Annotated in this window: 53 protein-coding genes and 1 pseudogene (1 of these 54 cut by a window edge); 27 read left to right on the top strand and 27 right to left on the bottom strand. The window is 70.4% G+C overall.

Annotation, left to right across the window (positions count from 1 at the left end; all coding sequences use genetic code 11):
* A protein-coding gene (locus VD659_RS16775) for a helix-turn-helix domain-containing protein (RefSeq protein WP_423262188.1) crosses the window boundary here: on the top strand, positions 1-684 show its 3' portion. Its footprint begins 156 nt before the window's first position; the window shows 684 of its 840 coding nt (coding positions 157-840); its start codon lies beyond the left edge, outside the window; its stop codon occupies positions 682-684.
* A 66-nt stretch (positions 685-750) separates the two neighbouring features.
* Here VD659_RS16775 and VD659_RS16770 read toward each other — a convergent pair whose 3' ends face one another.
* The gene (locus tag VD659_RS16770) at positions 751-1,503 is read right to left on the bottom strand and encodes an SDR family NAD(P)-dependent oxidoreductase (RefSeq protein WP_423262187.1); all 753 of its coding nucleotides are present in this window, start codon (positions 1,501-1,503) and stop codon (positions 751-753) included.
* 111 nt (positions 1,504-1,614) lie between these two features.
* Here VD659_RS16770 and VD659_RS16765 point away from each other — a divergent pair, with 111 nt between their 5' ends.
* The 3 genes from VD659_RS16765 to VD659_RS16755 all read left to right on the top strand — a co-directional run bounded on the left by VD659_RS16765 (position 1,615) and on the right by VD659_RS16755 (position 4,063).
* Positions 1,615-2,058, top strand: coding sequence for a MarR family winged helix-turn-helix transcriptional regulator (locus tag VD659_RS16765; RefSeq protein WP_423262186.1), 444 nt, complete (start codon positions 1,615-1,617; stop codon positions 2,056-2,058).
* Positions 2,059-2,157: 99 nt separating this feature from the next.
* Positions 2,158-3,651 (top strand): MATE family efflux transporter, encoded by a 1,494-nt coding sequence (locus VD659_RS16760; protein WP_423262185.1) that lies wholly within the window; start codon positions 2,158-2,160, stop codon positions 3,649-3,651.
* Between the two features lie 61 nt (positions 3,652-3,712).
* Positions 3,713-4,063, top strand: a complete 351-nt coding sequence (locus VD659_RS16755; protein ID WP_423262184.1) for a DUF2200 domain-containing protein — start codon at positions 3,713-3,715, stop codon at positions 4,061-4,063.
* A gap of 33 nt (positions 4,064-4,096) precedes the next feature.
* On the opposite strand, the gene VD659_RS16750 is transcribed toward VD659_RS16755, so the two are convergent.
* Both VD659_RS16750 and VD659_RS16745 read right to left on the bottom strand, forming a co-directional pair.
* The gene (locus tag VD659_RS16750; protein WP_423262183.1) at positions 4,097-4,534 is read right to left on the bottom strand and encodes a VOC family protein; all 438 of its coding nucleotides are present in this window, start codon (positions 4,532-4,534) and stop codon (positions 4,097-4,099) included.
* 22 nt (positions 4,535-4,556) lie between these two features.
* On the bottom strand, positions 4,557-4,910 hold the full coding sequence (locus VD659_RS16745; RefSeq protein WP_423262182.1) for a VOC family protein: 354 nt from the start codon (positions 4,908-4,910) through the stop codon (positions 4,557-4,559).
* Between the two features lie 123 nt (positions 4,911-5,033).
* Between VD659_RS16745 and VD659_RS16740 the strand changes: the two genes are divergently transcribed.
* Both VD659_RS16740 and VD659_RS16735 read left to right on the top strand, forming a co-directional pair.
* Complete coding sequence (locus VD659_RS16740; RefSeq protein ID WP_423262181.1) at positions 5,034-5,408, top strand: VOC family protein; 375 nt, start codon at positions 5,034-5,036, stop codon at positions 5,406-5,408.
* A gap of 186 nt (positions 5,409-5,594) precedes the next feature.
* Entirely contained in the window at positions 5,595-6,218 is a 624-nt protein-coding gene (locus VD659_RS16735) for a dihydrofolate reductase family protein (protein ID WP_423262180.1), read from the top strand.
* 5 nt (positions 6,219-6,223) lie between these two features.
* On the opposite strand, the gene VD659_RS16730 is transcribed toward VD659_RS16735, so the two are convergent.
* Complete coding sequence (locus VD659_RS16730) at positions 6,224-6,433, bottom strand: hypothetical protein (RefSeq protein ID WP_423262179.1); 210 nt, start codon at positions 6,431-6,433, stop codon at positions 6,224-6,226.
* Between the two features lie 110 nt (positions 6,434-6,543).
* Positions 6,544-6,813 (bottom strand): helix-turn-helix domain-containing protein, encoded by a 270-nt coding sequence (locus VD659_RS16725; protein WP_423262178.1) that lies wholly within the window; start codon positions 6,811-6,813, stop codon positions 6,544-6,546.
* Positions 6,814-6,889: 76 nt separating this feature from the next.
* On the opposite strand from VD659_RS16725, the gene map reads away from it, so the two are divergent.
* Positions 6,890-7,651 (top strand): type I methionyl aminopeptidase, encoded by a 762-nt coding sequence (gene map, locus VD659_RS16720; RefSeq protein ID WP_423262177.1) that lies wholly within the window; start codon positions 6,890-6,892, stop codon positions 7,649-7,651.
* Between the two features lie 124 nt (positions 7,652-7,775).
* Here the strand turns inward: map and VD659_RS16715 are convergent, their stop codons facing one another.
* The 6 genes from VD659_RS16715 to pgi form a co-directional block, all read right to left on the bottom strand.
* Positions 7,776-9,152: a carboxylesterase family protein gene (locus VD659_RS16715; protein WP_423262176.1), complete on the bottom strand. Its 1,377-nt coding sequence runs from the start codon at positions 9,150-9,152 to the stop codon at positions 7,776-7,778.
* A gap of 195 nt (positions 9,153-9,347) precedes the next feature.
* The gene (locus VD659_RS16710; protein WP_423262175.1) at positions 9,348-9,749 is read right to left on the bottom strand and encodes a helix-turn-helix domain-containing protein; all 402 of its coding nucleotides are present in this window, start codon (positions 9,747-9,749) and stop codon (positions 9,348-9,350) included.
* A 100-nt stretch (positions 9,750-9,849) separates the two neighbouring features.
* Positions 9,850-10,560, bottom strand: a complete 711-nt coding sequence (locus VD659_RS16705) for an alpha/beta fold hydrolase (protein ID WP_423262174.1) — start codon at positions 10,558-10,560, stop codon at positions 9,850-9,852.
* 121 nt (positions 10,561-10,681) lie between these two features.
* Positions 10,682-10,894, bottom strand: coding sequence for a hypothetical protein (locus VD659_RS16700; protein WP_423262173.1), 213 nt, complete (start codon positions 10,892-10,894; stop codon positions 10,682-10,684).
* A gap of 7 nt (positions 10,895-10,901) precedes the next feature.
* Positions 10,902-11,831 carry an SPFH domain-containing protein gene (locus VD659_RS16695; protein WP_423262172.1) on the bottom strand — a complete coding sequence of 310 codons (930 nt, stop codon included), beginning with the start codon at positions 11,829-11,831 and terminating at the stop codon, positions 10,902-10,904.
* Between the two features lie 91 nt (positions 11,832-11,922).
* Positions 11,923-13,683 (bottom strand): glucose-6-phosphate isomerase, encoded by a 1,761-nt coding sequence (gene pgi, locus VD659_RS16690; RefSeq protein WP_423262171.1) that lies wholly within the window; start codon positions 13,681-13,683, stop codon positions 11,923-11,925.
* 117 nt (positions 13,684-13,800) lie between these two features.
* Here pgi and VD659_RS16685 point away from each other — a divergent pair, with 117 nt between their 5' ends.
* The gene (locus VD659_RS16685; protein ID WP_423262170.1) at positions 13,801-16,164 is read left to right on the top strand and encodes a sensor histidine kinase; all 2,364 of its coding nucleotides are present in this window, start codon (positions 13,801-13,803) and stop codon (positions 16,162-16,164) included.
* Here VD659_RS16685 and VD659_RS16680 read toward each other — a convergent pair.
* From VD659_RS16680 to VD659_RS16670, 3 genes are all read right to left on the bottom strand, one after another.
* Positions 16,151-17,686, bottom strand: a complete 1,536-nt coding sequence (locus VD659_RS16680) for a chitinase (RefSeq protein WP_423262169.1) — start codon at positions 17,684-17,686, stop codon at positions 16,151-16,153. The genes VD659_RS16685 and VD659_RS16680 overlap by 14 nt on opposite strands.
* Positions 17,683-20,061 carry a glycosyltransferase family 2 protein gene (locus VD659_RS16675; protein ID WP_423262168.1) on the bottom strand — a complete coding sequence of 793 codons (2,379 nt, stop codon included), beginning with the start codon at positions 20,059-20,061 and terminating at the stop codon, positions 17,683-17,685. Before VD659_RS16675 ends, VD659_RS16680 begins: the two co-directional genes overlap by 4 nt.
* Positions 20,062-20,440: 379 nt before the next feature.
* Positions 20,441-21,904 (bottom strand): DUF222 domain-containing protein, encoded by a 1,464-nt coding sequence (locus tag VD659_RS16670; RefSeq protein WP_423262167.1) that lies wholly within the window; start codon positions 21,902-21,904, stop codon positions 20,441-20,443.
* Positions 21,905-22,029: 125 nt separating this feature from the next.
* On the opposite strand from VD659_RS16670, the gene aroQ reads away from it, so the two are divergent.
* Positions 22,030-22,770 (top strand): gamma subclass chorismate mutase AroQ, encoded by a 741-nt coding sequence (gene aroQ / locus VD659_RS16665; protein WP_423262166.1) that lies wholly within the window; start codon positions 22,030-22,032, stop codon positions 22,768-22,770.
* An 11-nt stretch (positions 22,771-22,781) separates the two neighbouring features.
* Here the strand turns inward: aroQ and VD659_RS16660 are convergent, their stop codons facing one another.
* Positions 22,782-23,219 carry a DNA polymerase beta superfamily protein gene (locus VD659_RS16660; protein ID WP_423262165.1) on the bottom strand — a complete coding sequence of 146 codons (438 nt, stop codon included), beginning with the start codon at positions 23,217-23,219 and terminating at the stop codon, positions 22,782-22,784.
* 203 nt (positions 23,220-23,422) lie between these two features.
* On the opposite strand from VD659_RS16660, the gene VD659_RS16655 reads away from it, so the two are divergent.
* Positions 23,423-24,460, top strand: a complete 1,038-nt coding sequence (locus tag VD659_RS16655; RefSeq protein WP_423262164.1) for an LLM class flavin-dependent oxidoreductase — start codon at positions 23,423-23,425, stop codon at positions 24,458-24,460.
* A 26-nt stretch (positions 24,461-24,486) separates the two neighbouring features.
* Here the strand turns inward: VD659_RS16655 and VD659_RS16650 are convergent, their stop codons facing one another.
* On the bottom strand, positions 24,487-26,019 hold the full coding sequence (locus VD659_RS16650) for a GAF domain-containing protein (protein ID WP_423262163.1): 1,533 nt from the start codon (positions 26,017-26,019) through the stop codon (positions 24,487-24,489).
* Between the two features lie 164 nt (positions 26,020-26,183).
* On the opposite strand from VD659_RS16650, the gene VD659_RS16645 reads away from it, so the two are divergent.
* From VD659_RS16645 to VD659_RS16625, 5 genes are all read left to right on the top strand, one after another.
* A complete protein-coding gene (locus VD659_RS16645) occupies positions 26,184-27,227 on the top strand; it encodes an amidohydrolase family protein (RefSeq protein ID WP_423262162.1) in 1,044 nt (347 codons plus the stop codon).
* Entirely contained in the window at positions 27,227-28,045 is an 819-nt protein-coding gene (locus VD659_RS16640; RefSeq protein ID WP_423262161.1) for an iron-sulfur cluster assembly protein, read from the top strand. Before VD659_RS16645 ends, VD659_RS16640 begins: the two co-directional genes overlap by 1 nt.
* Complete coding sequence (locus VD659_RS16635; protein WP_423262160.1) at positions 28,042-29,082, top strand: NAD(P)-dependent alcohol dehydrogenase; 1,041 nt, start codon at positions 28,042-28,044, stop codon at positions 29,080-29,082. The genes VD659_RS16640 and VD659_RS16635 overlap by 4 nt, the downstream gene beginning before the upstream one ends.
* Positions 29,083-29,143: 61 nt before the next feature.
* Positions 29,144-30,295, top strand: a complete 1,152-nt coding sequence (locus VD659_RS16630; protein ID WP_137835526.1) for a glycerol dehydrogenase — start codon at positions 29,144-29,146, stop codon at positions 30,293-30,295.
* Positions 30,296-30,428: 133 nt separating this feature from the next.
* Positions 30,429-30,737: an EthD family reductase gene (locus tag VD659_RS16625; protein ID WP_423262159.1), complete on the top strand. Its 309-nt coding sequence runs from the start codon at positions 30,429-30,431 to the stop codon at positions 30,735-30,737.
* A 25-nt stretch (positions 30,738-30,762) separates the two neighbouring features.
* Here VD659_RS16625 and VD659_RS16620 read toward each other — a convergent pair whose 3' ends face one another.
* The 4 genes from VD659_RS16620 to VD659_RS16605 all read right to left on the bottom strand — a co-directional run bounded on the left by VD659_RS16620 (position 30,763) and on the right by VD659_RS16605 (position 33,938).
* Positions 30,763-31,419, bottom strand: coding sequence for a winged helix-turn-helix transcriptional regulator (locus tag VD659_RS16620; protein WP_423262158.1), 657 nt, complete (start codon positions 31,417-31,419; stop codon positions 30,763-30,765).
* Positions 31,420-31,435: 16 nt separating this feature from the next.
* A complete protein-coding gene (locus VD659_RS16615) occupies positions 31,436-31,876 on the bottom strand; it encodes a VOC family protein (RefSeq protein ID WP_423262157.1) in 441 nt (146 codons plus the stop codon).
* A 118-nt stretch (positions 31,877-31,994) separates the two neighbouring features.
* Positions 31,995-32,825 (bottom strand): hypothetical protein, encoded by an 831-nt coding sequence (locus tag VD659_RS16610; RefSeq protein WP_423262156.1) that lies wholly within the window; start codon positions 32,823-32,825, stop codon positions 31,995-31,997.
* Between the two features lie 129 nt (positions 32,826-32,954).
* A complete protein-coding gene (locus tag VD659_RS16605; protein WP_423262155.1) occupies positions 32,955-33,938 on the bottom strand; it encodes a patatin-like phospholipase family protein in 984 nt (327 codons plus the stop codon).
* Between the two features lie 196 nt (positions 33,939-34,134).
* Between VD659_RS16605 and VD659_RS16600 the strand changes: the two genes are divergently transcribed.
* Entirely contained in the window at positions 34,135-35,184 is a 1,050-nt protein-coding gene (locus tag VD659_RS16600) for an NAD(P)/FAD-dependent oxidoreductase (protein ID WP_423262154.1), read from the top strand.
* Between the two features lie 16 nt (positions 35,185-35,200).
* On the opposite strand, the gene VD659_RS16595 is transcribed toward VD659_RS16600, so the two are convergent.
* Positions 35,201-36,040 (bottom strand): helix-turn-helix transcriptional regulator, encoded by an 840-nt coding sequence (locus tag VD659_RS16595; protein ID WP_423262153.1) that lies wholly within the window; start codon positions 36,038-36,040, stop codon positions 35,201-35,203.
* 86 nt (positions 36,041-36,126) lie between these two features.
* Between VD659_RS16595 and VD659_RS16590 the strand changes: the two genes are divergently transcribed.
* The 5 genes from VD659_RS16590 (at position 36,127) to VD659_RS16570 (ending at position 43,857) form a co-directional block, all read left to right on the top strand.
* Positions 36,127-37,071 (top strand): SDR family oxidoreductase, encoded by a 945-nt coding sequence (locus VD659_RS16590; RefSeq protein ID WP_423262152.1) that lies wholly within the window; start codon positions 36,127-36,129, stop codon positions 37,069-37,071.
* A gap of 135 nt (positions 37,072-37,206) precedes the next feature.
* Positions 37,207-40,668 carry a DNA polymerase III subunit alpha gene (dnaE, locus tag VD659_RS16585; RefSeq protein ID WP_423262329.1) on the top strand — a complete coding sequence of 1,154 codons (3,462 nt, stop codon included), beginning with the start codon at positions 37,207-37,209 and terminating at the stop codon, positions 40,666-40,668.
* 131 nt (positions 40,669-40,799) lie between these two features.
* Positions 40,800-42,119, top strand: a complete 1,320-nt coding sequence (gene hisD, locus VD659_RS16580; RefSeq protein WP_423262151.1) for a histidinol dehydrogenase — start codon at positions 40,800-40,802, stop codon at positions 42,117-42,119.
* Between the two features lie 159 nt (positions 42,120-42,278).
* Positions 42,279-42,803 carry a transcriptional regulator NrdR gene (gene nrdR, locus VD659_RS16575; RefSeq protein ID WP_137835516.1) on the top strand — a complete coding sequence of 175 codons (525 nt, stop codon included), beginning with the start codon at positions 42,279-42,281 and terminating at the stop codon, positions 42,801-42,803.
* A gap of 4 nt (positions 42,804-42,807) precedes the next feature.
* Positions 42,808-43,857: a quinone-dependent dihydroorotate dehydrogenase gene (locus VD659_RS16570; protein ID WP_423262150.1), complete on the top strand. Its 1,050-nt coding sequence runs from the start codon at positions 42,808-42,810 to the stop codon at positions 43,855-43,857.
* 3 nt (positions 43,858-43,860) lie between these two features.
* Here VD659_RS16570 and VD659_RS16565 read toward each other — a convergent pair whose 3' ends face one another.
* A complete protein-coding gene (locus VD659_RS16565; RefSeq protein ID WP_423262149.1) occupies positions 43,861-44,433 on the bottom strand; it encodes a DUF3043 domain-containing protein in 573 nt (190 codons plus the stop codon).
* Between the two features lie 37 nt (positions 44,434-44,470).
* Between VD659_RS16565 and VD659_RS16560 the strand changes: the two genes are divergently transcribed.
* The 5 genes from VD659_RS16560 (at position 44,471) to VD659_RS16540 (ending at position 49,576) form a co-directional block, all read left to right on the top strand.
* The gene (locus VD659_RS16560; RefSeq protein WP_423262148.1) at positions 44,471-45,901 is read left to right on the top strand and encodes a dipeptidase; all 1,431 of its coding nucleotides are present in this window, start codon (positions 44,471-44,473) and stop codon (positions 45,899-45,901) included.
* 68 nt (positions 45,902-45,969) lie between these two features.
* On the top strand, positions 45,970-46,341 hold the full coding sequence (locus VD659_RS16555; protein WP_137835512.1) for a HesB/IscA family protein: 372 nt from the start codon (positions 45,970-45,972) through the stop codon (positions 46,339-46,341).
* Positions 46,342-46,518: 177 nt separating this feature from the next.
* Positions 46,519-47,388 carry a cytochrome c oxidase subunit II gene (gene coxB / locus VD659_RS16550; protein WP_137835511.1) on the top strand — a complete coding sequence of 290 codons (870 nt, stop codon included), beginning with the start codon at positions 46,519-46,521 and terminating at the stop codon, positions 47,386-47,388.
* 9 nt (positions 47,389-47,397) lie between these two features.
* Entirely contained in the window at positions 47,398-49,155 is a 1,758-nt protein-coding gene (gene ctaD / locus VD659_RS16545) for a cytochrome c oxidase subunit I (protein WP_423262147.1), read from the top strand.
* 4 nt (positions 49,156-49,159) lie between these two features.
* The gene (locus VD659_RS16540) at positions 49,160-49,576 is read left to right on the top strand and encodes a cytochrome c oxidase subunit 4 (protein ID WP_423262146.1); all 417 of its coding nucleotides are present in this window, start codon (positions 49,160-49,162) and stop codon (positions 49,574-49,576) included.
* Positions 49,577-50,092: 516 nt separating this feature from the next.
* Here VD659_RS16540 and VD659_RS16535 read toward each other — a convergent pair.
* From VD659_RS16535 to VD659_RS16520, 4 genes are read right to left on the bottom strand one after another with little or no spacing between them, the layout of a single operon-like run.
* Positions 50,093-51,760: a cytochrome b gene (locus tag VD659_RS16535; protein WP_423262145.1), complete on the bottom strand. Its 1,668-nt coding sequence runs from the start codon at positions 51,758-51,760 to the stop codon at positions 50,093-50,095.
* Positions 51,757-52,827 (bottom strand): Rieske 2Fe-2S domain-containing protein, encoded by a 1,071-nt coding sequence (locus VD659_RS16530; RefSeq protein ID WP_423262144.1) that lies wholly within the window; start codon positions 52,825-52,827, stop codon positions 51,757-51,759. Before VD659_RS16530 ends, VD659_RS16535 begins: the two co-directional genes overlap by 4 nt.
* Before the next feature lie 51 nt (positions 52,828-52,878).
* The gene (locus VD659_RS16525) at positions 52,879-53,673 is read right to left on the bottom strand and encodes a c-type cytochrome (protein WP_137835507.1); all 795 of its coding nucleotides are present in this window, start codon (positions 53,671-53,673) and stop codon (positions 52,879-52,881) included.
* Between the two features lie 48 nt (positions 53,674-53,721).
* On the bottom strand, positions 53,722-54,312 hold the full coding sequence (locus VD659_RS16520) for a cytochrome c oxidase subunit 3 (RefSeq protein WP_423262143.1): 591 nt from the start codon (positions 54,310-54,312) through the stop codon (positions 53,722-53,724).
* 142 nt (positions 54,313-54,454) lie between these two features.
* Between VD659_RS16520 and trpD the strand changes: the two genes are divergently transcribed.
* Complete coding sequence (gene trpD / locus VD659_RS16515; RefSeq protein WP_423262142.1) at positions 54,455-55,510, top strand: anthranilate phosphoribosyltransferase; 1,056 nt, start codon at positions 54,455-54,457, stop codon at positions 55,508-55,510.
* Positions 55,511-55,644: 134 nt separating this feature from the next.
* On the opposite strand, the pseudogene VD659_RS16510 reads toward trpD, so the two are convergent.
* Positions 55,645-55,825, bottom strand: a pseudogene (locus tag VD659_RS16510) (glycerol kinase); the annotation flags it as partial.

Genomic DNA, 55,825 nt, shown 5'->3' with positions numbered 1-55,825 from the left:
GAGCAGGGCCGGGCCGAGAACCCGTCGCCGCAGATGCTGCGCGCGCTGGCCCTCGCTCTGCGCCTCACCGAAGACGAGCGCGACCACCTCTACCGCGTGGCCGGCGTCGCCGCGCCCAGCCCGGGCGTCGTGCCGCAGCACATCACGCCGGGGGTGCAGCGTCTCGTCGACCGCCTCGGCGACGTGCCGCTCGCAGTCTTCTCGGCCACGCACGACATCCTGCTCTGGAACCCGCTCTGGGCAGCGCTGACCGGAGACCCCTCCTCGCGCGTCGGCCTCGAGCGCAACCTGGTCTGGCGCCACTTCACCTCGGGTCACGACGGCGTCGAGTACAGCGCGGAGCACGAGGAGGAGTTCGCGAGCGACCTCGTGGCCGACCTCCGCGCGGCCGTGGGCCGCTACCCCCGTGATGCCTCGCTCGCCCAGCTCGTGGCGCGTCTGCGCGCCGGCTCGCCCGACTTCGAGCGACGCTGGGCCCAGGCGCGGGTGGCCGAGCATCGTTCGAGTCGCAAGACGATGACGCGCACCGCCGTCGGGCCGATCACGGTCGACTGCGACGTGCTGACCGTTCCGGGCGGCGACCTGCGGATCGTGGTCTACACCGTGGCACCGGGGTCTCCGGATGAGGCCAGACTCGATCTCCTGCGGGTCGCCGGCCTGCAGGCGCTCACGACGACTCCGTAACCACGAGAACGTCGGAGGGGGCGCCTGGCCGGTATGCGGCCGAGCGCCCCCTCGCGGTGTCGTCGATCAGTGGGCCGAATAGCCGCCGTCGACGAGGTGGTAGCTGCCCGAGATGAAGGAGGCGGCATCGCTCAACAGGAACAGCGTGAGCGCGGCGACCTCCTTGTCGGTGCCGAGCCGGCGGGAGGCGTGCTCGCTCTCGAGCGCGGTGAGCGCCTCGGGGGACAGGGAGGAGCGCACCAGTGGCGTGTCGATGAAGCCCGGGCCGACGGCGTTCGTGCGCACACCCAGCGCGGTGTACTCGAGGGCGGCGACCTTGGTGAGCCCGATGAGCGCGTGCTTGCTGGTGACGTAGGCGGCGTTCTGTGCGATGCCCACCGAACCGAGCACCGAGGCCATGTTCACGACGGCCCCACCGCCCGCCGCGACGATGGCCGGCAGCTGGAACTTCAGGCCGTAGAACACGCCGTCCAGGTCGACGGCCCGCACGCGGTCCCACGCGGCGATGTCGTAGTCGCCGATGGTCTGCGGGGGCGCGCCGATGCCGGCGTTGTTCACGGCGAGGTTGAGAGCGCCGAAGGTCTTCTGCGCGAAGGCCACGGCGGCCTCGGAGTCCTCCCACTTCGCGGTGTTCTGCCTGAACGCCGCGGCCTTCCCGCCCGCGGTGACGATCTCGTCGACGATACGCTGCGCTGCCTCGAGGTTGATGTCGGTGACCACGACGGCTGCGCCCTCGGCCGCCAGTTCGCGTGAGATCTCTGCCCCGATACCGCTGCCGCCTCCGGTGACGAGCGCCACCCTGTTGTCGAACCTGGCCATGTGATGTCCTTTCGTGTCGTCGTTGCTCTGTGAGCCAGACATATTAACCACCATGCGTTGGATAAAATTCCTCGATTGACAGTTAGAACTCGAACAGTTAGAGTTCTGAATATGGACGAACCGGAGATCGACTTCACCACCAGCCTGGAGCTCCTGCGCTGGATCGGCTGGGCTCAGCGCAAAGCCGCCGAGGACTGGATCCGCGAGCGCGAGCTCACTCACGAGCAGGCCTTCGCTCTCGGATTCCTGGTGCAGAACCCCGGTTCCATCCAGCGCGACATCGCGCAGATGACCCGCACGACCGCCGCGAGCGTGTCGAGCCTCCTGCAGGGGCTCGAACGCCGAGGTCTCGTCGAACGCCGCACCGAGGAGGGCAACGAGCGCAGCAAGCGCGTCTACGCCACCCCGGCCGGCGCCGAGCTCATCGCCGGGTTCGACGAGGCGATGGCCGGAACCGAGGAGAGCATCCTGGCTCCTCTCGACCAGCAGGAACGGGATGCGCTCCACGCCCTGCTCGTGAAGGTCACCACGGAGCTGCCCCGCCCCACGCGGTAGCCGCAGCGGGGCGCGCGCCCCACTTCACACCCTTCACTCTCCCTCTGCCGTGCCGGCTCTCGTCGGCGCGCGCTCGAGCCTGCCCGGAAAGGAGCAGTCATGAGCACCACGACCCCCAACACCGACCCCGACATCGACACCGACACCGACACCACGCGTGTCACGAACACCTCCGGTGCGGCGTCCGACGCCGTCGGCACCAACCGCTGGTACCTCTCGGCCGCCCCGATCCTCCGCGCTCTCGTGCATCTCTGCGTGCCGATGGCCGCCGCGATGATCGTGGGCGCCGTCTACAACGTCATGAACGCCGGCTTCGTCGGCTCCCTGCACGACTCCTCGCTCCTCGCCGCCATCACCTTCGGCACACCGCTGCTCGGCCTCGTGATGGCTGTCGGCGGGGTGTTCGGCGTCGGCGGCGGGGCGCTCATCTCCCGGCTGCTCGGCGCATCCGAGCACGATCCGGCCAAGGCGGGTGAGATCAAGCGCGTCTCGTCGTTCGCGCTCTGGGGCGCGGTGATCACGGGCGCCGTGCTCGGCGGAATCGGCCTGCTGCTGCTCGGCCCGCTCGTCGGCCTGCTGGGAGCGGATGCCCCGGCCGTGCCCGCCACGAGTGCGTACGTGGGGGTGATGCTGGCCTTCGTCCCCGTGCTCGCCGCGGCCTTCTGCCTCGAACAGATCGTGCGCGCCGAGGGCGCCGCCCGCCAGGTGATGGTGGGGCTCATCGGCTCCACGGTGGCGAACGTGCTGTTCGACGTGCTGTTCATCCTCGTGCTGAACTGGGGAGTGGGAGGCGCGGCCCTCGCGATGGGACTCTCGAATCTCGCCGTGGTGATCTACTTCGTGGTGTGGCTGCAGCGCCACAGCGTGAACGTGAGTCTCGCACCACGCTGGTTCACGCTGTCGCCCGCCGTGCTGAAGCCCGTGTTCGGGGTGGGCGTCGGCGAGTTGCTGCAGGCATCCTTTCTCATCGTCACCTCGCTCGTGCTCAACAACCTCGCCGCGGCCTACGGCGACAGTGCTCTGGCGGCGATGGGCGTGGCGGTGCGCATCGCGCAGGTGCCCGAGTTCCTCGTGATGGGCGTCACCCTCGGGGTGCTGCCGTTGCTGGCCTACGCCTACGGGAAGGGCGACCGGGCACGCCTCGGTTCCGCGGTGCGGGCATCCGCGCTGGTGGTGGGAGGCATCTCGCTGCTGTTCGGGGTGGCGGTGTTCGCGTTCCGCGAGCCGGTGTTCTCGGCGTTCTCGAGCGACTCCTCGGTGCTCGCCATCGGAGTCACGGTGCTGGCCGCCCAGCTCGTCGCGATGGTCGTGAACGGGTTCACGGGTCTGCTCACCTCGCTGTTCCAGGCCACTGGGCGGGCGGTCCCGGCCATCGTGATGTCGATGGCGCAAGGGGTGCTGTTCATTCCGATCGTGCTGCTCGGCAAGCTCTGGTTCGGGCTCGGGGGCATCATCTGGGCGCTCACGGTGTCGGAGGGGCTCGTTTTCGTGATCGGGATCGTGCTGTGGCTCGCCTCGCGCCGGGCGATCCAGCGAGGCCTCACCGAGGGGTCGACGGAGCGCGCCGAGGAGGCCCTCGAGCAGGCGGCGTAGCGGCGCCGGCATAGCCCGCGACCGCCGCTCGCCGATACCGTGGAGCTGGAAGGAGAATTCGATGACCGAGCACCGCATTTTCAGCACCAGCTTCGCGGCCATCCACGCCCTGTACGTGAAGAAGGTCGAGCGCAAGGGGCACAGCGAGGCCGAGGTCGACCAGGTCGTCGAGTGGCTGACGGGCTACGACCAGGCCGGCCTCGAGCGAGTGATCGCCGAGGAAGTCGATCTGAAGTCCTTCTTCGCCCAGGCGCCGGCGTTCAATCCGAACGCCACACTCATCACCGGCCTCATCTGCGGCATCCGGGTGGAGCAGATCGACGACCCGCTGATGCAGAAGGTCCGCTACCTGGACAAGCTCGTCGACGAGGTGGCGCGGGGCAAGAAGATGGCGTCGATCCTGCGGGCCTGACGGTTCGTCTCCGGCTCGGTCACCGGTTCTGCCTCACACCACGCAGAATTCGTTGCCCTCCGGGTCGGCCAGCACGACGTGATCGAGCTCGTCGTGCAGCCGGTGCTCCTCGAGGGTGCGCGCGCCGGCGGCGGTGAGCGCGGCCACGGTGCTCCGGATGCGCCGCGTGCGCACCTCGGCGGGCTCGGCCCGGCCACCGCTCACCTTCAGATCGAGGTGCAGGCGGTTCTTCGCGCGCTTCGGCTCGGGAACGACGAGGAAGCACAGCTGCGGCCGGAGGCCGTCGGGGTCGACGATGGTCGCCCCGTCGTCCCATTCCGACTCGGGCACCTCGCACCAGAGAAACCATGCCGGCCAGCTCTCGAAGCCGGCGGGCGGCGGCGCGTCGGTGTAACCGAGCGCCGTCTTCCAGAACTCGGCGAGCACGCGCGGCGCCGCGCAATCGACGGTGATCGACCACGTCGTCGTCATGCCTGCCGTCCTGGCTCCACGCTCAGGCCTGCTGCCAGAGCTCGATGCGGTTGCCCTCAGGGTCGGTGACCCAGCCGAAGCGGCCGACGCCCGCCATCTCCTGCGTCTCCGCGGCCACCTCGGCGCCGGCGGCGCGCAACTGGGCGAGCATCGCCTCGAGGTCGCTCACGCGGAAATTGAGCATCACCTGCTGCTCGGGGCGCCCGAAGTAGTCGGTGCCCGCCTCGAAGGCGGCGAAGACGGTGGGCCCGGCAACCGGGTGCCAGAGCCCGTGCTCGTCGGCATCCAGGCCCAGGCTGTCGCGGTACCACGCCGTCAGGGCCTCGGGGTCTTTCGCCCGCACGAAGTAGCCGCCGATTCCCTGCACGCGTTCCATGCGCACAGCATGCCACGACATCGAGCCCGAGTCACCGTGCTCGACGCACTCGCGCCGGCCGCTGTCGGGGGTGCGGCCCAGACTGGTCGAGGCAGGCCAAGTGGGCGGCCCGAAAGGACGATCATGCAGTTCGCATCCATCCGCATCATCACCGACGACGTCGATCGCCTGGCGGCGTTCTACGAGCTCGTCACCGGCACCACCGCCGTGCGCCCGGCACCCGTGTTCGCCGAGATCCGCACGGGCGGCAGCGTGCTCGCCATCGGCAGCACGGCGACCGTCGCGATGCTCGGCGAGAGGGCGCCCCGGCCCGGCCGAAACGACTCGATCATCATCGAGTTCGAGGTGGAGGACGTCGACGCCGAGTTCGCCCGGGTCCGCAGCGCGGTCGACGAGGTGGTGCTCGAGCCCAGCACGATGCCCTGGGGCAACCGCTCGGCGCTGTTCCGCGACCCCGACGGCAGCCTCGTGAACCTGTTCTCCCGTCCGGCCGGATGACTCGCGCTCAGAGCGCGCCCGCGTCGAGGGTGACTCCGTCGGGCAGCATCAGGCCGGCCGCCTCGCCGTAGCCCGCATCATTGACAAGGGCGGGCGTGCTTGCGAGATTGGACAGGCGGGCGCGCGGCTGGCGCGTCGCCAGACCGCGAACCGCGGGATGACGCGTCGCACGTCGAAGGAGACACCATGGCCGGACGCATCGAGATCGACCTCTTCAGCACGCTCGACGGGGTGATGCAGGCGCCGGGCGGCCCCGAGGAGGACACGAGCGGCGGCTTCACCTTCGGCGGCTGGCAGGCGCCCGTGATGGACGAAGCCATCGGGGCCGAGGTGATGCAGGGAATCGGGCGGATGGACGCCCTCCTGCTGGGCCGCCGCACCTACGACATCTTCGCGGGCTACTGGCCGCATCAACTCGAGGGTCCCGAGAGCGCGATCGGCGAGCCCTTCAACGCCATGCCGAAATACGTCGCCTCCCGTGGCGCACCGGAGCTCTCGTGGAACAACTCGCACCTGCTGGGCAGCGAGCTGGCGGCCGAGATCGCGGGACTGCGCGAACGGCACGACGAGATCCATGTGATCGGCAGCATCGACTTCGCCCGCACCCTCGTGGCGGAGGGCCTGTTCGACCGGCTGAACCTCTGGGTGTACCCGATCGTGCTCGGCGCCGGCAAGCGGCTGTTTTCCGCCGACGGCGCACCGACCAGCCTCGAACTGCTGGAGCCCGCCGTGAGCACGGAGCAGGGGGTGCTGATTCTGCATTACGGCCCCACCGGACGCCGCCCGGAAACAGGGGACATGGCGGCCTGAGCCGCTTACTCCGTCCGCCCGAGCGCGCTGCTGGAGGGGTTGACGTAGGTCGAGACCTTAGGGTCCGCCTCCGGCTGAGCGGCATTCGTGGCGTCCTTGTCCTTGTAGAACTCAGCATCGGCACGGGCCTGGGCATCGAGACCATCGAGCTTCTCTTCGGCGGTGGCGTCGTCGGAGCCCGCCATGATCGGTTCGTCTTGCGTTCTGTCGCTCATGGTCGCGACCCTAGACCCTCCTCAGGCATCCCGCCCGTGCTCGTGGGAGCGCCACTGCGGCGGAGAGTGCCCGACCCGCGTCGAGGCCGGCCGAGAAGCGGCTGCACCGTCTACGCGCTCCGCTCGCTCCGCACCGCGGCACCGGTCCACTCGACGGCGAGGGCGTCGAGGGAGAGGCCGAGGGTCGAGGCCAGGGCGGCCACCACGCCGAAGGCGGGGCTCGGCAGCCGCCCGGTCTCGATCTTGCGGAGGGTCTCGGGTGAGATGCCCGCGGATGCCGCCACCTCGTTCAGGGTGCGGCTCGCCCGCGCCCGCCGCAGGGTGGCACCGAGGCGGCGGCCGGCCTCGAGCTGCTCGGGGGTGAGGGGTGCGCGAACCATCATGGGAAGCCTCCGGGTCGGCCACCGGCCGAGGGGCGGCGGTCTGGTCAGATCGATTCGGTATTATCATACCGCTATGATCGAACTGCACACCCCCGCCGAGATCGAGCAGATGCGGCCGGCCGGCGCCTTCGTGCGCGACACGCTCGCGACGCTGTCGGCCCGTGCGGCGGTGGGCATGAACCTCCTCGAGATCGAGCACGCGGCCCGCCGCCTGGTCGATGAGCGCGGCGCCGTCTCCTGCTACTGGGACTACGCGCCCTCCTTCGGCAACGGCCCGTTCCGCAACGTGATCTGCCTCTCGGTGAACGACGCCGCCCAGCACGGGCTGCCGCACGACTACCGGCTGCGCGACGGCGACGTGCTGAGCCTCGACTTCGCCGTCTCCGTCGACGGCTGGGTGGCGGATGCCGCGGTCACCGTGATCGTCGGCCGTGCCGACCCCGCCGACGAGCGCCTCATCCGCTCCACCCGGGAAGCCCTGGCCGCGGGCATCGCCGCCGCCCGGCCCGGCAACCGTATCGGCGACGTCTCGGCGGCGATCGGCGCCGTCGCATCCGCCTACGGCTACCCGGTCAACCACGAGTTCGGTGGCCACAGCGTCGGGCGCACGATGCACGGCGACCTCTTCATCGACAACGACGGCCGCCCGGGTCGTGGGCCGCGCATCCGGCCTGGCATGGTGTTCGCGCTCGAGCCGTGGTGGGCGAAGACCACGGCACGTGTGCGGATGGACGCCGACGGCTGGACCGTGCGCTCGGCCGACGGCAGCCGCGCCGCGCACACCGAGCACACGCTCGCCGTGACCGACGACGGGCCGCTGGTGCTGACCGCCTGAGCCGCGTCGGGCCGCTCGTGGCACTGCTCGGGCGGGGGACGGGCGGTGCCGCGGTGCGGAGAGCGGGCCTGCCGTTGCCCGTTCCGTCGTGGCGCGGTCGACGCGGCCGGGAGTGGATGCCGGCTCAGCCGCGCCCGACAGCGCGATGCCGGAGCACACCGGGGATGCGACCCGACTCCGGCAGTGCGGAGCCGCGAGCGAACGCGGCCCAGAGCGCTCGCGTCGCGCGCGCCGCCGCGTCGAGCTCGCGCCACTCCGAGCCTGCCACGATGGCGGCCTGCGCCCAGGTGTTCTCGTCGCCGAAGAGCAGGGGCAGGTCGATGGTGTGCGCCGAACCGAAGGGGTTCCCCGGTGCCGCCCACGAGATGAGGTACCGGTCGGCGCGACCGCCGGCCCGTGCGTGACGCCGGGCGAAGCGGCGGGAGCTCCGGCCGTAGACCGCGGCCGTGACCGCGGACACGAGCCCACGGCGGATGAGCGGGCCGATCACGGGCCAGGCTGCCACCCGGGCGATGGCGGGGATGCGCGGCACGAACAGCCGGGCCTCCTCGGCGGTGTGCCCGATCAGGATGTCGATCTCCGGCGCCACGCGCGACCACACCGCGTCGATCTCGGCCTCCGGCGGAAGGGGCGCGTGTCCGTACTGCGTGCCGAACGGCATCCCGGCCTTCAGCCCGCTGCCGGCGGCGAGCCGCGCGATGGAGGCCTCCCGGGCCACCACCTCCTCGGCGGGGAGATCTTCGCCGATGTCCGCGGCGGCGGCGGCCATCTTCGCGTTGATGGCGGCACGTCCGCGGCCCAGACCCAGCGGCGCGCTCTGGATGATCGCCCGCCGGAACAGGCTCGGCGCATCCGGCACCGCCATCAGCTGGGCGACGGCGTCGGCGCCGGCCGACTGCCCGAAGGCGGTGACCTCCCGCGGGTCTCCGCCGAAGGCCCGGATGTTGCGCTGCACCCAGCGGAACGCCTCGACGATGTCGAGCAGCCCGAGATTCGCGGGGTGGCCCGGAGTGCCTCCGAGGAAGCCGAAGAGCCCGAGGCGGTAGGTGACGGTCACCACGATCACGCGCTGCTCGGCCACGAGGGCCGCCGGGTCCATGATGGGCAGGTCGCCGGCGCCCGAGACGTAGGAGCCGCCGTGGATCCACACCATCACCGGCAGCGTCTCCTCGGGGCCGAGGCCGGCCGGGAGGGTCACCGAGAGGTGCTGGCAGTCCTCGTCGAACCGCCGCTCGGAGGCGCTCTTGCCGAGCACCTCGTCGAGGAAGGGCACCGGCGCCTGCGGGCAGGCCGGTGACCACGCGGTGGCGACCAGCTCCTCGTTGCGGTCGGCCGCGGCCACCGGAGGTTCGAAGCGTCCGGCCGTGGCGTACCGGATGCCCGTGGCACGAACGACGGGGCCGTCGTTCCAGCCGCGCACCGGGCCGCACGGAGGAGTGAAGACAGGGCCGGAGGCGGCCTCGCGCTCGGGGTCGGTCTCGACGGGATCGTGCAGGCTCACCCGACCCATTCTGCACCGCCGAGTCGGCGAACGGGCCGAGCTCCGCCGCCGGCGCGAACCGCGCGCACCGGCCGAACGGCCCGCGCCGACCGAACCGCCCGAAGTGCTCCAAGCGCTCGAACCGCCCGAAGTGCTCCAAGCGCTCGAACCGCTCGAACCGCCCGAAGTGCTCGGACAAGCAGGGCCGGCTCCGCCTCAGGCGGCTAGGGCGAACGCGCCGGCGGTCACGGAGACGGCGTTCGTGCTCGCGGCCGGGCTCGAAGCGCCCGCTCGCGACTGCAACCGCTCCGCGACGCCGCTCGTCAGGTCGAGCAGCGACCGCTCCAGAGCGCCGCCGAGTGCCGCGAGGATCTCGCTCGACGGCTCCTTGAACCCTCGTTCGATCTCCGAGAGGTATTGCGGTGACACGCGCGCCCGTCCGGCCACCGTGCGCAGCGACTCGCCGCGCGCGAGCCGTGACTCCCGCAGTTCCTCGCCCACGAGCTCGCGCCACAGCCGCTCGGCGGGCGCCGGATGGACGGGCACCGGACGGACGAGTGCCGGACGCGCGGGCTCGTCGCGGACGGGGGCGGGCTGGTCTGCAAGAGGTCGGCTCATGCGCCCAGTCAAGCCTGCGAGCCGCGCCCCGCGCATCCGGTTCCGCTCACAGCAGACAGTCGCGCAGCAGGCCCCGTGCCCCGGAGGGGCGAGGCGCCGCTCAGCGCAGCAGCGCCTGCAGCTGCTCCACCACGAGCTCGGGTCGCGAGAGGAACGGGTGGTGCCCGGTCGGCAGCTCCACCGCGCGGGTCGCCCGCGCGGCGTGGCTGCGCTGCAGGGCCGGCGAGGTGGTGCGGTCGTCGGCGCACACCAGGGCGGTGGAGTCGACGCCCTTCCAGCCGGCAGCGGTCGTGGGCGTCGTGAACGCCCCGACGCCCTGCGGCACGACGCGCGACCAGGCCTGCTGCTGCGTGGCGGGGTCGGCATCCTGAACGAATCGCGCGGCGAACGAAGCAGCGTCATAGCCGTCGACGCTCAGGGTGCCGTCGCCGTTGTCGCCGATCGACACCGGGTCGCCCTCCCCGCTCATGATCTCGGCTTGCGACTGGCCGATCTCGGGCAGGTACGACGACACGAAGACGAGGTGCCCGACAGCCGGATGCGCGCTCGCCTCGGCGATGACGGTGCCGCCGTAGGAGTGCCCCACCACGATCGCCGCGCCCGGGGCCCGGACCGCGTCGAGCTCGCGCCGCAGCGCCGCAGCGTCGGCGACGAGCCCGCCGTCGCGCTCCCGCGGTGTCGTCTCTCCGCACGACGGCAGGGCGAGCGCGCGGCTCCGGATGCCGGTGCCCGCCTCGAGCAGTTCGGCGGCCGGCCGCCACCACCACGCGCCGTCCTGCACCAGCGCGCCATGCACGAAGATCAGTTCCATCGCCTGCCCTTTCTCCGACGACGAGCCTCGCGCCCGATCGGACGTGCCCGTCCCCTCGACCGTACGGCGCTGCGCGCCCCTGCGCGCCCGGATCCGCCCGGGGCAGCCGGGCGCTGCGGCCTCAGTCGGTGCCGGAAGAGTTCTTACGGGGCCGGCCCCGGGGGTTCGGCGGACGGAGATCGGCGGGCGCACGACCGGCCTTGGCGAGGGCCTGTCTCAGCAGCATCTCGATCTGCGCGTTCACGCTCCGGAGGTCGTCGGCCGCCCAGCGGGCGAGCGCGTCGTGCAGCGCGGGATCGATGCGCAGCAGGAGCTGCTTGCGCTCGGTGCTCATGACCCCGTCACGAGTACAGGGTTCCGGTGTTCACGATCGGCGACGCCGGCTGGTCGCTGCACAGCACCACCATGAGGTTGCTGACCATGGCGGCCTTGCGTTCGTCGTCGAGTTCGACGATGCCGTCCTCGCTGAGCTTCGTGAGCGCGAGGTCGACCATGCCGACGGCCCCCTCCACGATGCGGGTGCGGGCGGCCACGACCGCGTTCGCCTGCTGGCGGCGGAGCATCGCCTGCGCGACCTCGGCGGCGTAGGCGAGGTGGCTGATCCGCACCTCGATGATCTCGACGCCGGCGAGCGAGATGCGCTCGGCCACTTCGTGCGCGAGCTCGTCGGCCACCTGGTCGGTGGATCCGCGCAGCGAGGTCCCCCCGGTCTCCGAGCCGTCGTAGGGGTGGGTGGTCGCGATGTGCCGCAAGGCCGACTCCGCCTGCACCGACACGAAATCGACGTAGTTGTCGACCGCGTAGGTGGCCTTCGAGGTGTCGGCCACCTGCCACACGACGATCGCGGCGATCTCCACCGGGCTGCCGTCGGCGTCGTTGACCTTCAGCCGGTTCGTCTCGAAGTTGCGCACCCGCACGCTGACGCTGCGGCGCGTCGACAGCGGCACCACCATCGACAGGCCGGTGCGGCGCACGGTCCCGATGTAGCGGCCGAAGAACTGCACCACCTTGGTCTGGCCGGGCTGCACGATCACGAGCGAGCTGAGCAGCAAGGCGAACGCCGCGAAGAACAGGAGCGAGACGGCCTTGGCAGCGTCCGGGAGCACGGCGAGCAGAACGATCCCGATGGCCAGCAGGGCGAGGGAAGCGCTCAGCGCGACACCGCCGGGTAGCGAGGCCGCCTCGCGCTCGGTCACGTCGACCCGGACGCCGTCGTGCCCGACGGGGACGGTCTCGACAGAACTCGGGCTCGGGGTCGTGTCAGTGCTCATGGGTGGCATCCCTCGTTCGCGAATAAAAGTGATATCACTTTATCGCGGAAGACGGCCCGCGGCCAGTGCGGATGACACGCGGGCCGGGCCCCTACTCCGTGCGCAGCTCCAGATACTTCGCGATCAGCGCCTTCGTCGAGGAGTCCTGCGAGGCGAGCGCCGCGGCATCCCCGTCGACCGCCGGGGCGATCTGCAGAGCGAGCTGCTTGCCGAGCTCGACGCCCCACTGGTCGAAGGAGTCGATGCCCCAGATGGTGCCCTCGGTGAACACGATGTGCTCGTAGAGCGCGATCAGCTGACCGACGACCGAGGGCGTGAGCGCCGGCGCGAGGATCGAGGTGGTGGGCCGGTTGCCGCTGAAGACGCGCGCGGGCACCACCGACTCCGCGGTGCCCTCGGCGCGCACCTCCTCGGCCGTCTTGCCGAAGGCGAGCGCCTTGGTCTGCGCGAAGAAGTTCGCGAGGAACAGCGAGTGCACGTCGGCGCCGGGCGCGACGGCCGCCCCGTCGCCCACGGCGTCCTTCAGCGGATGCGCCGGGTTGGCCACCGCGATGAAGTCGGCCGGGATGAGGCGCGTGCCCTGGTGGATGAGCTGGTAGAAGGCGTGCTGCCCGTTGGTGCCCGGCTCGCCCCAGAAGATCTCGCCGGTGTCGGTGGTGACGGGGGAACCGTCCCAGCGCACGCTCTTGCCGTTGGATTCCATGGTGAGCTGCTGCAGATAGGCCGGGAAGCGGTGCAGGTACTGCGCGTAGGGCAGCACGGCGTGGCTCTGCGCCTTGAGGAAGTTGGAGTACCAGACGTTCAGCAGCCCCATCAGCACGGGCACGTTCTTCTCGAGCGGCGTGGTGCGCATGTGCTCGTCGATGGCGTGGAACCCCGCCAGGAAGTCGCGGAAGCCGTCGGGACCGATCGCGATCGCGACGCTCGTGCCGATGGCCGAGTCGACCGAGTAACGGCCGCCCACCCAGTCCCAGAAGCCGAACGCGTTCTCGGGGTCGATGCCGAAGGCCGCCACCTTGTCGAGCGCGGTCGAGACGGCCACGAAGTGTTTGGCGACGGCGCCGGTGCGGGCGGAGTCGTCGTCGGCGATGGCTCCGGATGCGACGAGCCCGTCCCACAGCCACTGCCGGGCCAGTCGCGCGTTGGTGAGCGTCTCGAGGGTGCCGAAGGTCTTCGAGGCGACGATGAAGAGCGTGGTCTCGGGGTCGAGGCCGGCGGTCTTCTCGTAGATGTCGGACGGGTCGATGTTCGACACGAAGCGGGCCTCGAGGCCCTCCTGGGCGTACGGCTTGAGGGCTTCGTAGACCATGACCGGCCCGAGGTCGGAACCGCCGATGCCGATGTTGACCACGGTCTCGATGCGCTTGCCGGTGACGCCGGTCCATGCGCCCGAGCGCACGCGGTCGGCGAAGGCGAACACCTTGGCGAGCGTGGCGTGCACCTCGGCGTCGATGTCGGCGCCGTCGACGACGAAGCCGGCGGCCGGGTCGAGCGAAGCGGCAGCGGCGGTGCCGGCGGCGGGGCGGCGGAGCGCGGTGTGCAGCACGGCGCGGTTCTCGGTGACGTTGATGTGCTCGCCCGAGATCATCGCCTGGTAACGCGACGCGACGCCCGCATCCTGCGCCAGCTGCAGCAGCTGCGCGAGGATCTCGTCGGTCAGCAGGTTCTTCGACAGGTCGACCGTGAGGTCGGCGGCCTGGAAGGTGTACCGCTCGGCGCGGTCGGGCTCCGCGGCGAACCAGCCGCGCAGGTCCGGCTCGAATCCCGAGGCGATGGCCTCGAGCGCCGTCCACGCGGCGGTCCCGGTCGGGTCGAGGGGTGCAGTCGGGTCGATGGGCGCCGATTCGGCCATTGCTTCTCCTGAGAATCCTGAAGGCTCGTACCGCGCATCCGGTGGTGACATCGCGATGCGCTCACCTCTCAACCTACCGGCCCCGGGCGCGCGATAGTCTGACGGAGGGGGGAACAGATGGCGGCGACGACGAGTATCTCGATCGCGCCTCTGCTCAGTGGGCTGCCGGAGCCGGGCCTCGCCCGCCGCATCTGGCCCCGCCGTATCGGTCCGGGCGAACGAACGGCCCGCCAGGTGCTCGTGATCGATTCGGCGCTGCTCATCGTGCTCGTGGTGCTCGTGCATCTGGCCATGGTGGCTCAGGGCGGCCAGGGCGCCTTCCCGCTCTGGGCCACCGCGATCAGCTGGGCCGCCGCCGGTGCGACGCTGCTGGCGGGCATCCTGGCTCGCCGCGTCTCCGATCACACGCTGAGAGTGCTCGCGACGGTGGCCGTCGCCGGGTACTACGCGACCCTCGTCAGCTTTCCGTTCGCCGTGCCGGTGGAGGGGATCGCGCGCATCCCGTGGACGCTGTCGGCCTCTGGGGCCGCCGCGGCCGCCGCCCTCGTCGCCGGCGGGCGGGGTCTCGCCTGGCTGACGGTGGCGGCCGGGGCGACCGCCGGGATCCTCTACCGCACGCTCTACGGCGGCCTCGACCTCGACGGCGTCGTGAACGACGCGCAGGCACTGCTCACCGGCGCGGTGATCTGCGTGATCGGTGCGCACATCCTGTCGGTGGGGCGGGGCCTCGACGCGGCTGCGGCGTCGACCACTGCGGCAGCCGCCCGCGAATCCGCCGAACGCGGCCGGCTGACCGCGCGCACCCGGGCGGCGGCGCTCGTGCACGACGAAGTGCTCGCCACCCTCTCGCTCGCCGCCTCCGGCCTGCCGATTCCGCGCGAACGCCTGGCGGAGCAGGCGCGGGAGGCTGCGTCGATGGTCTCCCGGCTGGCCGACGAACAGGCGCATGAGCCGGCGTCGCTGCGCACCGCGCTGGCCGAGGAGGCGCGGATGCACGGCGCGGCTTTCCTGGTGTGCGATGAACGCGCGATGGCGGCTGGGCCGACGGCGACCGGGCCGACGGCGGTCGGGCCGAGCGCGTCCGCAGCGGCGGGAGCCGGCCCGGCCCCCACCATCGCGGCTCCCTCGGAGGCCGCGCACGAAGCCCTGATCGGCGCCACCCGGCAGGCGCTGCGCAACAGCGAGCTGCACGCGCCCGGCGCAGCGCGTCGCGTGGTGCTCGTGCAGGCCGAGGCCGAGCTCCGCGTGGAGATCTCCGACGACGGTCCCGGATTCGACCCGGCCGCGATCGCGGACGATCGTCTGGGCATCCGCCAGAGCATCGTTGGCCGCCTGGCCCGGCTGAGCGGAGGCAGCGCCGAGATCGAGTCCGCACCGGGCCGGGGAACCCTCGTACGCCTGCGCTGCGCCGCCGCGCCCGCGAAGGGCCTGGATGCGACGGGCGGCGCGGGCGCCCGTCGTGCGCTCCGCGCGGGCGTGGGCGTGCTCGCACTGCTCTACGTGGTCGTCCAGGTGCTCTGCGCCGTGCTCGCCGCTGTCGCGGTGCCGCACTCGTGGCCGCTCCAGCTCGGCATGCTCGCGCTCGCGCTGGTGGCCGCCGACGTGCTGCGACGTTCGCCCCGCCGGGTGCCCTCTCCGGGCCGCACCGCCGTCGTGCTGGCGCTGTCCTGCGGCGGGCTCGTCGTCGCAGCCGCGGCAGCCGGCATCCACCACGGAGCGCTGTACTCCTATGGGAACGCGTGGTTCGCCGTGGCCGTCGCCTTCCTGCTCGTGGCGCTCGCCCTGCGCCGGCGCATCGTGGCCGCCCTCGCGGGCGCGGGAGTGATCGTGGCCGTGCTCGTGGTGACCGGCGCCCTGCTCGGCATGCCGGCCGGGGCGATCGTGCAGGTCACCGTCCGGCCCGTCGTCATCGTCGGGCTCGCGGTCGCCCTGCTGGTGGCGGTGGAACGGATGCAGCGGCGCATCGCCGAGCTGCACCAGGACGCAGTGGCCTCCGCCGAGCGCGAGAGCTGGACCCTCGCGGCCCGGGCCGAACTCACCGCGCGCGTCGCCGAGCTGGCCCGCACGGCGGTTCCGCTGCTCGAGCGCATCGGCGAGGGCGGCGAACCCACCCAGGCCCAGCGGCGCGAGTACGCCAGTTGCGAGGGTGAGCTGCGCGACGCGCTCCGCGCCGGGTCGCTCGCCCGCGAGCCCGTGATCGGCGTGGTCGCAGCGGCACGCGAGCGCGGAGTCGACGTGGTGCTGCTCGACGACAGTGGGGGAGCGGTCGACGACGGGCTCGTCGACCCGGTCGTGTCATGGATGGCCGCGGAGATCGCGACCGCGCGCATCCGGGCTGTCGGCCGGCTGCTGCCGCCCGGGCGGGAGGCGCGCGCCAGCGTGTCGGTCGACGGCCGGCTCACCGAATTCGCGGCGAACCGGCCTCCGGGCGCCGTCGAGCAGGGTTCCGGGCGAGGGGCGCGGTCGGTCAGGGTCCGGTGATGAGCTTCCACGGCGAGTAGTCGTGGTCGAGCACGGAGCGATCGGGGCTCTTGCCCTGCGACCACCAGCGGGCCTCGTACGCCGTGCCGTTCAGCTGCACGCGGTCGCCCTGGTCGTAGAGCGTCGTGGCCGACCAGTCGGGGTAGGTGCCGGGTGGCAGCGTGGGCAGGGCGAACGGGGTGTCGCTCGCGAGCACCGGGCCGAGGTAGCTCCAGGCGGAGGCACCCGCGTCGAGGGTGGGGTCGTCGGGGGTCGCACCGTCCTCGTTCCACCACTTCGAGACGTACACCGAGCCCTTCCACACCACCATCACGCCGGCGGAGTAGTAGGTGGCCGACGACCAGATCGGGTAGGGGCTCGTGGTGGCGTCGTCGGGGACGATCTCGCTGGTCTCGAGAACGGCGGGTCGGCCCGAGGGCGTGCCGCCGTAGCCGTCGGCCAGGATCGTCGCGAAGCTCTCCCCGGCCTGCTCGATGCCGCTGCACGAGGTCGAGACGATCGTGAGGTTCGGGTAGTTGCTGCCGCAGGTCTGGTCGCGGTTGAGCGACCACATCGACAGGCGCTGCACCCCGTGCTCGGTGGCGAAGGCGTTGAGCGCGCGGGCGTCGTCGGTGCTGAAGATCTCGCGGGGCACGTCGTTGCGGCCGATCATCGGCGTGGCGCCGAGCAGGGCCCAGGCGCCGCCGGCGGGAAGGGCGCGCTTTCGGTCGTTCCAGACCGTCGTGAGCTGAGCCTCGGTCGCCGTGAGCGCATCCGTGCTGAGCGAGGACATCGGGGAGGTGCCGTCGGTGCCGAAGTCCATGGTCATGGCGTTGACGCCCGCGATGTCGACACCGGCGTCCAGCAGTGCGTCGACCTGGGCGATGCCGTCGGCGGTGAGTCCCTGCGGGGACACCGGGAGGGTCAGCCACACGTCGAGCGAGCCGCCGCTCGAGCGGCGCTCGTCCTGCAGCTGGGCGACGGCCTGGGCGCGCCGGGTCGAGGCGGGCGCGTTCGTCAGCATGTCGCCCTCGAGGTCGAGGTCCATCACGTCGATCTGGTAGCGGTCCATCACGGAGCGGTACGCGGCGGTGAGGGCGCTCGTGCTCGAGCACGCCGCGGCGAGCTCGGTGTTGATGGCCCCGCCGAAGGAGACGGCCAGCGGCTGGCCCTCTCGGCGCATCCGTTCGATCCGGCGATCGAGTTGGAAGGTCTGGCCGGCCTGATCGAGGGTGTAGTTCTTGCCCCAGGTGGGGGTGCAGTCCTGGTCACCGGCGGCGACCACGAAGGCGAGGACGGCGCCGCCGGCGGAACTGTCGAAAGCGCTCGTGGCGAGCTGGGCGCCGGTCTCGAGGGTGACGTCGTAGTAGCCGGCGAACCAGCGGCTGGCGACGGATGCGCCCTGCACGGCGGGCGGAAGGGCCGGCAGCACCGTGACGGCCGCGACCGAGGCGGGGATGATCACGAGGGCGGCGAGGCTGATCAGCAGCCGGAGAGGCGAGAGCCGGCGGCCGGCGAAGCGGGAGCCGCTGCGGGGGCTCATCGGAGTGCTCCGATCGTCTCGAGCGGGCCGTCGTCGACCACGACCGACCACACGGGAGCGATCGACGCCGCGGTGACCGGTGCGCGCCGCGCATCGACCCAGATCCAGTTCATCCAGCCGAACCAGAGGTCGCTGATGGCGGGGCCGACCCCGACCAGCCGCACGACGCCCCAGAGGGCGGCGAGGGCCGTGAAGCCTGCGAACACCGTGGTGCCCCAGTCGGAAGAGAAGCCCGCGCGCACGGCGATGGCGCCGGCACCCACGGCGATCACGAGCGGTGCGAGCACGGAGAGGGCCGGGGCGGGGGTGCGGGTGTTCACTTTCGGGGTGCGCATGAAGCGGGCCTTCCGTCCGGTGAGAGCCTGCGCCACCGAGGCGATGCTGCCGGCCAGGTTCACCGGCAGGAGCAGCAGGTTGAGCCCGTAGATGCCGAAGACGTCCCGGCGGCGGTAGCCGAGGTAGCGCAGATCGGAGGCCATCTCGATGAAGTACGGCGCGGCGATCAACAGCAGCTGGGCGGTCACGAGCTGCCCGCCCAGCGGGTTGAGCGTGAGAACGGCCAGCAGGCCGAGCGTCACCCAGGTGATGGAGCCCAGGTAGTTGGCCCGCAGCATCCGCTGGGCCATGCGGAGCGGTTCGCCCTGCCGCCGCCGGGCCACCACGAGCTCGTGCAGCCGGGGCAGGATGAGCAGGCCGCCGTCGGCCCAGCGGCGGCGCTGGATCACGAGCGTGCCGAAGTCGGGCGGGGTCGCGCTGTAGCTCAGGCGCTCGGGGTAGTTCAGCAGCGACCAGCCGTGCGCGGCGATGTCGATGCTCGACTCGGTGTCCTCGATCACGGTGCGGTCGGAGATGAAGCGCACCACGCGCACGCCGTCCTCGTCGGTCTCCTGGCGGATGTCCTCGAGGGCCCGGCGCCGCAGCACCGCGTTCGCACCCACCCAGTAGGTGGCGTCGTAGGCGGTGAGCCCCTGGTGCACGATGTGCTGCAGATCGGTGGTGGCGCCGGCGAGGCGCTCGAGCCGGGTGGGGGAGCCCCGGTAAGCCGAATAGGGGGTCTGGGCCACGGCGATGCGGGCGTTGTCGGGCTGGTCGAGCACGTGCACGAGGCGCAGGCAGTACTCGGGGAGCAGCATCGAGTCGGCGTCGAGGGTGAGCACGAACTCGGGGTCCGGGGCGTGGAGGAGCGTCTGCCCTTCGGCGGCGGCGGATGCGGCACTCGCCTCGTCGAGACGCACCAGCATGAGGCCGCGATGGTCGCGCTGCTCGCGGTAGGTGCCGCCGAGCAGGCCCAGGTAGCTGTTGAGGTTCATCGCCTTGTTCGGCGCGTGCGAGAGCGAGGCGTAGCGCTTGCGCTCGAAGACGCTCAGCTCGGCCGTGAAGATGTTCACCAGGCGTTGCAGCACCTGCTCGGCGCGGGCCTGGGAGAGCGGCGTCTCGTCGTTCTCGAGGGCGTCGTGCAGGGCGGTGGCGGTGGCGTCGAGGCTCGTCGCGAGGCCGCGGAGCACCTGCTCGGCGAAGAAGGCGTCGACGTGGGTGCGCAGGGGGGTCGCCTCCGCTCGTGCGCGCAGCCACTGGGCGGCGGCGGCGTGCTCGCGCATCACGATCTCGGTGCCGGCGCCGGCGCCGGGCCGCTCGCGCAGGCTCGCCATCGCGGAGCTGATGCGGGCCCGCATCGGCTCGAGCTGGGCCATGATCTCGGGGGCGAGCATCCGGCTGCGCTCGAGCGACTCCCGGGCTTCGGGGTCGTCGGGGTCGGGGTCGTCGTCGAGGAGCAGTACGACCCTCAGCTCGGGGAACTCCTGCAGCGCCACCGACCAGAGCGACAGCCGAACGAGCTCGGGGTCTTCGGAGCGGGAGGGGAGCATGGCCACGAGGCGGGGCTCGCGGCTCGCGCCGCCCTCGCCCTGCTGATCGCCTCGCTGGTCGCGGGCGGCCAGCTCGTCGAGCGCGATGCGGCGGGCGCGGCGATGGCTCGCGAAGCGCGGCAGGGCGGCCGAGCGGGCGAGCAGGTACATGCAGGCCGAGAAGGTGAGGAGGGTGACCGACACCAGGAAGACGATGGTCATCACCAGCTGGGTCGAGTCGCGGAGTGCGTCGCCGCGCGCGAGGGCCACCACGACCGTGACGAGGTAGAAGAGCCACAGCAGCACGCACAGGGCGGGGGCGATGCGCGCGCGGGCCATGCGCGCGGCCGAGGGGATGGCGTGCAGGACGGGCTGGGGCGTCGCGTCCTTCTCGGTGCCGCGCTGGCGGCGCGCTCGAGGCGGCGTCGTGGTGGCGGTCTCCTCGTCGGTGCGGGTCGTGCTAGCAGTGCGGGTCGTCTTGTCGGTTCCGGTCGATCCGGTTCCGGTGTTCTTCGCGGCTTCGGTGCTCACGGTGTGGTGCCCCTTTCGGGCGGGCGTCCGCGTCAGATCTCCCCATCGCGCTCGCGGCGCCGCCCCTGGGTAGGAGGCGCGCCGCGATTCCCCGCAGCGACAGTCTGACCGCTCGGCTCGGCCGGGAATGGCGGTGTCAGCCACTCTTTCGAGTGGTTGTGGCGCTGATATCGGGTCTTGCGGGCTCGGTAACGCGAGGGCACCACCGACAATCGCGAACTCGATCGGCTGATTAAGACGCGCCCGCGCTGATCGGCATGAAGCTCGATTCGGCCGTAGCGTCGTGGCCGCAACGCTGCAGAGACGGGGGTGGTGAGGCGCCGGTGCTGACGCGCCGGTGGTCGCTCGGCCGTGCTCGTGCGGGAGGCGTTCGCGAGTGTCACGGGTCAGCATCCGTCTCGGCGGCGGCAGGAGAGGCCACGGACCCTGCGGCAGCGGGCCACCGGGGCATACACCACCGGGCGGGGTCAGGAGGCGGCGCCGGGGGCAGAGTTCTGCGGCGCGTCACGGGTACCGGAGTCTGCGCAGTGTCGATCCAGCGCGGGGGGACGACGTGGGGGACCCCGCCCGACATGAGGAGTCGCCACGACGAGGTGTGGACGTGGGAGTGGTGGAAACGGCAGAGCAGAACGCCGTTGTCGATGTCCGTGCGGCCGGGCGGATGGGCCGGCGATCGCCAGCCCTCGACGTGGTGGGTCTCGCACCAGGAGGGCGGTCGATCGCAGCCCGGCCAGACGCATCCGCCGTCGCGAGCCGCCAGAGCGCGATTCTGGGCGGGCGAGAAGAGCCGGCGCGCCTTGCCGTGGTGCAGCACCTCGCCCCGGTCGCCGAAGACAGTGGCCACCACGGGGGAGTGGCATCGCAGCCGCTCGATCGCGGAGGCGGGCAGCGGCTCGTCGATCCCGTCGACCCACCCCGCTCCGCGCCCGGCCTCGAGGTCGGCGAGGCTCACGTGCACGTTCACCGTGGTGGTGGCGCCCGCGAGGTGCGGCTGCTCGGGTGCGGCGGCGGCGCGCCCGATGAGTTCGGTCGCGGCATCCGCGAGCCGTTGCGGGCCGGTGCGGACGTCGGCCGTGACGGTCTGGGCGGCGAACTCCTCGTCACTGCGGAATCGTGGGCTCGTTCGGGGGCTGACCAGCGCCTGCATCGCGCCCAGCCAGAGCGCGCCCGCCTCGGGCGTGAGCGCGATGCGCCCTCGGTACATGCCGTCGGCCGCCCGCGCCAGGGTGAGCGCACGCGCCTCCGACTGCGCTTCGGCCCGCGGTTCGAGGCCGTCGGGGTCGACGAGCTCCCGGATGCGCACCGCGAGCCGGGCGACATCGTCGACGGCGAGCTGCGACACCACGGCCGCCTCGACGAGCCGCAGCTCCGCAGAGGCCAGGGTGGTCGCGTCGACACCGCGCTTCGTCAGACGCTCGCACTCGCGCGTGATGACCGCCGCACACTCGACGGCGAGATCTCCGCGCTGCATGGCGCGGCGCACCTCGGGGAAGGGCTCGGGCCCCAGCTGCCCGCCCAGGAGCTCGGCGCCGCGCATCCGATCGCCGAGTTCGAACCGGCTGCGCACCTCGCGCAGGGATGCACCGGTCAGGGCGGCGAGCAGCTTCGCGGGAGTGGCGAAGTTCTGCGATCGGCTCAGCCCTTCGTCACCGAGCCCGCTCCGTGAGCGAGCGCCGATCTCGGCGGCGTAGCCGACCTGCGCCGCTCCCACGATGCGCGCGAGCCGTTCGATCGCGGCGGCGCCGGCGAGCAGCTCGTCGTCGTCGAGACCACGGGGAGGCGCGCCGAAGCCGGCGATGAGCCGCGAGGCGATCTCATCGAACAGCGGCGTGTTCTCGGTCATGGAAAGAGTCAAACATCAGCCACTGACATTCACTCATCTTCTGAGGCGGGCTGGGGGCGGCCCCGGGACGGCGGGCCTCGTCGACGCTCGCGATCGGTGCGCGGAGCACCCGCTACCCTGGATGCGTGTTCGCACCTCTCAGTCGCAGGCGAGTCGCAGCGGCCGTCGCCGTCAGCCTGACCGTGGTCGCCCTCGCGGGGTGCTCGAGCAGCAGCGCCCCGGCCCCGGCGGCCTCGGTCGCGGCCTCGGTGGCGTCCACCCCGGCCGCATCGGTGGCCTCCGCGATCCCCGCCGGCGCTTTCGACCCGGTGCTGGCCCTGATCGTGCAGCGACTGGCTACGGGCGACGCGGTCGCCGCAGCGAAGCACTTCAGCGGGCAGCCCGTGACGGATGCCGCCCGCGAGAAGGCAGTGCTCGACGCCGCCGCGGCCCGCGCCGCCGAGATCGGGGCCGACCTGGCCTACGTCGCCGCGGTGTTCGCCGACCAGATCAGTGCGAGCAAGCAGATCCAGCAGTCGCTCCTCGACGCCTGGGCGTCGGGCGCGGCCGCCCCGCCCGCCACGGCGCCCGACCTCGCCACCGAGGTGCGTCCCGTCCTCGACGCGATCACGCAGGACCTCGTGCCGGCCCTCGCCGCCGTCGAGCGCTACCGCACAGACCCCGGATGCGCATCCGCCGTCGCTGAGGCGGCATCGGCCGCGGCGACAGCTGCGGACTCCGCGACATCCGGCACGACCACGACCACGACCACGGCGACGACCGCGACCCCTTCAGCCGCGGCGGCAGCACCACCCGGAGCGACGACCGTCGCTTCCCCGACCGCACTGGCGGCCCTGCCGGCGGCCACCGCCCACCTCTGCGGCTGATCGCCGACCGGTCAGCCGAAGGTGTCGGGCTGCCGGCGGAAGAGCCGATCGGCGGCCAGCCGCACCTCGGCCTCGTTCCTCCGCGACGGCAGCGAATCGAATCCCTCGGCGGCGCTCAGCACCGCACCGACGAACGCCTCGAGCACCGCCGGTCCACGCCCGTCACCGAGTTCGCGGGTGACCGACTTCCGCGCGATGAGCTCGGCGATCGCCTCCGCCACCTCCGGCGACACCTCGCTCTCGGCGGTCAGCGCGGGTAGGTCCATCGGCGGCAGCACGGCATCCGGATGCACGCGCAGCCAGCGCAAAGCCATCGCCGGGCGCAGAACGGAGAACGCACGCGTGAGCGACGGCGATCCGGTCAGGGATGATCCGCAGTCGTAGTCGCTGTCGGGCGACGGAAATCCCCAGGCGCGGCTGCCGCTCTCGATCGCCCACGGGATGCGCACGGATTAGTCGCGGCCGACCGCGAACAGCATGGTGTCGATCTGCTCGACGACCCGAGGGTCGAGTGTCTCCGGTATCGCGCGCATCGCGTCCGAGCCTTTCATGACCACGAGACCGTGGAGGGTCAGCCTAGCGACTCCCGCGCGCTGCGGCCGTGGACGGACGCGCCGGGAATGCCCCCGCCCGTCCCGGCGTTGCACCGCACGTGACCGCAACGAATCGCAAGAGCATCGGCTTCCTCTCCTTCGGGCACTGGACGCCGTCGCCGCAGTCGAAGACCCGCACCGCAGCCGACACCCTGCTCCAGTCGATCGACCTCGCCGTCGCCGCCGAGGAGCTGGGGGCCGACGGCGCGTACTTCCGGGTGCATCACTTCGCCCGCCAGCTCGGCTCGCCGTTCCCGCTGCTCGCCGCCGTGGGCGCGCGCACGAAGACCATCGAGATCGGCACCGGCGTCATCGACATGCGCTACGAGAACCCCCTCTACATGGCGGAGGATGCGGGCGCGGCCGACCTCATCTCCGGCGGCAGACTGCAGCTCGGCATCAGCCGGGGATCACCCGAGCAGGTGATCGAGGGCTGGCGCTACTTCGGCTACCAGCCCGCCGACGGGGAGGACGACGCCGACATGGCCCGTCAGCACACGGAGGTCTTCCTGCAGGTGCTGAAGGGCGAGGGCTTCGCCCAGCCGAACCCGCGGCCGATGTTTCCGAACCCGCCCGGGCTGCTGCGCATCGAGCCGCACTCGGAGGGTCTGCGCGAACGCATCTGGTGGGGCGCCGCCTCGAACGCGACCGCCCGCTGGGCCGCCGAGCTCGGCATGAACCTGCAGTCGTCGACCCTCAAGGCCGACGAGACCGGCGAGCCGTTCCACGTGCAGCAGGCGAAGCAGATCCGGGAGTTCCGCGAGGCGTGGAAGGATGCCGGCCACGACTTCGAGCCGCGCGTCTCGGTGAGCCGCAGCATCTTCGCGATCACGAACGACCAGGACCGCGCCTACTTCGGCCACGACGGCGACAGCCAGGACCAGATCGGCCAGATCGACGCGAACCTGCGCGCCATCTTCGGCCGCAGCTACGCGGCCGAGCCGGAGCGCCTGGTGAAGCAGCTCGCCGAGGACGAGGCCATCGCCGAGGCCGACACCCTGCTGCTGACGGTGCCGAACCAGCTCGGCGTGGCGTACAACGCGCACGTGCTCGAGTCGATCCTCACCGAGGTCGCCCCGGCGCTCGGCTGGCGCTAGCCCGCAGCGGCGGGTTCCGAACCGCCTCAGGGCAGCCGGATGCCGTACAGCGCGAGCTTGCGGTAGACGGTGGCGCGGCTCATCCCGAGCTCAGCCGCGGCGTCCTCGACCGCGATGCCGGGGCGGGTGAGCACCCGCACCATCTCGTCGCGCTCGAAGGCTTTGATGCGCGGCAGGTGCTCGGCCCGCGAGAGCAGCTCGGGGGGCAGGTGCCGGGCCTCGATCGCATCGGTGCGCACGGCGGCCTCCTTCATCACGCTCGCGAGCTCGGCCACGTTCCCCGGCCAGGCGTAGTCGACGAGCACCCGCGCCGCCGCCGGCGTGATGTCCACCCGTCGGCCGCGCGCCCGGTGGGCGAGATGGTCGGCGAGCGGCAGGATGTCGGCGACCCGCTCCCGCAAAGGCGGCACCTGGATCACGGTGTCGACCAGCGAGGCCAGCGGAGCAGGGATGCCGTCGAAGCGCTCCGCAGATATCGCGTACGAGCCCGAGGTCGGGACACCCCTCGCCGCGGCGCCGGCGGCCGAGGCCGCAGCGGCGCCGGAGCCCCCGCCCGGCGAATCCGCCGGACGCCGGGAGGAGATGAGCAGCTCGCGGAGCCGCTCCGCCGCCGCCACGGGCAGCTGGTCGGTGTCGCAGATCACGAACCCGGTCTGCGGGTGCGCGAGCTCGGGCGTCCAGAACGACAGCCAGGACTCGACGTCGTGCGGCTCGGGAGCGTGCACGGCGAGCAGCCGGTCGCGCGGACCCACCTGACGCTCCGCCTGGGCGAGGAGGGTCGCACGCCCGGAGCCCCGCTCGCCGACGGCGGCCACGATGCGGCCGTCCCGGAGCGCCTCGACGGCGCGAGCCACCGCATCCGTCCAGGCTCCGGAGAGCTCGAGCTCGGCCTCGGCCTCGGGCGCGTGGCGCAGCGGCTCGATGCGGAAGACCTGTCCGCGCGCGGTGCGTCGCGGCCGGTGCCCGTGCGAGCGCGCCAGCATCAGGTTCGCGGTGGAGTTCGCCGCCGTCTGCGCGAGGGCGAGCAGCAGCTCGGAACGCGCATGCGACCAGGTGGTGAAGTTCACCGCACCTTCGAGCCTCCCGGTCACGGGGTCGAAGATGGGCGCCGCCGCGCAGGTGTAGCCGCAGAGGCTGCGCGCGTAGTGGTCGTCGGCCCGCACGAGAGTCGGCACCCGGTCGGCGAGCGCCAGGCCGAGCCCGTTGGTGCCGGCGGCCCGCTCCGAGTAGGAGAAGCCGGGTGCCAGATGCACCTGGTCGAGGGCCTGCAGCAGCTGGTGGTCGCCGCTCAGCCGGTTGAGCACGAGGCCGTCGGCGTCGGTCAGCATCAGTCCGACCGGCTCGGAGGCCAGGGTGCTGTGCAGCTCGGCGAGCACCTCGCGCCCGCACTCGGAGAAGAGCGACTCGTCGTCGTAGGTGCCGGTGAAGACGGGCTGCACCTCGTCGAGCGGCACTCCGTAGTCTTCGCTGCGCTGCCAGGAGGCCAGCAGGCGCGCCGGGATGGCCGCCATCGGCGCCGTGTGCACCTGGGCGCGGGAGGGGAGAGCGTGATCGTCCATCAGCACCTTTGCAGTCGTCCGTCGCAGTCAGTCTAGGTCGGCCGCACCCCGGTGTCGCCTGCCCCCGTCTCAGATTGAGACCGGAGGCCGGGCTCGACCTCCCGGCGCCCGCCTAACGTCGTCGACAGGGATGCAGATCCCCCGCATGCAGCAAAGGAGCAGACATGTACACCAAAGACGGCGAGAAGTTCTTCATCGTCGACGCCCACGTGGCGTTGTGGGATGCGCGGCCCGAGAATCAGCGCAACATCCACGGCAAGCAGTTCATCGACTGCTTCTACGACTACCACGCCAACCTCTCGCCGGCCGAGGAGAAGTGGCCCTATGAGGAGTACCTCTACCAGGGCGGCGAGCGCTTCCTGCGCGACGTGTTCGCCGACGACATCGTCGACCACGCCATCTTCCAGCCCGCCGCGCTCACCGAGTTCTACAAGAACGGCTTCGGGCAGACCGAGGAAGCCTGGGCGCTCACCCAGGCCCACCCCGACAAGCTCACCTACAACCACAACTTCGACCCGCGCTACGGCGAGGCGGGTCTGGATCAACTGCGCGCGGATGCGGAGCGCTTCAACCTCAAGGGCGTGAAGCTCTACACCGCGGAATGGCACGGCGAGTCCCGCGGCTGGAAGCTCGACGACCCCTGGGCCTACCGCTACTTCGAGCTCTGCCGGGAGTTGGGCATCACGAACATCCACGTGCACAAGGGCCCCACCATCCGCCCGCTCGACCGCGACGCCTTCGACGTGGCCGACATCGACCACGTGGCCACCGACTTCACCGACCTCAACTTCGTGGTCGAGCACGTCGGCCTGCCCCGGCTCGAGGACTTCTGCTGGATCGCCACGCAGGAGCCCAACGTGCACGGCGGCCTCGCGGTTGCGATGCCGTTCATCCATACCCGTCCGCGCTACTTCGCGCAGATCATCGGGGAGCTCATCTACTGGATCGGGGAGGACCGCATCCAGTTCTCGAGCGACTACGCGCTGTGGACCCCGAAGTGGCTGATCGAGGCCTTCGTGGACTTCCAGATCCCCGAGGACATGACCGAGTACGCGCCCATCACGATGGACCAGAAGCGCAAGATCCTCGGTCTCAACGCCGCGAAGATGTACGACATCCCGGTGCCGGCGGAGCTGCAGCTCCCGGATGCGAACGAGACGGAGACCGGACCGCGCGAGCCCGAGCGGGCAGACCTGGCGGCGGTCTGATGGCCCCCCGAACCGCATTCGCCCCGCGCGCGGTGCCGGGCGAAGCGCCCCCGCTCCTCGCCCTCACCGAGGAGGCCGTGCTGCGGGCCCTCGACGCGGTGGTCGACCCCGAGCTCGACGAGCCCATCACCGACCTCGGCTTCGTGCGCTCGGTGCGGTTCACCGACGACGGCCTCGAGGTGCACCTGCGCCTGCCCACCTCGTTCTGTGCGCCGAACTTCGCCTATCTCATGGCGTCCGACGCGAAGGACGTGCTCACGGCGCTCCCCGAGGCCGGCCACGTCGTGGTCGAGCTCGACGACCACCACGACTCCGCCATCATCAACGGCGGTCTCGCGGCCGACGCGGGCTACCTCGGCACGTTCAAGCACGAGGCCGAGAGCGATCTCGACGAACTGCGCGCCACCTTCCAGCGCAAGGCGCACACCGCCGCGATGGAGCGGGCGCTGACGGCGGTGCTGCGGGCCCGGGCCGATATCCGGGAGCAGGATGTCGCATCCGTCGTTCTCGGCGACCTGCCCGACGACGCCGCCAAGGAGGCGCTGCTCCGGCGGCGCGCGACCCTCGGGCTGAGCGTCGACGACCACGACCCTGTGCTCGTCGACGACCGCGGAACGCCGTACCCCGCCGCCTCCGCCGCCCTGGCGCTGCGCCGGGCGCGCTCGACCCGCATCTCGATCGACGGCAACGCGCACTTCTGCCGCGGCCTGCTCGCCACCCGCTACCCCGGCTCGGAGGCCGACCAGGCGCCCCGGGCCGAGGAGAACTTCTTTCCCGTTTCCTCCCTCATCAGAACCACGCGAAGGAGCGTCGCATGAGCACCATGAGAGCCGTGCAGGTTGTCGGCTACCACCAGGACCTGCAGCTGACCGAGATCCCGAAGCCCAAGGTCACCGGACCGTTCGACGTGATCGTGCGGATCGGCGGCGCCGGCGTCTGCCGCACCGATCTGCACATCCTCGAGGGGCAGTGGGAGCAGAAGTCGGGCGTCGCCCTGCCGTACACGATCGGGCACGAGAACGCCGGCTGGGTGGAGGCGATCGGCAGCGCCGTCACGAACGTGGCCGTCGGTGACAAGGTGATCGTGCATCCGCTCATCACCTGCGGGCTGTGCCGGGCGTGCCGGCTGGGCGACGACGTGCACTGCACGCAGAGCGAGTTCCCCGGCATCGACACGCACGGCGGGTACGCCGAGTTCCTCAAGACGAGTGCGCGCAGCGTCGTGCGCATCGCCGACTCGCTCGAACCGGCGGATGTCGCGGCGCTGGCGGATGCGGGCCTCACGGCCTATCACGCGGCGGCGAAGGCGGCGCGCAAGCTCCGGCCGGCCGACCGCTGCGTGGTCATCGGAGCCGGCGGGCTCGGGCACATCGGAATCCAGGTGCTGAAGGCGCTCACGGCGTCGGAGCTGATCGTGGTCGACCGCAACCCGGCCGCGCTGGAGCTCGCGGCGTCGCTCGGGGCCGACCACACGGTCGTGGCCGCCGCCGACGGCTCCCACGTCACCCGTGTGCTCGAGCTGACCGACGGCTACGGCGCCGAGGTCGTGGTGGACTTCGTGGGCGAGGGCGGCTCGACCGCCCAGGGCGTGCAGATGCTGCGGCAGGCCGGCGACTTCTACGTCGTGGGCTACGGCGAGAACATCGACATCCCGACGATCGACATCATCTCGAACGAGATCAACATCATCGGCAACCTGGTGGGCAGCTACGACGACCTCACCGAACTGATGGTGCTGGCGGCGCGCGGCCTCGTGACCCTGCACACGGCGCGGTATGCGCTCGACGACTTCCAGCAAGCCATCGACGACCTGGATGCCGGCCGCGTGCGCGGCCGGGCCATCCTCATCCCGTAGCCGGAACCCTCCTTTTCCTCCCCTCTCCCCATCCATCCGACGACGACGTCAGGAGTCAGCAATGCCCACAACCATCCCCATCCGCACGGTCATCAGTCCCGGCCGCTACGTGCAGGGCCCCGGGGCCATCACGAAGCTGGGGGAGTACCTCGCCCCGATCGGCTCGACCCCGCTGCTGGTCTCCGACGACGTCGTGTGGGGCTTCGTCGGCCACGACGTCGAGGCCTCGCTGGCGGCCGCCGGCCTGCCGGTGCGCCGCGAGAAGTTCAACGGCATCCCGACCTCGGGCGAGATCGACCGGCTCGTGGCCGTCATCGCCGACGCCGGAGCGGATGTCGTGGTCGCCCTGGGCGGTGGCAGCACGATCGATGCGGTGAAGTCGGCGGGGTTCCTCGCGGGCATCCGCTGGGTCACCGTGCCCTCGGTCGCGTCGACGGATGCGCCCACCTCCGCCCTCGCCGTCATCTACACCGAGGACGGCGCGTTCGAGGAGTACCGCTTCTTCCCGCGCAACCCCGACCTCGTGCTGATCGACTCGCAGCTCGTCGCGAACGCGCCGGCGGCCTTCCTCGCGGCCGGAGTCGGCGACGCCCTGGCCACCTGGCTCGAGGCGCGCGCCACCTCGCGGTCGAACTCGAACACGATGGCGGGCGGTCTGCCCACCGAGACCGGCACGGCTCTTGCCCGGCTCAGCTGGGACGTGCTCTGGGAGAACGCGCTGCCCGCGCTGGACGCGGTGCGCGACCACGTGGTGACCCCCTCGGTGGAGAAGGTCATCGAGGCGAACACCCTGCTCTCGGGCCTCGGCTTCGAGTCGGGCGGTCTCGCGGCGGCCCATGCCATCCACAACGGGCTCACGGCCGCGCCGCAGACCCACGGTCTCGCGCACGGACAGAAGGTGAACATCGGCTCGATCACGCAGCTCGTGCTCGAAGGGGCGCCGACGGCCGACATCCGCGACTTCATCGAGTTCACCACCCGCGTGGGCCTGCCGACGACCCTCACCGAGATCGGCCTCTCCGCGGATTCGCCCGAGCTCACCCAGGTGGCGGAGCTGGCCACCGTGCCCGGCGAGACCATCCACGCCATGCCCTTCGCGGTGCGGGCGGTCGACGTGGTGGCGGCGCTGAAGTCGATCGAGCGCCTCTCCCGCCGCATCCGCGCCGAGGCCAAGCTGCCGGAGCCGGTGGCCTACGTGGCGCACCAGCACTGAACGAACGGCCCCCGATCCGCCGGGTTCCGTACCATCGGGGGCGTGGTCGGCGTAGCGTCGCAATCGAGTCATCGACTCGCCTGCCGCCGACGCCGATCACGCTCCCCGGCGGCCCCGACGAAAGGATGCGCCCGTGCCCACCAAGATCACCGTCATCTACGACAACCCCACCGACCCCTCGGCGTTCGAGGCCGCCTACCCGGAGCAGGTGGCTCTGGCCAAGGCGCTCCCCGGCCTCCAGCGCATCGAATCGGCGAAGGTCTGGCCGAAGGAGGACGGCACGCCGACGCCCGCCTACCGTCAGGTCGACCTCTACTTCTCCGACTACGACGCGGCCAGCGCCGCCGTCGCCACCGAGGAGGCCGGCGCGCTCTTCCCGCACATCTTCGGCCTCGCCACCGGGGGAGTGCGCATCCTGTTCTCCGACGTCGAGGAGTCCTGAGGCGCGCCCGCCGGCCCGTGCGCGGTCAGGCCGCGAGGTGGAAGGTGTCCGCGAAGCGCCCGAGCAGGCTCTTGTCGCCGTGACGCAGCTCGACCACGCCCGTGGCGATCGCTTGTTCGGCATCCAGTTCGCCGGTGATGAGCTGCCGGATGCCGGCGCCCCCCGCGATGGAGAACGCCACGTCGCCCGGGCCGCCCCCGCTCGCCACGTCGAGCGCGGAGCCGTCGACGCGGATGAGCAGCTCGGTTCCGCCCGAACCTCCGAACCGGGCCTCGTAGGCGGTGGCGGGCAGCTCGCGCGCCACCGAGGCCCGGAAGGCGCTCCGCAGATCCATCGTCATCGACTCCGCGGAGATCAGCTGCTCCTCGCGCGGATCGTCGAGCGCCCGGAACCCCCAGGCGCCGAGTGCCAGCACGACGGGCTCGAGCTCCCGCCCGAACGGGGTGAGCTCGTAGAGGATCACGCGCGACCGCGGCGCCCGCCGGATCACCCCGGCCGCCTGCAGCTCTTTGAGGCGTGCGGCCAGGATGTTCGACGGGATGCGGGGGAGCTCCGCCGCGAGCTCCCCGTAGCGGCGCGGCCCCACGAGCAGGTCGCGCACGATCAGCAGGGCCCAGCGCTCACCGACGAGCTCCATGGCCCGGGTGATGCCGGAGTACTGCCCGTAGTCGCGCGACGCCATCGCTGAGAGCCCCGGCTCAGCCCTGCTGCTGGGCGGTGTAGGCCTCGGGGCCCTGCTCGGCGGCCACCGGGTCCATCCAGCCGAACTCGATGATGTTGCCGTCGGGGTCGGTGAGCTGCCGCTGGTACATGAAGCCGTAGTCGGCCGCATCCTGCGCCTCGGTGCCGCCGGCGGCGAGGCCGTTGGTCACCGCCGAGTCGACGTCGTCGCGCGTGTCGACGAAGATCGAGGTCGCGACCGAGACGTCCTTCGACGGGTCGCCGATCGGCCGTGCGCTGAAGGTCTGGAAGTAGTCGCGGGTCACGAGCATGAACGCGCTGTGGTCGGGCTCGACCACGACGCACGAGGCGTTGTGGTCGGTGAACTTCTCGTTGATCGTGAATCCGATCGCCGTGTAGAACGTCTTCGCACGCTCCAGGTCGGTCACCGGCAGGTTGACGAACATCATGGTGGTCATCGTGAACTCCCTCTCGTGGGCTCCGTCGCGAGGCGCCGGATGAACTCCGTCTTTCGGATGCCTCAACACTTGCAAAAAACAAGTGCCCCGTCAAGGGCCTCCTGCTGTCCGCGTGAGGTCAATGCGTGGTCACGGGATGCAGAGCGTTCGATATCGTGCACCCGGCTTCGCCCGCGGAGAGGGTGATGGCCTGCGGATGCCACACCTGCACGGTGCCGTCGGCCGCCCGTGTGCCGACGGCACAGTCGGTCGTCCCCGCGATTCCGACGGCGGCGGCCAGTACGGCGCCCTCCGAACCCGAGTCCCGGATCAGCCGCGCTCCCGTCACCGGGTCGCTGCGTACCGAGCCGTCGGGGAACGCGGCAGCGAGCTCGGCCGCGAGCGACCCCGCCGTCGCGCCGGCGAGCACGGAGCGGAGGGTCTCCTGAGCGCCGTCGGGGAGCGAGGGCACCGGCGCCGGGCTCGGCGGAGGCGTCGGTGACGAGCCGTCTCCTTCTGGGCAGCGGGTCTCGTCGGCCGTGGTCGGTGTCCAGGCGAAGAACGGCCGCACGCGGAACGCGAAGCACCCGGTCCAGTCGCCTGCCTCGACGCTCTCGCCTCCGAACGACCCCGAGGTGAAGGAGGCCTGGTGCACGGCGATCTCCAGAACGAAGCGCGCCCCGTCGTCGTCGCGGGTCATGCCGTCCCAGCTGAGTGCCGTGATCCTCAGGTGGTCGCCTTCTCCGGACGCGGCTGCATCGTCGGTCGCCGGGGCCACCCGGCTCGCGTCCGAGTGGAGGTAGGCGAGGTCGGATGCGAGAACGTTCCGGGGGCGGCTGTCGTCGATGTCGGCCGCGATCTGCCTCGCTGTGGCGCGTGCCGCATCCCGCGCCCGGTCGTCTCCGCTGCGTGGGAGGAACATCGAGCAGCCGCCGAGGAGGAGCGCGAGCACCACAGCGAGGGTGGTCATGCGTCGAATCCCTCGTGGCTGCCCCGTCATGTGATCCCCCGATCGTCGATGCAGGCCAGTCTCCTGCATCGCATATCGCCCGGGAGGCATGCGATCGGCGGAGGCACTCCATTGACGGATGGATGCGCGTCACCCCCAGAATTCGCGGAGGCCCGCGGCGGCGGCCCGGCCCTGGGCGTGGCCGGCGCGAGCGGCGGGCACGCGCGTGGCCAGGTTCGTCATGCTGTCGCCGAACGCGGCGAGCGAGTCGGCGTCGGGCAGGATCGCCTCGACCGTGCTCCCGGCCGCCCTCAACTCCGCCACCTGCACGGCGAGTTCGGCGCCCCAGCCGAGCGGGAGCCGCGTTCTGCCGCCCAAGGGCGAGAGCACGAGAACCCGCTCGGACCCCACGGCCAGGTCGGCGTTCTCACTCGACCGGCGGTAGCCGCCGTCGATGTAGCGCCCGTCGCCGATGCGATACGCGGAGGGGCCGCCCGAGGTGCTCGCAGCGACGGCGTCGACCAGCTCGACTCCGCTGTGGCGCCCGAACTCCACGGGCTCGCCGGTGCGGGCGTCGACGGCGGTGAGCAGCATCCGGTGCGCCGGCCAGTCCCGCACGGGGAACCGGCTCAGAGCGGTGGCCCGCCACTGCTCCGACCAGGAGCCGTCGGACGCCTCGTCCACCGCGAGCGCAGCCGCCCCCATCCGCCGCCGCATGTCGGCGAGGTCGGCCGAGGCGGCGATGATGCGGTTGGTGGTCTCGAGGTGTCCGGAGAGCGGTCCGATGGGGTGCCGGCCGGCGCCCGAGCCCACGGCCCCGACCGTGCCGGACCCGACCCTGCCGGGCGAGGCCGTGCCCGGGGCCGGCGGTGCTTCGGCGTCGAGGATGGCGGCGAGCAGCTCGGCCGCGGTGGCTCCCGCGAGCTGTGCAGCGGCCGTGGCACCGGCCGAGGTGCCGATGACGAGCTCGGCGGCGGATGCATCCACACCGCCCTCGGCGAGCCCGGCGAGCACGCCGATCAGCCAGGCGTTGCCGGCGGCGCCGCCGCCCCCGAGCACGAGGGCGCGGCTGACGGCGGGACCGTCATCGCGGCTGCGTCGAGGGTCGAGAGAAGAGGAGTGAGTCGTGCTCATGGGAGTGCCTTTCGCGAGGTGCGTGGCGGGGCTCCTGATGCGACCAGCTCAGTCGCGCGTTCGTGAGGCGCAGGGAGCACCCGATGCGGATACTGCGTACATGGGTGTCACCTCCTTCAGCCGATCACGATGCCAGCGACGCTAGCAGGCGTTCGGCCGCCCCGCAATCGCTGCCCGATGAGGCCAGGATGAGAGCGTGACCTCCTCCGACATCTCGCCGTCCACCCCCGCGGAGGTGCTCGTCGTGGGCGCCGGGATCTCCGGTCTCGCCTGCGCGCGGGCACTGCGCCAGGAAGGCGTCGCCGTGCGCGTCATCGACCGTGGGCGCCGCCCGGGCGGCCGGATGTCGGGACGAACGCTCCACGACCGCGTCGTCGACCTCGGCGCCTCCTACTTCACCGTGCCGGACGGCAGCGGGTTCGCCGCCGTGGTGGCCGATTGGGAGCATCGAGGGCTCGTGCATCCCTGGACCGACACCTTCGCCGTGCTCGGCACCGCCGCGACCGGCGAGACCGCCGAGGGCGGTACGAGCACCGAGACCGGGGACACCCCCACCAGCACCGCCGGAACAGCGCGGCGCACCACGGGCCCGCTGCGCTACGCCGCCGCCCGCGGTCTCCGCTCCCTCGCCGTCGATCTGGCTGCCGAACTGCATGTGGAGCGCGAGACCGAGTTCGGGGGAATAGCCGCCGACGGCACGGCCGACGGCATCCGCTACGGCACCGTCGTGCTGGCGATGCCCGAACCGCAGGCCGCCCGGCTGCTCCCACCCTCCTCTGCGCTCGCTGCGCAGCTCGACACCCACTCCTGGGGGCCCGTGATCGCGGTGGCCCTCGGCTTCGCGGAGTGCGGCTGGCCGGCCGAGCTGCACGGCGCCTTCGTGCACGGCTCGCCGATCCTGACCTTCCTGGCCGACGACGGAGACCGCCGTGGCGACGGAGCTCCGGTAATCGTGGCCCACAGCACGGCCGGGTTCGCCCGCGCCCATCTCGAGCAGCCCGACGGCGCCGTCCGTGCCGTGGAGGCCGAGGTCAGAGCCCTCCTCGGCATCGACCCGGGCATCCGCACCGACTGGAGTCACGCCCACCGGTGGACCTTCGCCCGCGCCACCACGACGCATCCGGAGCCCTTCGCCCTCCAGGACGGCGTCGGCATCTGCGGCGACGCCTGGGGCGGGCGCTCCTCCGTCGCCACCGCGTGGGCTTCGGGCGACGCCCTCGGCCGCGCGATCGCCCGCCGCCGCTGAGACGCGTGCGTCCCGTCTAGAACGCCTGCGCGCCGATCACCGAGAGCAGCTGCAGCTTCTCGTGGCTCTCCGAGCCGGGCGAGGCCGTGTAGACGAGCAGCGCGTGCGACTCGGCCGGGTCGACGAGGGTCTGGCAGCTCAGTTCCAGAGCGCCGAGCTCGGGGTGCACGAAGTGCTTGGTCGCCCCCGGGCGCAGGCCCACTTCGTGCCGCTCCCACAGGGCGCGGAACTCCTCGCTCGACCCGAGCAGAAGCTCCACGTAGGCCGCGGCCCTCGAGACGGGACCACGGCGGGTGGCGACCTCCCGCAGCCCCGAGACCCACAGCCGGGAGAGGAATTCGTGGTCCTCGGCCGCGTAGAGCCGGCGGCTCGCGGGGTCGGCGAACCAGCGGTAGCCGATGCTCCGCATCGGGCCGGTGAACCCGGTGGTCTCCCCGGTCAGCGCCACGCCGAGCGGCGTCTGGCGCAGCGTCTCGCCGAGCTCGCTGACGATCTCGGCGGGGGTGTCGTTCAGCCGGTCGAGGATGCGCAGCAGCCCGGGCCCGATGTGGTCTCCGGATGCGCCGCGCGCGGGCGGCTGGTGACCCGCGAGCCGCAGCAGATGGTCGCGTTCGTCGAGCGAGAGGTGCAGTCCCTGGGCGATCGACGCGATCATCTGCTCGGAGGGATGCGGACCGGTGCCGCGCTCGAGCCGGGCGTAGTAGTCGGCCGACATGTGACTGAGGGCTGCGACCTCCTCCCGGCGCAGCCCGTTCGTGCGGCGCCGCGCGCCGCGGGGGAGCCCCACGTCTTCGGGCTGCAGGGCCGCGCGCCGGCGCAGCAGGAACTCCGAGAGTCCCGCCCTGTCGATCTGCATGCCTTCACTATCGACCATGGGGGAGCTCCGTAACAGTGACTCGGCGAGTCCTGGATGCGGTGCGTCGGATCCGCGAGGCTCGACGCATGCCACGAACCCCTCTCGACATCCCCGTCCCCTCCCTCGCCGGAAAGCGCGCCCTGGTCACGGGCGGCAGTGACGGCATCGGGCTCCGCATCGCCACCCGGCTCGCCGCGGCCGGCGCCGAGGTGGTGCTCCCGGTGCGCAACCTGCGGAAGGGCGAGGCGGCGGCGGCCGGCATCCGGGCGGTAGTGCCCTCGGCGCGGGTGACCCTGCGTGAGCTCGACCTCGGCTCGCTCGCCTCGGTGGCCGCGCTGGGGGCGACGCTGCGCGCCGAGGGCGCGCCCCTCCATCTGTTCATCGGCAACGCCGGCGTGATGACCCCGCCCGAACGCCAGACCACGGCCGACGGCTTCGAGTCGCAGTTCGGCACCAACCACCTCGGCCACGTCGCACTCGTGGCCGAGCTCCTGCCGTTGCTCCGGGAGGGGCAGGCCCGCGTCGTCTCGCAGATCAGCATCGCGGCCAACCAGGGCTCCATCAACTGGAGCGACCTCAACTGGGAGCGGAGCTACGACGGCGGCCGCGCCTACAGCCAGTCGAAGATCGCCTTCGGCCTGTTCGGCCTCGAGCTCGATCGGCGCAGCCGGGAGCACGGCTGGGGGATCACCAGCACACTCGCGCACCCGGGCATCGCGCCGACGAGCCTGCTCGCCGCCCGGCCCGAGCTGGGGCGCGAGGCCGACACGACCGGGGTGCGCGTCATCCGCTGGCTGTCGGCCCGCGGCATCCTGGTCGGCACACCGGAGACCGCGGCGCTTCCCGCGCTCCTCGCCGCCACGGGCCCGGATGCGCGATCCGGCCGCCTCTACGGCCCGAAAGGCGCCGGCCACCTCGGCGGGGCGCCCGCGGAGCAGCCGCTCTACTCCCGTCTGCGCAGCGAGGAGGAGGCTCGCCGGGTGTGGGACGTCTCCGCCGAACTGACCGGTTCGGCCTACCCGGAGGACTGAAACCGAGAACCTCGGCGACACGCCGACGCCACCCGGTGAGCGGCGTTTAGACTTGGTACCCAAGCCGAGACAGCCGGAGAATCAGTGCCCTCGAACGACTCCTTCGTGCACCTGCACGTCCACAGCGAATACTCGATGCTGGACGGTGCCGCGAGAGTCAAACCGCTCATCGAGGCCGCGAAGGAGCAGGGGATGCCGGCGGTCGCCATCACCGACCACGGCAACGTCTTCGGCGCCTTCGACTTCTGGAAGACGGCCACCGAAGCGGGCATCAAGCCGATCATCGGCACCGAGGCCTACCTCACGCCGGGCACCCACCGCGGAGACAAGACCCGCGTGCGCTGGGGCAACGGCGGGGGAGACGACGTGTCGGGCGCGGGCGCCTACACGCACATGACGCTGCTCTCCGAGTCGACCGAGGGTATGCACAACCTGTTCCGGTTGTCGTCGAAGGCGTCCATCGAGGGCTACTACTTCAAGCCCCGCATGGACCGCGAGCTGCTCTCGACCTACAGCAAGGGCCTCATCGCCACCACCGGATGCCCCTCCGGAGAGATCCAGACCCGGCTCCGGCTCGGCCAGTACGACGCCGCGGTGCAGGCCGCCTCCGACTTCCGCGACATCTTCGGCAAAGAGAACTTCTTCGCCGAGATCATGGACCACGGGCTCGAGATCGAGCGCCGCATCATGCCCGACCTCATCCGGCTCGCGAAGCAGCTCGACCTCAAGCTCGTCGCCACCAACGACCTGCACTACACCCACGCGCACGACGCGACATCCCACGCCGCCCTGCTCTGCGTGCAGTCGGGCTCCACGCTCAGCGACCCCAACCGCTTCAAGTTCGACGCCGACGAGTTCTACCTCAAGTCGGCCGCCGAGATGCGGGCGCTGTTCCGCGACTACCCGGATGCCTGCGACAACACGCTGCTGATCGCCGAGCGCTGCGAGACGGCCTTCGACACCTCGGCCAACTACATGCCGCGCTATCCGGTGCCCGAGGGTGAGACCGAGGCCACCTGGTTCGAGAAGGAGGTCGAGGCGGGGCTCAAGGAGCGCTACCCGAACGGGGTCACCCAGGAGGTGCGCGAGCGCGCCGACTACGAGGTGGGCGTCATCAAGAGCATGGGCTTCCCCGGCTACTTCCTCGTGGTCGCCGACTTCATCAACTGGTCCAAGCGCAACGGCATCCGGGTGGGCCCGGGGCGTGGATCCGGCGCCGGGTCGATGGCGGCCTACGCCATGCGCATCACCGACCTCGACCCGCTCGTGCACGGCCTCATCTTCGAGCGGTTCCTCAACCCCGACCGCGTCTCCATGCCCGACTTCGACGTCGACTTCGACGACCGGCGCCGCGGCGAGGTCATCAAGTACGTCACCGAGAAGTACGGTGACGCTCGCGTGGCGCAGATCGTCACCTACGGCACCATCAAGGCCAAGCAGGCTCTGAAGGACTCCGGCCGTGTGCTCGGCTTCCCGTTCAGCATGGGCGAGAAGCTCACCAAGGCGATGCCGCCGCCCATCATGGGAAAAGACATCCCGCTCTCCGGCATCTTCGACAAGGCGCATCCTCGTTACAAGGAGGCCGTCGACATCCGCACGGTCATCGAGACCGACCCCGAGGCCCGCACGGTGTTCGACACCGCGCTCGGCATCGAGAACCTCAAGCGCCAGTGGGGCGTGCACGCGGCCGGCGTCATCATGTCCAGCGACCCGCTGATCGACATCATCCCGATCATGAAGCGGGAGCAGGACGGCCAGATCGTCACGCAGTTCGACTACCCGGCGGCGGAGTCGCTCGGGCTGATCAAGATGGACTTCCTGGGGCTCCGCAACCTCACCATCATCGACGACGCGCTCGACAACATCCGGGCCAACCGGGGTGAAGACCTCGTGCTCGAAGACCTCGCGCTCGACGACGTGCCCTCCTACGAGCTGCTCGCCCGGGGCGACACGCTCGGCGTGTTCCAGCTCGACGGCGGGCCCATGCGCGGCCTGCTTCGGCTGATGAAGCCCGACAACTTCGAAGACATCTCGGCCGTGCTCGCGCTCTACCGGCCGGGCCCGATGGGCGCCGACTCGCACACCAACTACGCCCTGCGCAAGAACGGCATCCAGCCGATCACGCCGATCCACCCCGAGCTCGAAGAGCCCCTCCGGGAGGTGCTCGGCGGCACCTACGGCCTCATCGTCTACCAGGAGCAGGTGATGTCGATCGCGCAGAAGCTCGCCGGCTTCACGCTCGCGCAAGCCGACCTGCTGCGCCGCGCGATGGGCAAGAAGAAGAAGTCCGAACTCGACAAGCAGTACGAGGGCTTCTCGAAGGGCATGAACGACAACGGATACTCGGATGCGGCGGTCAAGACGCTCTGGGACATCCTGCTCCCGTTCTCCGACTACGCCTTCAACAAGGCGCACTCGGCGGCCTATGGTGTCATCTCGTACTGGACGGCGTACCTCAAGGCGCACTACCCGGCCGAGTACATGGCCGCGCTGCTCACGAGCGTCGGCGACTCAAAGGACAAGATGGCGCTCTACCTCTCGGAGTGCCGGCGCATGGGCATCAAGGTGCTGCCGCCCGACGTCAACGAGTCGATCGGCTTCTTCACGGCCGTCGGCACCGACATCCGCTTCGGCATGGGCGCGGTGCGCAACGTCGGTATGAACGTGGTGGAGCTGATCCGCGGCGCGCGCGAGGAGAAGGGCGCGTTCACCTCCTTCGGCGACTTCCTGAAGAAGATCCCGCTCGGGGCCACGAACAAGCGCACGATCGAGTCGCTCATCAAGGCCGGCGCCTTCGACTCGCTCGGCGCGACTCGTCGCGCGCTGATCGAGGTGCACGAGGGCATGATCGACAACGCGGTCTCGCAGAAGCGCAACGAGGCCAACGGCCAGGTGGGGTTCGACTTCGACTCGCTCTGGGACGCCCCCGAGGAGGTGCACCACATCCCGGTGCGCCCCGAGTGGGCCAAGCGGGACAAGCTCGCCTTCGAGCGCGACATGCTCGGGCTCTACGTCTCCGACCATCCCCTCGCCGGCCTGGAGATCCCGCTCGCGAAGGTGGCGTCGACGTCGATCCTCGACCTACTGGAGAGCGAGCACACGCAGGACGGCGATCAGGTGACGATCGCGGGGCTCATCACGAGCGTGCAGCATCGCACCGCGAAGAACTCCGGCAACCAGTACGGCATGATCACGGTCGAGGACTTCGCGGGCGAGATCACGGCGATGTTCATGGGCAAGACATACCAGGAGTTCGGTCCGGCGCTCACGAACGACGCCATCGTGGTGGTGCGCGGCCGCGTCTCGCTGCGCGACGACGGCATGAACCTGCACGCCTTCAGCCTGTTCCAGCCCGATCTCGGGCAGGTCGGCTCCTCGGGGCCGCTGCAGATCTCGCTCGCCGAGTACAAGGCCACCACCGACACCGTGCAGGCGCTGAACGACGTGCTCATCCGGCACGCGGGCGACACCGAGGTGCGCTTGAAGCTCGTCAAGAGCGACAACGTGCGCGTGTTCGAGGTGCCCTACAACGTGCGCGTCTCGGCCGACCTCTACGGCGAGCTCAAGTCGCTGCTCGGCCCCAACTGCCTGGTCTGAGCGCCCCACCTGCCCCGCCCAGACGACGGAGTCTTCCCGCGTGGACGGAGCGCGCCTCCGTCGTCTGCGTGGATCCGGTCGGAACTCCGTCGTTCTGGGCGCCCGGGCGGGCTCGCTAGGCTGGATGCGCCATGATCCAGACCATCGACCTCCGCGGCCAGTCCCTCTCCCGTTCGCAGCTCGCCTCCGTGGTGCCGCGCGCCGACACCGATGTCTCGGTCGCCGCCGACGCCGCCGCCGCGATCGTGGAGGAGGTGCGCGCTGATGGTCTCGTCGCCCTTCGTGCCCAGGCCGAGCGCTTCGACGGCGTGGTGCCCGAGCACGTGCGGGTGCCCCAGGAGCACATCGACGAGGCCGTCGCCGGTCTCGACCCGACGGTGCGGGCGGCGCTCGTCGAAGCCATCGCGCGGGTGCGCGCGGCGACCGCGGCCCAGATCCCGGATTCACGCAGCACCACGCTCGACGACGGCGCGGTGGTGGAGCAGCGCTGGCACCCCGTGCAGCGTGTCGGCCTCTACGTTCCAGGCGGCAAGGCCGTCTACCCCTCGAGCGTCGTGATGAACGTCGTGCCCGCGCAGCTGGCCGGAGTCGCGTCGATCGCCATCTCCTCGCCGCCGCAGAAGGAGTTCGGCGGCCGCGTGCACCCCACGATCCTCGGTGCTGCGGGCCTGCTCGGCGTCGACGAGGTCTACGCCATCGGCGGCGCCGGGGCCATCGGAGCCCTCGCCCACGGCGTGCCCGAGCTCGAGCTCGAGCCGGTCGAGGTCATCACAGGGCCCGGCAACGTCTTCGTGGCCGCTGCCAAGCGCGTGGTGCGCGGCATCGTCGGGATCGACTCCGAGGCCGGTCCCACCGAGATCCTCGTCATCGCCGACGGCACCGCCGACGCCTCCTTCGTGGCGGCCGACCTGGTGAGCCAGGCCGAGCACGACGAACTGGCCGCCGCGGTGCTCGTCACCGATTCGGCCGCCCTCGCCGACGCCGTGCTTGCCGAGCTCGGGGGAGTGGCTGCAGCCACCAAGCACGCCGAACGGGTCGAGGTCGCGCTCGACGGCCCGCAGTCGGCCATCGTGCTGGTCGACTCGATCGCCGCCGCCGCCGAGTTCAGCAACGCCTACGGCCCCGAGCACCTCGAGATCCAGACGATCGATCCGGATGCGACCCTCGCGTCGATCCACAACGCCGGGGCCATCTTCCTCGGCGGGTACTCGCCCGTGAGCCTCGGCGACTACCTCGCCGGCTCGAACCACGTGCTGCCCACGGGCGGACAGTCGCGCTTCTCCTCGGGCCTCGGTGCCTACACCTTCCTGCGCCCGCAGCAGATCGTGCGCTACGACCGCCCGGCCCTCGAGCGGGTGGCCGAGCGCATCGTGGCCCTCTCCACGGCCGAGAACCTCCCCGCCCACGGCGAGGCGGTCACCGCCCGTTTCACCCACCGCACCACCGCCTGACCCGGCGCGACCCGGCCGCTCGTCGCCGGGTCGCGCCGGACAGCCTCGATCCGGCTCGTCCCGGAGTTCTCACGCGCACCTCGACGAGGGGCCGCGTTTCTCCACAGGCGCACTCGACGACGGCGGGGCGCCCGGGGGAGCCGGTACGCTGGAGGGGCCATGTTCTGCCCATACTGCCGCTACCCCGACTCCCGCGTCGTCGACTCGCGCACCACCGACGACGGTCTCGCCATCCGCCGGCGCCGACAGTGCCCCGACTGCGGCCGGCGCTTCAGCACCACCGAGACCGCGAGCCTCAGCGTCATCAAGCGGTCTGGGGTCGTGGAGCCGTTCAGCCGCGAGAAGATCGTCAGCGGCGTGCGCAAGGCCTGCCAGGGCCGCCCGGTGACCGACAGCGACCTCGCCGTGCTCGCCCAGCGGGTGGAGGAGACCGTGCGCCTCTCCGGCGCGGCGCAGATCGAGGCGAACGACATCGGTCTCGCCATCCTGCAGCCGCTCCGCGAGCTCGACGAGGTGGCCTACCTGCGCTTCGCGAGCGTCTACCAGGGCTTCGACTCGCTCGACGACTTCGAGGCCGCCATCACCCTGCTCCGGGTCGAGCACGAGCAGGCCGCCGCGGGCGGTGCGGATGCCGATGGCGGCGCCGACTCGAAAGCCGGTTCCGCCGGCGGCCGGGCCGAGTAGCGGGATGTACGCGTTCTTCTTCCGGCACGTGCTGTCGCGCATCGATCCGGAGCGCGCCCACCACCTCGCCTTCGACGTCATCCGGGCTCTTCCGCGCCTGCACCTCGACGGTCTCGTGGCCCGGTTCACGCGGAGCCCCGATAATCTCGCGGTCGAGACGCTCGGGCTGCGCTTCCCCACGCCGTTCGGCGTCGCCGCCGGTTTCGACAAAGACGGCCGCGGCATCGTCGGCCTCGGCGCCCTCGGCTTCGGCCACGTCGAGATCGGAACCATCACGGCCCGCGCGCAGCCGGGCAACCCGACCCCGCGGCTGTTCCGGCTCATCCCCGACCGGGCCGTCATCAACCGCATGGGCTTCAACAACGCCGGGGCCGCATCCGCGTCGCTCCGTCTCGCCCAGGTGCGCTCCACGACGCAGGCGCGGCCCATCATCGGTGTGAACATCGGCAAGAGCCGCGTCGTCGACGTCGACGACGCCATCGACGACTACCTGCAGAGCGCTCGCGCCCTCGCCCCGATGGCCGACTACCTCGTGGTCAACGTCAGCTCACCGAACACCCCGGGCCTCCGTGGCCTGCAGGAGCTCGACAAGCTCGCGCCCTTGCTCACCGCGGTCAAGGCCGAGGCCGGCGCGACGCCCCTGCTCGTCAAGATCGCGCCCGACCTCAGCGACGACGAGGTGCTGCGCATCTCCGAGCTCGCGGTCGAGCTGGGTCTGGACGGCATCATCGCCACGAACACCACCATCTCCCGCGAGGGCCTGCGCACCGACCCTGCCGTCGTCGAGGCCGCGGGTGCCGGCGGGCTCTCGGGAGCGCCTCTGGTGGCGCGCTCGCTCGAGGTGCTGAAGCTCATCCGCTCGGCGGTTCCCGCCGAGCTCTGCGTGATCTCGGTCGGCGGCGTCGACACGGCCTACGACGTCGACCAGCGCCTCGCCGCCGGAGCCACCCTGGTGCAGGGCTACACGGCGTTCCTCTACCGCGGCCCGCTCTGGGCGCGGTCGATCAACATCGGTCTGGCGCGACTGCGCAGGACACGCAGCCACACCGAGTAGAAGCTAGCGCGGGTATTCCCCGCGCTTCACCTGCGGCTTCGGCAGGCGGAGGCGGCGGAACTGCAGCGCGCGCATGGTGGCGTACCACCGGGTGCCGCGCTCGACCTTGTCGGCGCCGAACTTCTCGCGCAGCTTCTTCATCAGGCGGAAGCCCATGAACAAGCTGTCGCCCACCACGAGGATGACGAAGGCGTAGAGGCCGAGCATCACGCCGGCCTGGATCTCGGGGGCCGGCACCAGCGTGAGCAGGATCACTACGAACATGATCGGGATCAGGAACTCACCCAGGTTGAACCGGGCGTCGATGAAGTCGCGCACGTACTTGCGCTGCGGCCCGCGATCGCGGATCGGCATGTACTTCTCTTCGCCGTTGGCCATGCCCACGCGCGCCTTGTCGCGCAGCTCCTGCTGCTTGCGGCGTGCATCCTTCGATGCCTCTTTGCGGTCGCCGGGAACGAGCGGGCGCTTGTTCGCGGCCTCGCGCTCCTTGCGCGTCGGGGTCGCGTGCCCCTTGCCGGCCGGCTCCTCGACGGGGAGTTCGATCGGTGCTTCGGGGGTGCTGGATTTTCTGGCCACGGTGTCCTCGCTCGTTACGTCTCTTAAGATTACCTGCATGACAGACAGCGATGCCTCCTCGTTCACCCTGAATCCGGCGCCGGATGCGCGTGAGGCGGCGATCCGCGAGGCCGTCGAGCTCGCGCTGCCGGCGAGCATCGCCGATCTGAGCGCGCTGGTGCGCATCCCCTCGGTCTCCTGGGACGCCTTCGACCCAGCCCGCGTCGCGGAGAGCGCGGATGCGGTGGCCGCGCTCTTCCGCGAGACCGGCGTCTTCGACACGGTGGACATCCGTCGCGCCCCCACCGACTCCGGCGAGCTCGGACAGCCCGCCGTGCTCGCCACCCGTGCGGCGAGGAACGGCCGCCCCACGGTGCTGCTCTACGCGCACCACGACGTGCAGCCGCCCGGAAAGGACGAGGACTGGGATTCGCTGCCGTACGAGCCCACCGTGCGCGGCGACCGGCTCTACGGGCGCGGCGCCGCCGACGACAAGGCCGGCGTGGTCTCGCATCTCGCCGCCGTGCGCGCGCTCCGTGACATCGCCGGTGACGAGCTCGATCTCGGCCTGGTGGTTTTCATCGAGGGGGAGGAGGAGTTCGGCTCCAATTCCTTCGCCGCCTTCCTCGACGAGAACCGCGAGGCTCTCGCCGCCGACGTCATCGTGGTGGCCGACTCCGACAACTGGGACGTCGACACCCCCTCCCTCACCATCAGCCTGCGCGGCAACGTCACCTTCCGGCTCACCGTGTCGACCCTCGCGCACGCCTCGCACTCGGGCATGTTCGGGGGAGCGGTGCCGGATGCGATGCTCGCCACCATCCGCCTCCTCGCCTCCCTGCACGACGAGAACGGCTCGGTGGCGGTCGAGGGTCTCACCACGCGGCCGATCGACACGCCCGAGTACACCGAGCAGGCGCTGCGCGACGAGACCGGCCTGCTCGAGGGCGTGCAGCCCATCGGAACCGGCAGCATCCTGTCGCGGCTGTGGGCCGGACCTGCGATCACGGTCACGGGCATCGACGCGCCCTCGGTGGCGAACGCCTCGAACACGCTCACCCCCTCGGTCGCCGTGCGCGTGAGCACCCGCATCGCTCCGGGGCAGGATGCGGGGGAGGCCTATGACGCGCTCGTCGCGCACATCCGCGCGCACACCCCGTTCGGCGCCCACGTCGAGATCGACGACGTCAACACCGGCAGCCCCTTCCTGGTCGACACCTCGGGCTGGGCGGTGGCTGCGGCCAAGGACGCGATGCGCGACGCCTGGGGCGCCGAGCCGGTGGAGGCGGGCATCGGCGGCTCGATCCCGTTCATCGCCGATCTCGTGCGCGTGTTCCCCGAGGCCCAGATCCTCGTGACCGGCGTCGAAGACCCGCACACCCGGGCGCACAGCCCGAACGAATCGCTGCACCTGGGCGTCTTCAAGCGCGCGATCACCGCCGAAGCCCTCCTTCTTCTGCGCGTGAACGACCGCGACGGGAATTCCTGAGCGGTTCACCCGGTTGCCGGAGTTAGACTTCCGTCATACTTACGAGCTTTCGAGCGAATGGAGTGCACATGAGCGACATCACCCTGGAGAAGACCGCCGAGGTCGAGACCCCGGCTCACAAGGTGGGCATCACCCCGGCCGCGGGTGACAAGGTCCGCAGCCTTCTCGAGCAGGAGGGCCGCGACGACCTGCGCCTGCGCGTCGCCGTGCAGCCCGGCGGCTGCTCCGGCCTGATCTACCAGCTCTACTTCGACGAGCGGATGCTCGACGGCGACGGCGTCGTCGACTTCGACGGCGTCGAGGTCATCGTCGACAAGATGAGCGTGCCCTACCTCGAGGGCGCCACGATCGACTTCGAGGACACCATCCAGAAGCAGGGCTTCACCATCGACAACCCGAACGCGTCCGGCAGCTGCGCCTGCGGAGATTCGTTCCACTGAGAAAATGATCGGTGCAGTCCTTCTGCGCCGGATCTCGGGCCGTTCCTTCGGGAACGGCCCTTTTTCGTGCCTAACACACGTGGCTCCGGTGCGCCTGTGGCATCGTCGGGGAAATCGACCCAGTAGGCTAGGAGAAGGTCAAATACACTGACGGTGTAGCTTCCCGAAAGGTCACTGGTGCGCTCTAACAGACGTCTCCGTTGGGCTGCGATCCCCATCGCGCTCGTCATCTCTGTCGTCCTCGCCGGATGCACGCAGGCTCAGTTGCAGGGCTGGCTCCCGACGGAGCCCGGCACCACGAACAACGTCGACCGCGTGATCGGCCTCTGGGTCACCTCGTGGATCGTGCTCCTGGTCGTCGGCATCATCACCTGGGGTCTCACCATCTGGGCGATCGTGGTCTACCGCCGCCGCAAGGGACAGACCGGTCTTCCGGCTCAGCTGCGCTACAACATGCCGATCGAGATCTTCTACACGATCGTGCCGCTCATCCTGGTGCTCGGCTTCTTCGCCTTCACGGCCCGTGACCAGAGCGCCATCGAGGCCAAGTACGACAACCCCGACCAGGTCATCCAGGTCTTCGGCAAGCAGTGGGCGTGGGACTTCAACTACGTCGACCAGAACGTCTACTCGCCTGGTGTGCAGGCGCAGGCCAACCCCGACGACAGCAACGGCGCTCTCGTCGAGTCGCAGATCCCGACCCTCTACCTGCCCGTGGGCAAGAAGGTCGAGATCCAGCTCGAGTCGCGCGACGTCATCCACTCGTTCTGGGTGATCGACTTCCTCTACAAGAAGGACATGCTGCCCGGCAAGACGAACTACATGTACGTCACCCCCGAGCGCATCGGAACCTACAGCGGCAAGTGCGCCGAGCTCTGCGGCGAGTACCACTCGATGATGCTCTTCAACGTCAAGGTGGTGTCGCAGGCCGACTACGACGCCTACATCCAGACGCTGAAAGACGCCGGCCAGACCGGGCAGCTCGGTCCGGACTACAACCGCAACCAGAACCTCCCGGGCATCGGCACGCCCGCACCGAAAGAGTAGGAACGCGACATGACTGCGACTGTGGCCGTTTCCCCCGCTGCCGGCTCGAGCTTGGCGCCGTCGCCGGCTCCCACCGGCACCCCGAGCAAGAGCGTCGGGCGCAAGGGCAACATCTTCGTCAAGTGGATCACCTCCACCGACCACAAGACCATCGGGTACATGTACCTGATCGCCTCGTTCCTGTTCTTCTGCCTCGGCGGCGTGATGGCGCTCGTCATCCGCGCCCAGCTCTTCGAGCCCGGCCTCGAACTGCTGCAGACGAAAGACCAGTACAACCAGCTCTTCACGATGCACGGCACGATCATGCTGCTGATGTTCGCGACGCCGTTGTTCGCGGGCTTCGCCAACGTCATCATGCCGCTGCAGATCGGTGCTCCGGATGTCGCGTTCCCGCGTCTGAACGCCTTCGCGTTCTGGCTCTTCCTCTTCGGCTCGCTCATCGCGGTCTCCGGCTTCCTCACCCCGCAGGGTGCCGCCTCCTTCGGCTGGTTCGCCTACGCGCCCCTGTCGTCGACGACGTTCACACCCGGTGACGGCGGCAACATGTGGGTGTTCGGCCTGGGGCTCTCGGGCTTCGGCACCATCCTCGGCGCGGTGAACTTCATCACCACCATCATCACGATGCGCGCCCCCGGTATGACGATGTTCCGCATGCCGATCTTCACCTGGAATATCCTGGTCACGTCGATCCTCGTGCTGATGGCGTTCCCGGTTCTCGCCGCGGCCCTCTTCGCGCTGGGTGGCGACCGCGTGTTCGGCATGCACATCTACGACGCGGCCAACGGCGGTGTGCTGCTCTGGCAGCACCTGTTCTGGTTCTTCGGGCATCCGGAGGTCTACATCATCGCGCTGCCGTTCTTCGGCATCGTCTCCGAGGTCTTCCCGGTGTTCAGCCGCAAGCCGATCTTCGGTTACAAGACGCTCATCTACGCGACGATCTCGATCGCCGCTCTGTCGGTCACGGTGTGGGCTCACCACATGTACGTCACCGGTTCGGTGCTGCTGCCGTTCTTCGCCCTGATGACGATGCTCATCGCGGTGCCGACGGGTGTGAAGATCTTCAACTGGATCGGCACGATGTGGCGTGGCTCGGTCACGTTCGAGACACCCATGATCTGGGCCATCGGCTTCTTGATCACCTTCACCTTCGGTGGACTCACCGGCGTCATCCTGGCGTCGCCGCCGCTCGACTTCCACGTCTCCGATACCTACTTCGTGGTGGCGCACTTCCACTACGTGGTGTTCGGAACCGTCGTGTTCGCCATGTTCTCGGGCTTCTACTTCTGGTGGCCGAAGTGGACCGGCAAGATGCTCAACGAGCGGCTCGGACACTGGCACTTCTGGTTGCTGTTCATCGGCTTCCACACGACGTTCCTGATCCAGCACTGGCTGGGTGTGCTCGGTATGCCGCGTCGTTACGCGACCTACCAGCCGGAAGACGGCTTCACCTGGATGAACCAGTTGTCGACGATCGGTGCGTTCATCCTGGCCGCCTCGCTCATCCCGTTCTTCCTCAACGTGTACATCACGGCCCGCAAGGCGCCGAAGGTCACGGTGAATGACCCGTGGGGCTACGGCCGCTCGCTCGAGTGGGCCACCTCGTGCCCGCCGCCGCGCCACAACTTCACGTCGATCCCGCGCATCCGCTCGGAGTCCCCGGCGTTCGACCTCAACCACCCCGAGGCCGGCATCCCCGTCGGCGTCGGTCCGGCGAAGGATGCTCCGGATGCCCCCACGTACGACCTCTCGCAGAGCAAGGTGAAGTAGTCCCATGAGAGCGAATACCAATCTCTTCTGGATCCTGTTCGGCTTCATGCTGCTGGCCGACGCGGTGTACACCGTGTGGTCGCTGATCTACTACGGCTCGGTCGAGTGGGTGGGCACGGTCGCGATCGGCCTGGCCGCCATCCTGTCGGCCTTCTTGGCCTTCTACCTCGGCCGCGTGCACGGCGCCCAGGGCGCGGAGCTCCCCGAAGACCTCCTCGACGCCAACATCGACGACGGCGACCCCGAGGTCGGCTTCTACAGCCCCTGGAGCTGGTGGCCCATCATCCTCGCCGGTGGTGGCGCCCTCCTGATGCTCGGCCTCGCCGTCGGCATCTGGATCTGCTTCATCGCCGCCGCCCTCACCCTCGTCGCCATCGTCGGCTGGACCTACGAGTACTACCGCGGCTACTTCGCCCGCTAGTCCCGCGCCCAGCCCCGCACACAGGCCCCCATCCCTCACGGATGGGGGCCTTTTGCGTATCCCGGATCGGGCCCCACTTCCTTAGCCGGCCCACCGCCGACGTGACTGCACTTCTCACCCGCGCGTCAACGACGGAGTGCGCCGTCCCACAACGCTAACGACGGACTCAGAGCCCGTATTTGGCCACACACTCCGTCGTAGCGTGGCAGGGTGCGCTGCTCGAGGCCGCGCGCCTCGTCGGCAACGGGGTGGCGTACGACCCCTGCCTCAGCAAGATCGGCGACCCCACGGATCCACGACCCCGCGAGGCTGTCTGCAGTCCGCCGTCGGCGAGTGAGGGGAGCGAATACGGCGGCCTCGGTGGCGTAGCTGTTGTCGCCGCTCACGATATTGTGATGAATCGACTCGAGGCTCGTGACATCTGTGAGGGGCCGCTCAAGGGCGCGCGGTGGGAGACGACGAAGGGCCCGGCACACGTGGTGTGTGCCGGGCCCTGAGTGGGGGAGGGGAGGCCGCCTAGTGGTGGCCGCCGCCCTCGATCTCGCCGTGGGCGTCGCCGCGGCCGTGCTCGAGTTCCTTCGAGGTGGCGGGGGCGATGCGGTCTTCGAAGAACCAGCGCGACATGCGAGCACGCAGGCGCGCGGCGCCGGTGATCTTGCCCTGGGCGTTCGGCCGAAGGGTGATCGGTTCGTGAACCTCGTAGTTGACGAGCTTCCAGCGCTCGTACTCATCGACCTGCTCGTGCACCTCGATGTACTCGCCACCGGGGAGTCGCACGATGCGGCCCGACTCGAAGCCGTGCAGCACGATCTCGCGGTCCTTCTTCTGCAGACCGATGCACACGCGCTTCGCGATGAAGTACGCGATGAACGGCCCCAGGATGACCCAGGCCTGGATCGTGTGCGTCACGCTCTCGAGCGACAGCTGGAAGTGCGTCGCGATGATGTCCGAGCTCGCCGCCGCCCAGAGGCCGGCGTAGAAGGTGACGCCGGCGGCGCCGATACCCGTGCGGGTGGGGGCGTTGCGCGGACGGTCGAGGATGTGGTGCTCGCGCTTGTCGCCCGTCACCCAGCCCTCGACGAAGGGATACGACGCCACCAGGCCGAGGAAGATCACCAGCACCAGAACCGGCACGATGATGTTGAACGACCAGGTGTGGTCGAGCCATACGAACTCCCAGCCCGGCGGGATCAGGCGCAGCGCGCCGTCTGCGAAGCCGATGTACCAGTCGGGCTGCGTACCGGCCGACACCGGGGAGGGGTCGTAGGGGCCGTAGTTCCAGATGGGGTTGATCGTGAAGAACGAGGCCATCAGGGCGATGACGCCGAAGACCAGGAAGAAGAATCCACCGGCCTTCGCGGCGTACACCGGCAGCACCGGGTAGCCGATGACGTTCTTCTCGGTGCGGCCGCCACCCGAGAACTGGGTGTGCTTGTGCACCACGACGAACACGAGGTGCAGCGCGATGAACGCCACCACCATCGCCGGCAGCAACAGGATGTGGAGGGTGTACAGACGCCCCACGATCGCCGTGCCCGGGAACTCTCCGCCGAAGAGCAGGAACGAGATCCAGGTTCCGACGAAGGGGAGGCCCTTGATCAGACCGTCGATGATGCGCAGACCGTTACCGGAGAGCAGGTCGTCGGGGAGTGAGTAGCCGGTGAAGCCTTCGCCGAGCGCCAGCACGAAGAGAACGAAGCCGATCACCCAGTTGAGTTCACGCGGCTTGCGGAACGCTCCCGTGAAGAAGATGCGCAGCATGTGCAGGCCGATGGCTGCGATGAACAGCAGCGCCGCCCAGTGGTGGATCTGGCGAACCAGCAGGCCACCGCGCACGTCGAACGAGATGTGCAGCGCGGAGTCCATCGCCGACGACATCTGCATGCCCTTGAGCGGCACGAAGGAGCCGTTGTAGACGACCTCGGCCATCGACGCCTGGAAGAAGAACGTCAGGAACGTGCCCGAGAGGATGATGACGACGAAGCTGTAGAGCGCCACCTCACCGAGCATGAACGACCAGTGGTCGGGGAAGATCTTGCGGCCGAACTCCTTGACGACGCCCGAGATGCTCGTGCGGTCCTCGATGTAGTTCGCCGCCGCGGCGGTGAAGCCGCCCGACTTGCGCGGCGCGGGCGCTTCGGCCCCGGCCGGAGCTTCGGTGCGATGATCGATCGTGCTGGTCATGAACGCTCCCAGAAGCTAGGGCCGACGGGCTCGTGGAAGTCGCTCTGGGCCACGAGGTAGCCCTCGGAGTCGACCTCGATGGGCAGCTGCGGCAGCGGCCGCTTGGCCGGACCGAAGATCACCTGGCACTCGTTCACCACGTCGAAGGTCGACTGGTGGCACGGGCACAGCAGGTGGTGCGTCTGCTGCTCGTAGAGTGCCACCGGGCAGCCGACGTGCGTGCAGATCTTGGAGTACGCGACGATGCCGTCGTACGACCAGCCTTTGCGCTCCGGGCTGATGTTGAGGTCGGCCGGGTTGAGGCGCATGAGCAGCACAGCGGCCTTGGCCTTCTGCTCCAGGCGGTCCTCGAGGTCGTTGAGGCCTTCGGGGATGATGTGGAAGACCGAGCCGATCGTCACATCCGATGCCTTGACCGGGATGCCCGAGGGGTCGAGCGTGAGGCGCGCACCCTTCTTCCAGACGGTGTGGCTGAGCAGCTGTGCCGGGTCTTCGTCTTGCGGCGCGAGACCGCGGAACAGCACGATGCCGGGGAGCGGGAAGGCCACGAGGGCGCCGATCAGGCTGTTCCGGATGAGCGTGCGCCGTCCGAAGCCCGACTCGCGGTCGGCCTCGTCGAAGATCTCGACGGAACGGGCGATCGTCTCCTCGGAGCCGCGAACCGGGTGCCGGAGGTCGATTCCCTCCTTGTCGTGCATGAGGGCCTTGCCCCAGTGCACGGCGCCCAGACCGATGCCGAACAGCGCGAGCGCCACGCCGACACCGATGAACAGGGTGTTGAGTCGCAGAGCCGCCTGGTCGCCGTCTTCGATCGGGAACGCCATGTACGCCGCGACGGCGAAGATGCTGCCCGCGATCGAAAGGTAGAAGAGCGTGTAGACCGATCGCTGCGCCCGCTTCTCGGCCTTCGGGTCGATGTCGGTGACGCGGTGACGGTGGGGCGGTTCGCCCGGGTTCACGACGTCGGACGCAATGACCGCAGTGCCGGTCGATGCGCCTCGACTCGTCTCGACGGCCGACGAATCGGAAGCGGCGGAATCGGTGCCGCTCACCTCGTCATGTGCCATTGTGTTCCCTTTCGAGCTTGCTGGAGTGTGCTGTGATCAACGCGGGTGCGGCTAGTTCGACTTGGCGGTGAGCCAGACCATCAGGCCGATGACCGCGCCGAGACCGAAGATCCAGACGAACAGGCCTTCCGCGACGGGGCCGAGCGAACCGAGTTCGAAGCCACCGGGGGAGGGGTTGTTCTCGAGGAACTTCAGGTACGTGATGATGTCGCGCTTGTCTTCGGGCGTGAGGTTGTTGTCGTTGAAGACCGGCATGTTCTGCGGGCCGGTCAGCATCGCCTCGTAGATGTGCGTGGCCAGCACTCCCGTGAGTTCGGGGGCGAACTTGCCTTCGGTGAGCGCACCGCCTGCGCCTGCCACGTTGTGGCACATCGCGCAGTTGATGCGGAACAGCTGGCCGCCGTTGGTGGCGTCACCGTCGGCCTGCAGGTAGCGCTCGTCGGGGATGGCGGGGCCGGGGGAGATGGAGGCGACGTAGGCCGCGAGGGCTGCGGTCTGCTCATCCGTGAACTGCGTCGGCTTCTGCATGGCCTGCGGGCCCTGCATGGCCATCGGCATGCGGCCGGTGCCCACCTGGAAGTTCACGGCCGCCGCGCCGACGCCGATCAGGCTCGGGCCGTCTTTCGTGCCCTGCATGTCGAGGCCGTGACACGTGGCGCAGTTGGCGGCGAAGAGCTTCTTGCCCTCGTCGATCGTCTGCTGGCTGGAGGCGCTGGTGTCGGCCGAGGCCGTGGTGGTGCTGCTGAAGAGCGCGTACCCGCCACCCGTGACGACCAGGCCGATAGCAATCAGCACGACAGTAGCCAGGGGATGGCGTCTGTTGGCTTTCCTGCTCTTGCGGGCCATTCTCTCTACCTTCTGTTCGGGACTTCGTCGATGGATCGTGTCGGCCGGCTACTTGAGCACGTAGATCACGAGGAACAGGCCGATCCAGACCACGTCGACGAAGTGCCAGTAGTACGAGACGACGATGATGCTCGTCGCCTCCTTGTGACCGAAGTTCTTGACCGCGAACACGCGCCCCAGCATGAGGAGCATGGCGATGAGGCCGCCGGTCACGTGCAGGGCGTGGAAGCCGGTGGTGAGGTAGAAGGCCGAGCCGTAGGCGCTGCCGTCGATCGTGATGCCCTCGGAGACGAGGGTCGCGTACTCGATGACCTGGCCGCAGACGAAGATCGCGCCGAAGGCGTAGGCGAGGAACATCCACTCGGTGATTCCCCACTTGGTGGGGCTCCAGCCCGTACGGCGCGGCTGGCCGCGCTCGGCCGCGAAGACGGCGAACTGGCACCAGAAGGAGGAAATCACCAGGATGATCGTGTTGACTAGCGCGAACGGCACGTTGAGCGTGTTCGCCTGATCCGCCCAAGCAGCCGGGTTGGTGGACCGCAGCGTGAAGTAGATGGCGAAGAGGCCGGCGAAGAACATGACTTCGCTGCCCAGCCACACGATGGTTCCGACAGCGACCGTGTTGGGGCGCTGCACCATCGGGGCACTCTGAGAATGGGTCAATGAGCTGCTCGTCACAGGTCCATTATGTCCGAAATCGGGAAGCCGTTTTGCATTTGGCCGCGGTGGGGCGGGTCCACCGGCGTGTCCCGGCGTCCGGCCGCCCCGTAGGATCGCTGGTATGGCTGACACGTACTCCTGGCCCGTGATGATCGCTCGACTTCTGACGGGATCGGATCTCTCGATCTCCGAGGCGACGTGGTCGATGAACAAGGTCATGGAGGGCGAGGTCACCGAGGCCCAGCTGGCCGGATTCCTCGTGGCTCTCCGGGCCAAAGGCGAGACGGTGGACGAGATCGTCGGCTTCCGGGACGCGATCCTCGACCATGCTCTTCCGCTCGCGGTCGACCCGATGGCCCTCGACATCGTGGGCACCGGCGGCGACTCCTTCGGCACCGTGAACGTGTCGACGATGGCCTCGATCGTCTCCGCGGCATCCGGTGTTCCCGTGGTCAAGCACGGCAACAAGGCGGCGAGCTCGCTCTCCGGGTCCTCGGACGTGCTGCGTGCCCTCGGCATCGATCTCGATCTCGAGCCGGAGCGCGTCGCGGAGGTGCTCACCGAGACGGGGATCACCTTCGCATTCGCCTCGAAGTTCCACCCGGGGTTCAAGAACGCCGGCGCCGTGCGCGCGCAGCTGGGTGTTCCCACGGTCTTCAACTTCCTCGGCCCGCTCTGCAACCCGGCTCGCGCCGAGGCCTCCGCGGTCGGCGTTGCGCACCTCGACCGGGTGCCGCTCATCGTCGGCGTCTTCCAGACCCGAGGAGCGACGGCTCTGGTGTTCCGCGGCGACGACGGGCTCGACGAGCTCACCACCACCGGCCACAGCCACATCTGGGAGGTGTCGCGGGGGTCGGTGAAGGAGCACGACCTGAACCCGCGGGATCTCGGCATCCCGGTCGCGTCGATCGACCAGTTGCGGGGCGGTGACGCCGCTCACAACGCGGACGTCGTGCGTCGCGTTCTCGCCGGTGAGCCCGGCCCCGTGCGCGACATGGTCGTGCTGAACGCCGCCGCCGGCCTCGTCTCCTTCGCCCTGGCAGCAGACCCCGCCGAGGTGGACCGACCGCTGCTGCAGCGCCTCCGCGAGCAGTCCGCGATCGCCGCGGCCGCCATCGACTCCGGCGCGGCCGCCGCGAAACTCGACGCCTGGGTCTCCGCCACCAAGCGGGTCTGAAAGCTGCGGGCCGTACTCACCGACCCAAGGTGGGGGCGAGGCCGCGAAGCGACCTCACCCCCACATGCCGCGCCGCGCCGGGCGGGGACCGGCGCGGCCCGTGGACGCCGCGCGAAGCACGGCGCCCACGGCAGCTAGATGACGTCGTCGTCGACCCAGTCGAAGGTCTTGGTGACGGCTTTCTTCCAGTTGCGGAGCTGGCGTTCGCGTTCTTCGGTGCTCATGTTCGGGGTCCAGCGGGAGTCTTCCTGCCAGTTCGCGCGGAGTTCGTCGAGGTTGGCCCAGAAGCCGACCGCGAGGCCGGCCGCGTAGGCG

The organism is Herbiconiux sp. 11R-BC, assembly GCF_049472555.1.
Lineage (GTDB): Bacteria > Actinomycetota > Actinomycetes > Actinomycetales > Microbacteriaceae > Herbiconiux.
The sequence above is the reverse complement of the archived record's forward strand: the minus strand, read 5'-3'. Positions and strand labels throughout refer to the sequence as shown.

Coding starts and splice junctions, on each gene's coding strand:
- VD659_RS16770 (WP_423262187.1), bottom strand. CDS start 1,503: ATGGCCAGGTTCGACAACAGGGTGGCGCTCGTCACCGGAGGCGGCAGC.
- VD659_RS16765 (WP_423262186.1), top strand. CDS start 1,615: ATGGACGAACCGGAGATCGACTTCACCACCAGCCTGGAGCTCCTGCGC.
- VD659_RS16760 (WP_423262185.1), top strand. CDS start 2,158: ATGAGCACCACGACCCCCAACACCGACCCCGACATCGACACCGACACC.
- VD659_RS16755 (WP_423262184.1), top strand. CDS start 3,713: ATGACCGAGCACCGCATTTTCAGCACCAGCTTCGCGGCCATCCACGCC.
- VD659_RS16750 (WP_423262183.1), bottom strand. CDS start 4,534: ATGACGACGACGTGGTCGATCACCGTCGATTGCGCGGCGCCGCGCGTG.
- VD659_RS16745 (WP_423262182.1), bottom strand. CDS start 4,910: ATGGAACGCGTGCAGGGAATCGGCGGCTACTTCGTGCGGGCGAAAGAC.
- VD659_RS16740 (WP_423262181.1), top strand. CDS start 5,034: ATGCAGTTCGCATCCATCCGCATCATCACCGACGACGTCGATCGCCTG.
- VD659_RS16735 (WP_423262180.1), top strand. CDS start 5,595: ATGGCCGGACGCATCGAGATCGACCTCTTCAGCACGCTCGACGGGGTG.
- VD659_RS16730 (WP_423262179.1), bottom strand. CDS start 6,433: ATGAGCGACAGAACGCAAGACGAACCGATCATGGCGGGCTCCGACGAC.
- VD659_RS16725 (WP_423262178.1), bottom strand. CDS start 6,813: ATGGTTCGCGCACCCCTCACCCCCGAGCAGCTCGAGGCCGGCCGCCGC.
- map (WP_423262177.1), top strand. CDS start 6,890: ATGATCGAACTGCACACCCCCGCCGAGATCGAGCAGATGCGGCCGGCC.
- VD659_RS16710 (WP_423262175.1), bottom strand. CDS start 9,749: ATGAGCCGACCTCTTGCAGACCAGCCCGCCCCCGTCCGCGACGAGCCC.
- VD659_RS16705 (WP_423262174.1), bottom strand. CDS start 10,560: ATGGAACTGATCTTCGTGCATGGCGCGCTGGTGCAGGACGGCGCGTGG.
- VD659_RS16700 (WP_423262173.1), bottom strand. CDS start 10,894: ATGAGCACCGAGCGCAAGCAGCTCCTGCTGCGCATCGATCCCGCGCTG.
- VD659_RS16695 (WP_423262172.1), bottom strand. CDS start 11,831: ATGAGCACTGACACGACCCCGAGCCCGAGTTCTGTCGAGACCGTCCCC.
- pgi (WP_423262171.1), bottom strand. CDS start 13,683: ATGGCCGAATCGGCGCCCATCGACCCGACTGCACCCCTCGACCCGACC.
- VD659_RS16685 (WP_423262170.1), top strand. CDS start 13,801: ATGGCGGCGACGACGAGTATCTCGATCGCGCCTCTGCTCAGTGGGCTG.
- VD659_RS16680 (WP_423262169.1), bottom strand. CDS start 17,686: ATGAGCCCCCGCAGCGGCTCCCGCTTCGCCGGCCGCCGGCTCTCGCCT.
- VD659_RS16670 (WP_423262167.1), bottom strand. CDS start 21,904: ATGACCGAGAACACGCCGCTGTTCGATGAGATCGCCTCGCGGCTCATC.
- VD659_RS16650 (WP_423262163.1), bottom strand. CDS start 26,019: ATGGACGATCACGCTCTCCCCTCCCGCGCCCAGGTGCACACGGCGCCG.
- VD659_RS16645 (WP_423262162.1), top strand. CDS start 26,184: ATGTACACCAAAGACGGCGAGAAGTTCTTCATCGTCGACGCCCACGTG.
- VD659_RS16640 (WP_423262161.1), top strand. CDS start 27,227: ATGGCCCCCCGAACCGCATTCGCCCCGCGCGCGGTGCCGGGCGAAGCG.
- VD659_RS16635 (WP_423262160.1), top strand. CDS start 28,042: ATGAGCACCATGAGAGCCGTGCAGGTTGTCGGCTACCACCAGGACCTG.
- VD659_RS16630 (WP_137835526.1), top strand. CDS start 29,144: ATGCCCACAACCATCCCCATCCGCACGGTCATCAGTCCCGGCCGCTAC.
- VD659_RS16620 (WP_423262158.1), bottom strand. CDS start 31,419: ATGGCGTCGCGCGACTACGGGCAGTACTCCGGCATCACCCGGGCCATG.
- VD659_RS16615 (WP_423262157.1), bottom strand. CDS start 31,876: ATGACCACCATGATGTTCGTCAACCTGCCGGTGACCGACCTGGAGCGT.
- VD659_RS16610 (WP_423262156.1), bottom strand. CDS start 32,825: ATGACCACCCTCGCTGTGGTGCTCGCGCTCCTCCTCGGCGGCTGCTCG.
- VD659_RS16605 (WP_423262155.1), bottom strand. CDS start 33,938: ATGAGCACGACTCACTCCTCTTCTCTCGACCCTCGACGCAGCCGCGAT.
- VD659_RS16595 (WP_423262153.1), bottom strand. CDS start 36,040: ATGCAGATCGACAGGGCGGGACTCTCGGAGTTCCTGCTGCGCCGGCGC.
- VD659_RS16590 (WP_423262152.1), top strand. CDS start 36,127: ATGCCACGAACCCCTCTCGACATCCCCGTCCCCTCCCTCGCCGGAAAG.
- dnaE (WP_423262329.1), top strand. CDS start 37,207: ATGCTGGACGGTGCCGCGAGAGTCAAACCGCTCATCGAGGCCGCGAAG.
- hisD (WP_423262151.1), top strand. CDS start 40,800: ATGATCCAGACCATCGACCTCCGCGGCCAGTCCCTCTCCCGTTCGCAG.
- nrdR (WP_137835516.1), top strand. CDS start 42,279: ATGTTCTGCCCATACTGCCGCTACCCCGACTCCCGCGTCGTCGACTCG.
- VD659_RS16570 (WP_423262150.1), top strand. CDS start 42,808: ATGTACGCGTTCTTCTTCCGGCACGTGCTGTCGCGCATCGATCCGGAG.
- VD659_RS16560 (WP_423262148.1), top strand. CDS start 44,471: ATGACAGACAGCGATGCCTCCTCGTTCACCCTGAATCCGGCGCCGGAT.
- VD659_RS16555 (WP_137835512.1), top strand. CDS start 45,970: ATGAGCGACATCACCCTGGAGAAGACCGCCGAGGTCGAGACCCCGGCT.
- ctaD (WP_423262147.1), top strand. CDS start 47,398: ATGACTGCGACTGTGGCCGTTTCCCCCGCTGCCGGCTCGAGCTTGGCG.
- VD659_RS16540 (WP_423262146.1), top strand. CDS start 49,160: ATGAGAGCGAATACCAATCTCTTCTGGATCCTGTTCGGCTTCATGCTG.
- VD659_RS16535 (WP_423262145.1), bottom strand. CDS start 51,760: ATGACCAGCACGATCGATCATCGCACCGAAGCTCCGGCCGGGGCCGAA.
- VD659_RS16530 (WP_423262144.1), bottom strand. CDS start 52,827: ATGGCACATGACGAGGTGAGCGGCACCGATTCCGCCGCTTCCGATTCG.
- VD659_RS16525 (WP_137835507.1), bottom strand. CDS start 53,673: ATGGCCCGCAAGAGCAGGAAAGCCAACAGACGCCATCCCCTGGCTACT.
- VD659_RS16520 (WP_423262143.1), bottom strand. CDS start 54,312: ATGGTGCAGCGCCCCAACACGGTCGCTGTCGGAACCATCGTGTGGCTG.
- trpD (WP_423262142.1), top strand. CDS start 54,455: ATGGCTGACACGTACTCCTGGCCCGTGATGATCGCTCGACTTCTGACG.